The sequence below is a fragment of the Vibrio sp. 10N.286.48.F5 genome, assembly GCF_041469785.1.
Classification (GTDB): Bacteria; Pseudomonadota; Gammaproteobacteria; order Enterobacterales; family Vibrionaceae; genus Vibrio; species Vibrio crassostreae_C.
This window is the reverse complement of the sequence record NZ_JBFRLG010000012.1, coordinates 1-57,671: the sequence shown is the minus strand read 5'-3', so window position 1 is coordinate 57,671 and position 57,671 is coordinate 1. Positions and strand designations below refer to the sequence as shown.

The following is a 57,671-nucleotide window of genomic DNA, read 5'->3' as shown; positions in this document are numbered from 1 at the left end:
CACTCGTAAACTCTATTCCTTGAGAAGTTACGATATTACTTGTACCAATATATGCAGAAACACTTGTATTACTACTTGAATTGATATAGGCATAAGAGTTTGAGTCAATATGTTTATTCTTATAATTTGCAGACAATGATAAATCGGCACTGCTTTGGTCTTCAGTAGAATCTTGATAATAAAGTCCCGCAGAGCTTGATACATTTAGATTGTTTCTGTTAATTAGACTACTTGAGACTGTATCTCTATGCGATAGCGCAACATCACCACTATCATCTATTTGTGCTTGTGTACTATGTGTGTATGTGTTTTCCTGGCCTATTGGAATAATTATTGAGGCCATAACACCATAATTTATATCGCTCGATTCACTTGCTGATAACTCTAAGTTCACCTTTGAGTCAAGTGGTAATGATGATATCTGCACGCCACTTCTTGCAGACCAACTTTCTGATTCATTATTATAACCATTACTAAAATCTTTATATTGGTTTTTTGTTAATATACCCGATATATATGATGATATATTTCTCGTTAAGTACTTGTTGTAATTTACTGATAATGACGTATAGTTCGAGTTACTGAATAAAAGTTGAGACAAACTAATATCTCCAATACTATTATCATTTTCACTATCAAATTTTGTGTAAGATACACTTAAGTTATAAATCCCCACATCAAAATTATAAAAACTAGATCCATCGTCAAATAATCCTGTTACTGCCGATATTCTGGACACTTCCCCTAAAGATAAGTGACCACCAACATAATTATAATTATCTTCCCCTGTAATAAACGAACCTACACCCAGTGCAAAAAAATCCGTAACTTGATAGCTCAATTTCCCATTGGTGAACATTGGACTTTCATAATTATCATAAGCAAAGTTGATGGATTTCTGGTCAAAATCGTCCTCTAGTCCCGTATTCGTCAGGTCTCTTGATAAATAACCGGCTGTAATATGATAATCTAGTTCGCCGGTTTTAATCGACGAAGAGCTTGTATTGACTATCAACCTATCTTCTGTGTAAAACTCTTCACTGCCATCAAATATTCGAATTGTCGCAGTATAAGTACCAAATGGTAGCTCGTTATAGTCAAAGTATTCTTGCCCTGCATCCACATTACGACTTAATAGAACACGGCCTCTATCATCATTAATTTCTAGTCGACCAGCTCTTGAAATGTTCAAATATACTCGTCTAGAATTAGAAGATGATTTTTTTACTAGCTCTCTCGTCGATCCAATCGACAACATGTAACCAGAAGTTTTGCTGCCATTTTCTAAAAACTGAGTACTATTCCAAGAGCGTTCTTGGTATTTATACCCGACAGAGAAACGAGTATTACCACCAACATAGTTATACGATGAGTCATCCGAACTGAAACCATTGACATCACTAAAGTTTAGATCATTATGCAAATAGCCATACTTGCCAAAACCTGCATAATTTTCATGTTGATAAGAATAAGACGATGTATAATCAGTGTTGTCGCTATAAGAACCAGATAGATTCAAACCATGTGACATAATGATCGCGTTTTGATCGATCTCTTCTTTTACAAATTTTATTTCTGACTCTTCTATTATCTCAGTTAAGAATTGTGAGTTAACATGAATAATCAATGATTGGCTATCTGGCACATAAACAAAATCATATAAATCAGGTAGTAGACCACATTCACTTCGATAACCTTTACAATCTAGGCTCGATTCAACCCCATTTACCAGTGTTGTTGCCATCGCATCGCTAACATCTTTCTCAATACCAAGTTCATTCGCCAATGCTTGTGCTACAAGTTGTTTTTGTGAAGTGGGAATTCTTACTTCATCACCCGAGATGAAAGCTTCCGAATAGAATAATTTGTTGTTATCAGCCGAGAGAATTAGTGGCATTCTTATCAACTTCTCTTCAAACATATCTTCAAATCCATCTGGAATATTTGCGACGGATTTTGAACTATATATTATGGCCAAGAAAAATATGATAATTAAGTTTAAACCAAACCAAAGTCTAATAAACATTATAGTTGAAGCTCCACATTGAACGTAATACGACCATTGCAATCTAATGGCTCATCACTCGGTATATTTTTATTTGTCACTAATTCAAATTCATTGGTAGAGTTTTCATATTCAGTATTTTTAATATTATTAAATTCAAAGTTTGGTATATCTAAAATATCAGAGTAATGTTTTCTATCGATATAGAGATCGACAAAATCATCATACATAGTCTCACCGCTATCGTTGAGAACACATTTAGAAGTGAACTCTGATATGTTATAACTGTATTCAAACGAATCCCCAGTGCTTGTTGGTATATTAGTTCTAATATAAGAATAAAAACGCCCATTTAGAAAGGTTTCGTTCTCACTATCATACTTCAGTGCAATAAACTCATCAGATAAATCTACACTTATAGAATAGTCATACAAATTCGCTCTATTTATTTGTGTATTTACTGGAAATGAATAGCTTTCATAGCCAAAGCTATTGAAACTAAAAATAACAAGCAATAATAGAAAGAAATAATTTATATAGATATTCATTTTCATCAGCCTCGAAAAACAAGGCACTTAATTAATTAAGTGCCTATCAAATAATGAGATTTTTTCTTATGGCAAAGTTGCAATCATATCAACGTTAACGATAACTTCTGAACCAGCAATATCATCTGGAGTTGAGTGTGCTGTATCGTTAGCAACATACAGTTGAATCGTATCGCCTGCTGAAAGTTGAGTTGAAGCTAAGTAGTCAGCTGCAGTAAGTTCCGTCGCTGAAAGGTTATCGCCAACGACAATGTTAGGCTGTACTTCACCCATTGAAGCTGGAAGCACATTTACTTGTGATACCGTCCAGTTAGCTGGAGTTAAAGCCCCAAGCACAGCCCCCGTGTAGTCATGCGCTTCCAAAACAACTGGTTTAGTCGTTGCGAACGTACCGTCAGCGTTCACCTGTAACGTACCAACAAAAGAAGCAGAGTCTTCACTACCGCCCGCACCAGTAACAATGATGTCACCGTTGGATACAAAACCAGGAACAAAGCCGCTGAATACTGCAGAACCAGTAGAGGTATCGCCAGGTGCAGCAAAAGCCGGAACAACAGTAATTGCAGACAATAATGTAATGAGTGTTAATTTTTTCATTTTATTTCCTTTAATATAATATAAGCATTGCGTTAGCCTCTTGCTAAACAGCAGGCATATAATATTAAAATAACTACGTTTTAGGTTAGCACGTTGGAATTATTTATAGTTAAATATGCCTAGTCGATATATCGCCGACTAGTTCATTTATCTAGGGAATAAGATCTGTACAATAAATACTTTCAGTTACACTAAATTGGATATCATAATAACCATTATCAAACTTTGAGAAAGGTGTTTCAATTGGATATGAGAAGGGGTAACGCTGGTGACTATCTGAGTTATAAAAATGAGCATCATAACTATTTTATTATATTGCTTTATATAATATTAATTATGACCATCACAAGTTAAACTACCTAAATCGTAACCTAAGTTATTATAATCTAGCGTTTAATTTACAAGTGATGTCTTTAGTTGGGGAAATAGAGTGAGACGGAGAATTTACCTTGCGGTTATTAATTAATAAATATCAACATGACAATAACACGTAAATAATTCGCATTAAAAATGCCAGTAACATCGCTACTGGCTTACTAAAGATTTTCAACCTACTTTAAAAGGAGACAGACTCATAACTATCATCTATAGCATGATAAAAAAACGTGTACTTGGCTACCAAAGTAATTAAAGTCGGCCTCAGGAGTATCTTCAGGACCTCTATAATACGTGATACCACCGTTTTCACTGGTTGGTTCCACGTAATTATTAATGTAAAACTTATAGAGCAAACCATTTCCTCGGAACCAAAACTCATCTAGGTAACCGGAATGTGAATATATACGACCTGCAGGTATGGCTTTATATGCAGGGTCTGCATTCCAAGCGCTAGCAAACCGAAGTGCAATAGTTGACGAGTCAAATTCTTTCCACCCACCACCATCGAAGTTTATTGATGAGCAGTAATATTGAGTCTGGCTGCTATCATATCCAGACTCTATAAAGTTCGCGTCATCTGCGTTATACCCATAACTGTTGAGTAACGAATACGTATAATCGGCAGTATCATTCGGAGCAAAAATCGAAGTATTATTATCACTATAGCGGAGTACTTGTTCTCTCGTTAACAACGGAAGAAATTCACTTCCTTCATATGAAGTTATACCCAAAGGTGCGAGTAAAGTAACGTTCAAGTTATCACAAAATGAGTCATAGCAAGCTTCAATATTAACATTAAATTGAGGTTCAGTATTTGCGGTAGAATACGCTGTCAAGATACCTGTATGTTCATCAAAGGTACTAACGTTCAACTCAGTTACTGTCCAATTGACATATTCGGCTGGAACTTGTTCCATTTGGCCAATTGAGTTAGTTATAGTCGCCTGATATAATTCATGTTTATCTAGCTCTAAGTCACGTTGAATCGAAGTCACACCATTTAAACTGATAGATACTGGGGTGATTTCTGGGATATAATAAGTATTAGTACAAAGAACATAATTTACCTCTTCATTATTACTAGCAGTGACTGAACCATCAAATAGATTGACTAGTGTTGTGGTAGTTTCATCAACCTGGTCACTAGTCCAATACGGTTTGTCATTTGGATATCTATAGTCTGTAAATATTTGACCATCAGGCTTCCAAGCATAAAGCTCTTGCAAATCTACTTGATTCGGTAAAAAAGCACCTCTTGCAGTACAAATTGCTTCAGCAACACCTTTCGAATGCGCTACGGTTGTTACATTATCGACGGCATTGGTGCCATCTCCTGTTCCTATTATTTCGAATTCAATACTCGCAGTTTCTGCCTGCTCCATAGTTAAAGGTGGAGTAACAGATTGATATACATTGCCTTCATTAAAATCAATTATCGGGTATAAGTCTTCGGATTTTAACTTTATTATCCCGGTGGCATAGCCTCCTTTGTTATCAGAGACAACGTAAGTGATATTGTGATAGCCAGAATTAGAAGTAGTAAACGTGAAAATAGTGTCATTGAACAGATTACCATCTAAGTTAGCATCTTCTATAATGGCAACATCAGCATCGTAAGCATAGACATCAATTAATTGTAATGAATCACCATTAGGATCAGAAATGAGACTCAAAACGTCAATTGTGACCGTTTTCCCGTATGGAACTTCTGACACTATTTTTAAGGTATCAGGATCGGTAAATGTCTGTATATATGTAGAGTTAGCTATTGGAGCACCATTTACTGTTGTTGAAACTGCAATATCCAGGCTACCACTAAGAACATTTACTCCATCACTATAGCTATATAAAACCCTCTCAACTCCGGATTCAAGTCCAGCACCTGGAGTATACTCTATAACGTTATTCGCGGGATCAGATACTGCTGATGAAAGCGTTGAATCGCTATTAGGCAAAGTTAGCGTCATACTAAGTGTATAGCGACTCGTGTCGACCTCGTACCCCAAATTTGCTAACTCGTCCTTCACGTTCACCGAAATGGGTGTTCCAGTTGAAGTTGCAGATGATATGGGTATTAATTGTTCACTGTTTTCAGCTATAGCGATTCGAGCTGTAGCCTCACTATAGCCATCATAAGATATCGCTGTTGACATTCTTGACACAGAGGATCCAACACGAAATCGGTAGTCACATAGGTTTACTTGCGTTGCTTTAATATAAAAACCATTTTGGTCGTTAGAAACCACATCGCAATGATAGTCAGAATTAAGGGATTCAACATTCAGCAGAGCAACAGGTGTCCCATCAGAACTTTCCATATTGTTGGAGAGATCAACATAAAAAGTTTCACGAGGTTTAGTGTGCTGCATGGTATCTTGAACGGAGTAAAGTACGTTCGATTGAGCTGGCCTATCTGGGCTATCTGGGCTCGAAGTAGAACCAACTCCTGAATCACCATTACAACCTGAAACAGCCAAGATTAAAGCTACCTGTAACAAATTAGCCTTCTTTGACAACACATCTAACATATCGTTTGACCTTTTTAAAATTTAACCTTGTAGCATACGAATTCTACATTCGATTGCGATGTTATCTTTTTGCAACTGGATATGTTTAGCAAATATGCAAAATTGACTCTTGGAAATGCCTAGTCATAAAATCACGGCCAAACTTCAAATGATTAAATGTATATCTTGATGGGAATACTGATTATAAGCATTTGGTTATAAATAGATAAACTGGTAGGCATTAAACACTTGATACTAGGCTAGTATCTTGAGATGTTTAGCTTTCTATCTTGATACATTAAGGCAGCAATGCAGTAACACTCTCGAGACGTTCTATAATATGAACACGTTTACCGCATTGAACTTTCATTGAATAAAAAGGATTTATCATGAACAAACTCGTCATTATCATCTTATGTGTACTGCTTCCGCCTGTTGGCGTGTTCTTCGCTCGCGGCGCCGGGAAAGATTTGGTGATTAATATCATTCTTACTTTCTTCTTCTGGGTTCCAGGAATGATCCATGGTCTGTGGGTAGCCACCCGCTAACCCTTATTAACAAATAGATACCGAATAAAATATCCATAAAAACAAGCTCCTAGCCATGAAGAGTTAAAAATAGGATGAAATGAAAGTACTTTTCCACTATCATCCTGTCGCCTAAACGTAAGCGATTGCTTTCACAGATTTCGCTGAGTTTAGGCTCCAACTACATAACACTTCAAATGGTGGGAGCCTTCAATGACACAACTTACGATTACTCGTCCTGACGACTGGCACGTTCATCTACGCGATGGCGAAGTATTAAAAGATACAGTCCGCGATATCAGCCGCTACAATGGTCGAGCGTTAATCATGCCAAACACCATCCCACCGGTAACCGATACCGAAATGGCTCTTGCTTACCGTGAACGCATCATGGCAGAGCAGCCAAGTGAACAGTTCCAGCCTCTAATGGCACTTTACCTAACAGACAACACTACTCCTGACGAAATTCGCAAAGCGAAAGAATCTGGCGCTGTTGTAGCGGCGAAGCTATACCCTGCTGGCGCGACGACAAACTCGGATTCAGGCGTAACTTCAGCTCAAAAGATTTACCACGTGTTAGAAGCGATGCAAGAAGTGGGTATGTTGCTGCTTGTACACGGTGAAGTAACGGCTCACGATGTTGATATCTTTGACCGTGAAAAAGAGTTCCTAGACACGGTTCTAGCACCGATTGTTAACGACTTCCCTAACCTCAAGATCGTTCTAGAGCACATCACGACTGCAGATGCAGCGACTTTCGTTAAGAACGCTAACGAGAACGTAGCGGCAACCATCACAGCTCACCACTTGCTTTATAACCGCAACCACATGTTGGTTGGCGGCATTAAGCCACATTTCTACTGCCTACCTATCCTTAAGCGCAACACACACCAGTTAGCACTTATCGAAGCGGCAACAAGCGGTAGCAAGAAGTTCTTCTTGGGTACAGACTCAGCGCCACACGCAAAAGGTGCTAAAGAGTCAGCATGTGGTTGTGCAGGTTCTTACACAGCACACGCTGCGGTTGAACTGTACGCTGAAGTATTCGATTTAGAAGGCAAGATAGAGAACCTAGAAGCGTTCGCGAGCCACAATGGTCCGGATTTCTATGGCATGCCACGTAATGCAGACACCATCACTCTTGTTAAAGAAGAATGGAATGTTGCTGAAACCATGCCTTTCGGTTCAGACATTGTTGTGCCAATCCGTGGCGGCGAGACGATTGCTTGGTCTGTAAGATAAGCGCTTGGGCTGTTAAATAAACGCCCTCTATTTAACGAAAAGGGTCACCATAATAATTATGGTGACCCTTTTTTGTTTCGATGAAAGACTGTCTTCTTATAAGAAATAATGAACGATTACTTACCGCGCATTTTTCCAATCGCAGTCCAAACAGCAACGACAATCAAGCCAGCTAAAACCCCAATCACACCGTTTAATAGCGTCGGAACCACCGCTGTCGCAATCGTATGTCCACTAAAATCCATAATAATCGGTTCAATTAAATGATGAATCGCAGGAACGTTGTGTACCACAATACCGCCACCAACCAAGAACATCGCAGCTGTACCGACCACAGCAAGCATCTTCATCAGCTTTGGTGCAAAGGCGACTAACCCATTACCCAATCTGGTTTTAATGGTACTGCCATTCGATGTGCGCTGGAGATAAAAACCTAAATCATCCAACTTAACGATCCCTGCCACTAAGCCATAAACACCAATCGTCATCACAACGGCTATCAAACTCACGACAAGAATCTGAGTAAGGATACTTGTACCCGTTACGGTACCTAGCGCAATCACAATGATTTCCGCAGATAATATGAAGTCGGTACGAATCGCGCCTGAGACCTTTCTCTTCTCATATTCCTCTATGGATTCGCCAGTACTCGTATCCTCTTCCTTCTCGTCATGTTGATGAGCATGAGGAAAGAGCTTCTCTAAGATTTTCTCCGCCCCTTCAAAACAAAGAAACAGACCACCAATCACGAGTAGTGGCATGATCAACCAAGGGATGAACGCACTGATCAATAATGCCGCCGGAACCAAAATCAGCTTATTTTTAAATGAGCCTTTTGCGACCGCCCATACCACTGGGATTTCTCTTTCAGCAGAAACACCTGATACCTGCTGAGCGTTAAGGGCTAAATCGTCACCCAATACGCCTGCGGTTTTTTTAGCTGCCACCTTAGACATCAGTGCGACATCATCCAACACGGTTGCAATGTCATCTAGCAGTGTTAATAAACTTGCTCCAGCCATTTTATTATCTCTTTTTAAAGGATTGAACCATCGATGAAATGTAACATCATCAATTCACTCATCAAAGTTATGAGTCTGTAAAAAATAAAGTCACAAGTTGTGTTTTCTATTGCTGTCTCTGTTAGACAGGAATAATCTGTCTTAATCTTTCACGAACATAAAAGAAAAAGTATAGATGAAAAGTGAATCTACCTACCCAATTGGTAAGCCAGGACAAAAGTGGCAACAAGCAGAACGTCAAGCATGGTTAGCTCAAAGAACGGTTAAGCGTGAATACCAACAAGAAGTTGTGCCAAAGATTAAAGCACTTGCAGACCGTTTTGATATCGAACAATACGGTGCACTGAGCTACGACCAAGCTCGCTTCCCACTTTTCGCAATTAAGAGCAAAAACTGGGATGAGTCAAAGCCGACCATTCTCGTTACAGGTGGCGTTCACGGTTACGAAACCAGTGGTGTGCATGGCGCTATCAAATTTGCAGCGACCCAAGCAGAGAAATACGCAGCGCACTTCAACATTGTAGTAGCACCTTGTGTAAGCCCTTGGGGTTACGAGGTGATCAACCGCTGGAATCCAAATGCTGTTGATCCAAACCGCTCTTTCTATGACGGTACACCAGCAGAAGAATCAGCAAACCTACGAGCTTTAGTGGCCTCTTTGCCAGAAGTATTGGTTCACGTTGACCTACATGAGACGACAGACTCTGATGAAACTGAATTCCGACCAGCACTCGCGGCTCGTGATGGTATTGAGTACATCGAAGGTATGATTCCAGATGGGTTCTACACGGTTGGCGATACAGAAAATCCGCAACCAGAATTCCAAGCGGCAGTAATTGCTTCAGTAGAAAAAGTAACGCACATTGCGCCTGCGGATGACGAAGGCAAGATCATTGGTTCAGACGTCACTCAACACGGTGTGATCAACTACCCAATGAAGAAGCTTGGCTTATGTGGCGGCGTGACCGACTGTAAGTACGGAACAACCACAGAGGTTTACCCAGACAGCGACAAAGTGACTGACGAAGAGTGTAATGACGCTCAAGTTGCTGCTGTAGTCGGTGCTCTGGATTACGTTATTCAACATGAATTGAACGCGTAAGCTATTAGCTAATAGCTGCTCCCTAAAACTAAAAAGAGCCACAAGTGACGATTCACTTGTGGCTCTTTTTTGTCTTTTCTACTTGTCTTTGATTTCTTCTTGGGCATAAAAAAGCTCCCTTGCACACAGTACAAAAGAGCTTTGAAATAACGCTGAATAAGGAGTAATTAGCGAACTATATACTCCCCATACTCGATTACTTTATTTAGCGGTTTCACTAACGTTTTCTTGTCCTTTATCTACTTCAGTCAGTAGACCTTTCAACAAGCTAAAACAGCCAATCAGAAGAATGATCGTAAACGGCAGTGCAGCAATGATCGTGATCGATTGCAGAGCTTGGATAGATTGAGTACCACCAATCCACAGCATTACCATTGCGATAGCACCTGAGATAACCGCCCAAACCACTTTCTGTTTAACAGGAACTTCAAGCTTACCACCCGCCGTCATGCCATCGATAACGATAGAGCCTGAGTCCAGCGTTGTAACGAAGAACACAATGATCAGTGCGACTGCGAGAACTGACAGAATGCTACCGAACGAGTAAGCATCTAGCATGTAGAACAAGCTTAGAGATACGTCTGTAATGCCTTGGTCGAGGCCAAGTTGTCCCACATGGTTAATTACTTGCTCGATAGCTACGCCACCGAAGATCGACATCCAAGCCGACGTTACCAATGTTGGGATAATCAGTACGCAAAGTAGGAACTCACGAACCGTACGGCCCTTAGAAATACGCGCTACGAACATACCGAAGAATGGTGCATACGCAACCCACCATGCCCAGTAGAACACAGTCCAGCCATGCAGCCATGTTGTGTCTTCACGACCCGCACTTTGGCTCAAAGCTACGATGTTTTTCACATAGCCCGTTGCCGCAGTCGCCACAGAATCAAGCACTGTCGTAAAGTTCAATACAGCGATAAGACCAAGGAATACGAACGCAATAACCATGTTCAGGTTACTTAGGAACTTAACACCACCGTCCATGCCACGCATAACAGAGATGATCGCCAAGCCCATAATCAAAACGATAATAGATTGCTGAAGGTAGATGTTGTTTTCCAAGCCAAACACGTGGCTAATACCACTTGCTGCTTGAGTACCACCTAGGCCTAATGAAGTCGCAAGGCCAAACAGAGTAACCAGTACCGTTAGTACGTCGATCACATCACCTGTTTTACCCCAAACTCGTTCACCCAGTATTGGGTAAAACACAGAACGCATTGATAGCGGTAAGCCTTTGTTGTAAACAAAGTACGCTAGACAAAGCGCCGTCATGCCATAGATAGCCCATGCATGAAAACCCCAGTGGAATACGGTTGCACCTAGTGCCAGTTCACGGCCTGCTTCTGTAAAAGGTTCCGCATCCAATGGTGTGCCGAACCAGTTAGTGAAGAATGCGGTTGGCTCAGCAACACCCCAGAAAATAAGCCCGATACCCATACCGGCTGCGAATAACATCGCAATCCAAGATGACATCGAATAGTCCGCCGTCGCGTCTTCGCCACCTAGGCGAATCTTACCCAACGGTGAAAATGCTAGAACAACAGCAAACGCTAGCATGATGTTAGCTCCCCACATAAACAGGAAGTCAAACTTTGATAAAACAGCCCCCTTAATAGAATCAATAGCAGCTTTAGCGTCTGCTGGAGGAAGAGCAAGAAGAGTGATGATGAAGAGAAGAGATAAGCCTACTGAGGCTATGAAGACGGTGTTGTGGACATCCATGCCCCATTTACTGACGTTATCTTGACCAACTTGATAGTCAGTAGAATCGATACTGTATTTTTTTGATTTAAAACTCATAAATTATGATGTTCACATATCCGAATCAACGAATATAAGGACGCTCTCCATATCCAATTACTACTTGATTGGCTCGCCGCACCACCTAAATAAAGGCGATAAAAATCACAATGGTTGGTGATAAATGGACTTACTGGCTCAATCCCAAGGCGCGTATTATAGCACAGGTCGAAGCATTTTGACTGAGTTTTAGCTCAATAGTTACCCAAGATACCGTTGATAGTGATAGTTAACCCAATAAAAACAGAATAAAATAAACAGACAAAAATCTTAAAATACAATACGTTAAATTAAAATGACGCACCGTAAAATCTCATGCAAACTTTCTACAGATAATATTAACAACAGCCTGATTTATTTATAGCTCTAATAAAAAAGCCCCGCTATAGGGGCGGGGAAATTACCAAAGGTAAAAGAGAAATCAGTATTCAAATGTCAGTGCTATGTCTTGCTGCGCTTCTTGCCACAGAGACTACACATTTCAAAGGCAGTACATTAGATCGCGAAGCAAAAGCCTAGGTTGTAATCTTCGCCATTCTTTTCAGTGAACTCTTTATCTTCACTCGATGCGCTTGGTCGGCCGCTTTCATCACCCTTCACTAAGCTAACCCAGTGGCGAATACCAGAAGAGAGGTTCGCTTCAGTTTGACCAAACGTGGTGCATGTCTCTAATTGAATGTCTTCGATGTTCACCAACTCTAAGTTGCCAGTGCCTTTACGAGCACCTATTGTCACTTCAACATGAGTTCCACTCTCGTCTCGAAATAGAATTGACGATGGTTTAGATTTATCACCCGCATAAGCGACAAAGTGCTTCGCTCTTTTCAGGCCGGTGTGCTCACCGTTTTTGAAGTAAACCTGAACATGTCGATAATCAATCTCGTAGCTCACTGCATCTTCGTGTGAACCCGCCTCTAGAGGGAATAGAGTATCAAGCAACTGTTTCGCCATTTTTTGTTTTTCGAGTTGCTTGTCTGCTTTCACCATTTCTACGGCAAAGACAGCTTCAGCAATAAATGTTGAATGGTTTCTGTGAAGTTCTGTTTTGTCTAGTGTCAGCATATTCATAATCTTTCCCTCTTACGGCTTTGAATTTCATGTAGGTCAAAAATCCTGATTGACCCTTTTCAAATGTGTTCTTTACTGTGTCGCTTCCATGTATTTCATACTACTTGTATTTTTTAAACAATTTCACAACAAAAATTTCACAGTGTGAATTTTACTAAATTGATTTTTTACACAAACCGGAATTTCCGCCCCCAGCCCTTTATCTAATTGGGCTGAGAGCTCATTAGACACACTTTTACGTGTTGTTTGATTTTGTGTAATAACCGACGCCAACCAGCTTATTGTCAATCACTCGATAGTAGGTGTGCTTGGTTTCGACTTTGCTCGACAGGGGATTTAGCCATCGATAGGTGTAAACACCACGGCCATTTTCTTTGGCGAGATTTAACATTTCAGTGAGAATGGGCTTATCGTCAGGGCTTAGAATTTCGTTGTGTGAACGTCCAACAAGCTCAGGGGATACACCATGTGCAAGTAGCTTTCCGGAGCTCATGTCCATCACAAACACATACAAGTCTCCTTCAACAAAGCTACCCTCAGCGTCATTGAACTCAGTCAGGCTCTCTTGTTCTGACTCCACTATCGCTGTCATGGCTCTCGCTAATAAATTCTTTGCCTCAGCAGCACTTGAACGTTCTGGGTAATAACCCACAGCCACGATCACATCGCCCACTCGCTCAAAGAAAGTGGTTTTCGGCTCCCCCATACGATCGGTCGGATTGGTCCAGTGATACTTAACTTCACCAAAACCGTTGTGTACCGCTTTCGTGATCATTTCACGGAAAAATGGATTACCGTAAACGTCCTGAGTGTCTAAAACACTGTCGCCCACCAACACCATTGAAGAACCGCCACTGGCAAGGAATTGGCCATCAATCCCCAAAGCGAATACATACAACTCACCATCTATGTATTCAGCATCGCTCATGAAGTCTTTGACACTCTCATCGCCTTCTTTTTGCACGTGCACTACTGCTTTCGCAAGCAGGGTTTTGGCTCTTCTTTCCGCGTCACTGACCACATGTGGCTCTGAAATATCGAGCACATTGACTGGCTCGTTTTCTTTTGCTGTTTCTGAATGTTCAGCACGCAATCCAATGCCACTGATCACAGCAAATACGGCACAACCAATAAGGATAATTCTTGATATATTCATAGTGACTTCTCCTAATAGCCCACTAAGGACGGTAGCCAAAGCGTAATTTGTGGGAAGAAAGCGATAACGAACACGCCGACTACGGATGCAAGAACAAAGGGATGGATCTTCGCGGTGATCTGCTCGACCGTGGCTCCACCTATTCCCGAGGCGACAAAGATATTTTCACCGAGCGGCGGTGTAGCAAAACCTATCGATAACGTACACACCACCACAATACCTACGTGGGTTGGATCTGCGCCTAGCATGTACATGATTGGCAACAGCACTGGCACGATAATCATGATCGCGGCTAACGTTTCCATGAACATGCCGACGAAAAGCAATAGCACAATAGTCAGTGCCCACACCATGTACATGTTGTCAGTGAAACCTAGCAATGACTCAGCCACCACGACCGGAATTTTTTGTTCGATTAACAAACGACCAAATACCGTTGCAGCGAATAGAATCAGCAACACACGCCCGGTAATCCATGTGGTTGTCGATAATGATTTGATGGTGCTTTTGAACGATAACTCTCGGTGAATAAACACACCCACAAACAGCGAATAGAAAATTGCCACAACCGCTGACTCTGTTGGTGTGAACATACCGCTGTAGATACCTCCGAGAATCAGAAATGGAGCCAGTATCGACCATATGCCACGGCGCAAAGCGTGTCTTACTTCGCCAAATGACCAATTCTCAGACAGCCCTTTATAGCCTTCTCGCTTGGCAATGAAGTAGTTAGTGACGACGAGTGTAGATGCCATGATGAAGCCAGGAACAACGCCCGCAACAAACAATTTAGGAATAGATAAAGAAGCAAATTGCCCGTGTTGAGCGATGGCTTCAGGCGGTGCCATTAATCCCATTGCTGAGATGCCGAAAATAACTAACGGGATGGATGGCGGAATGATAATCCCCAAGCCCCCTGATGCAGCCGTTACTGCCGATGCGTAACTCTTATCGTAATCTCGCTTAACCATTGCAGGCACCATTAGCATGCCTACCGCAGCGGTGGTTGCAGGGCCTGAACCTGAGATAGCACCAAAAAACAAACACGCCATGACCGTTGCAGCGCCAAGGCCACCCGTCACGGGTCCGGCTAAGCTCTCTGCAATATCCACCAGACGTTTGGAGATACCCGCCGCCTCCATTAATGCGCCAGCAAGAACAAAGGCTGGTAGTGCCATTAACGGGAAGTTACCCACCGAGGTAAACGCGATTTGTACTAAAGCGATAGGATTTTTGTCGAGCAACATATAGGCCGCCATTGAAGCGCCGGCCAGTGATACTGTGATTGGTGCACCCAGAATTAACAGGGTTAAGAAGCCACCAAATAAAATTAGAGTTAAATAGGATTCCATTATTACATCTCTCTATTACGGCTATTCTCTGTGACGACTACTGTGATGACTTTTGTGCCGTCATTTTGCGCAGTTCTTTGACTTCAGGATCTTCGTTCTTAGCGCCCTTAAATAAGCGCTCGTAGTTGTTCCAGATAATGCGCAGCATCATTAGAGAAAATGCGATCGGCAAAATCATATAGAAGTATTTCATTGGGATGCCTGTCGTCTGAGACTTCCAGAACAAATTCATTTTGTTGAACACGAAATCGTAGCTGAGATAAACAAAGTAGCCGTTAAACAGCAGCCATAAGAAGTCAGCGATGGTTTCACAGACGGTCTGAACAATTGGGGGGAAGAACTTGAAGTGAAAACTGACTCGGTTATGCGCCGACATCTTGGCCGCAACAACAGCCCCTAGATAGGCAAACCAAACAAACATGTAAGTAGCGACTTCATCACCCCAAGGTATGGAGTAATCGAAAAGCTGACGAGTAAGGATTTGTGTGAACAGCAATAGGACAAAGCTTGCTAGCAACAGACAACATGTATATTCCTCAATGTTGTTAAGATGCTTTTTTATTGTTTTAGCGACTGACATATAACCTCCAATGTTGATTTCCACATGACAACCAGTCGCTCGCGGTACTAAAAGATCAGGTACTGGACAGATCAACGAGTAAAGCCATGTAAATGCCCTATCTAACCGTTCTATCGCTAGGTGATTAAGTAGCGAAGAACAGCAGATAGGGCGAATCTAATCGTTACTTTCTACCTAGTAACTCAAGAACGTCGTCTAGCTTGTCTTTGCCTCCAATGCTTGAATAGAACTTAGGCCAAACTGACTTAGTGACTTTGCTGATCCACTCTTGCTCGTTGTCTGCTGGGTCAGTGAAGACCATGCCTTTTGCTTGCAGTTCTTCACGGATCTTGTTTTCAGTATTTTCTAAGTATGCAAAGCTGTGCTCTGTCGCTTCCTGACCCGCTTCAAGAATGATCTTTTGCATTTCAGGCGTCTGTTGTTGGAAGACAGTTTCACTGACGATTAGCGGTTCAAGAGAGAAGATGTAGCGAAGGTTTGTGACGTACTTTTGTACTTCATTGAACTTCATCGCATGCACAGTGATGTATGGGTTGTCTTGACCATCAACCACACCTTGCTGCAGGCCAGTAAATGTTTCTGACCATGCCATTGGTGTAGGGTTTACGCCCCATGCTTGGTAAGAAGCAATCATGATTTCGTTACGAGGAACACGAATCACTAATCCTTTTAGATCCGCTGGTGAAGCCACTGACTTTTTAGAGTTAGTCAGAACCCTAAAACCAGAATAAGCCCAACCAACGATACGAACGCCTGCATCACGAATGGTGTTATCGACAAGGTCTTGACCCACTTGGCCTTGAGTTAATAGCACCGCTTCTTCTGCACTTTGAATGACATAAGGCATGGTCAATAGACCAACCGTTGGGGAGAAAGGCGTCACGTTGTTGATCGCCAATACTGAGAAGTCGAGAAGGCCGATTGCCGCGTCGTTGACGGTGTCTTGCTCGTTGCCCAATTGACCATTCGGGAACAGGTCGATTTTGACTTTACCGTCTGTTTTTTGCTCCATCAATTCAGAAAATGATGTCGCTAATTCCCACTGAGTACCACCAGCAGCATCGCCGATAGCCATTTTAAAATTTGCTGCTGCCGCGGTATGAGATAGCATCGCTGTTGCTACAATTGTGACGCCAGCAATAATTTTATTTTTAATCAATTTCATAGTCTTAACCTTTCATATCATACAGACTTCCTGCCTGTACTTTGCTCACAAGGTGACCTGGTACAACTTTCCTGGTCGTAGTTCTATTTCCCTATTTTGGAAACAATGTTCGAGTAGCTAAAGCACTTCATCCTTTAACGAATACCACTGATAAAGGAACTGTTGCCCTACTCTTCGAAATGGTGCAAACATCTCAGATTCCACCACTTCCCTCACGTTGGGGAACGGAAGTTTTGATTCAAATATTGGCAAGTCAAGCTTATGACCTTCACCTGCGATCCACTGAGCAAGGCGCTTGCCTGCTTGAGCGGAGTACATCACACCATTGCCGCCATACCCTAGTGCGTAGAATATGGATTGCTTTGGATTCGGCTGATAGATTCTTGGCATCATGTCGTGGCTAACATCCACCCACCCCCACCATGAATAATCGATTTTGATCTGATCGAGAGAAGGGAATTTTCGAGTTAAATCCGCTCTCAACATGTCTTCGTATTTCTTTTCAGGTGCATTCTTGCCACTGATGGCACTGCGTGTACCGATCTGCACTCGGTTATCGGGTAACAAACGGTAGTAATGACGCAGGATTCTGGTATCAGTAATCACCTGATTGGTTTTGAAGTTACACGCGGCAATTTCGTCTTGAGTTAACGGACGTGTCACCATCGAGTTAGAAAGTACAGGTAATAGGCGATTCTTAAGCTCTGAATGCAAACCTTGGCTGGTATACCCACCGGTACAAACACCGACAGAACGAGCCTTAACCACACCACCTGGTGTTTTTAGATAGTGCACACCGTTACGTGTTTCCCAACCCATCACAGGGCTTGCTGGGTGAACTTTTACGCCGAGTGCTCTCGCCTTTCTTAGATAACCAAACGCCAGTTTCCCTGCATGGATGCCAATACCTTCTGGCTCATGCATTGCGCCTGCTGCTTCTTGGTCGCCAACGTAATCACGCTTTACGGTTTCCGCATCTAAGATCTGCGCATCGTAATCGAATGTGTCACGTAGCAACTTGGCTTCTTTCTCGAGTGTTGCCATCACTTTTGGACGGTGAGCAACGTATAAGTGGCCACCCGGCTGCGGGTCACAATCAATGTCTTTGATTAGAGACTTAAACGTGTTCATGCCATCGATGCATTCGCGGTGCATTTTTAGCGCGGTTTCGAGTCCCCAGCGTTCAATCCACTGAGAACGCTTCAAACGTCCTGACGCACACTGAGCTTGACCACCATTTCGGGTACTGCAGCCCCAACTCATACGGTTAGCTTCAATCACAATCGCTTTAATGCCGTACATTTCAGCAAGGTGTATCGCAGTGCTTAGGCCTGTGTAGCCTGAACCGATTATCGCCACATCGACATCCATATCCGATGTAATTGGGCCATCATCTTCAGGTGGCGCGCCTGCGGTATCTACCCAATAAGTAGGGGCGTATTCCTTACCGTGACCTGGGCTCTTGTCTTTAAGTGGATCGTATTTTGGATCGTATCTTTCTTTTGCTTGGGTACTTTCTTGTACTTGGGTGCTTGTCACCTTTGGCGGCACATCGGCTGCCGGTTGTTCCATTACTAAACTCATAATTCGACTCTCCTAGTCATAACACGTGAACGGGTTGTGGTTTCGTGTCTAGCTCTTGGGAGTGTTGTTAGGAGTCAAAAGAGGTCGTGTTTTACGGAAGGCATTTTTTACGCTGATTTTCCCCTCTTTCAGGGTAAACACATCAACCATACGAGCTTCGATGACGGTGCCATCAGGGTTAGTCGCAGAGAACGTTGATTCGCTTACCGCGCGGTCGCCACATACAAAGTGGACAGGGTCGCTCCAGGCTGCATCTGGAAAGTTCTGCCAAACCAATTCAAAGCTATTGCGAACGGCTTCGTACCCTTCGATAGTGTTTCCAAGTTCGCCTTCTCCTGCCACGGTGTGGAAGACACAGTCTTCGGTCATAAACGACATTAGCGCTTCAATATCATGGTTATTCCATGCATCACTAAAAGACTGTAAAAAGGCGGTGTCGACTTGGTTTTCCAGCACGAATGTCGCTGCATTGGTTTGCATATTCATATTCCAGAATCCTTTATGTTTTCGTTATTGGTTTAAATTTCAGTAGCTTTGCGCCACTTTTTTATTAGAGTGTTTAAACTAGATCTGTGAAAATTTAACAACTTGATAACAAGATTCGCCACTCTAACTTCGAGTTACTTTATAAACAATCTTTAAGCTCACAGATTTCATCTTTTTATAAATTAATTGGTGTTCTAATTTTATTTATCTCGTAATCACTAGATTTATATGAGCTCTAAATAAAATCAGTAGAAATATTAGACTTTAGTCGAAATCAAAATCTTGATGGTACTTTCGGCCATACTGCTCAAGCTGGCGATCATGAGTATTAACTTGTAATTCGATATTACCCTCACCTTTATTCATTGCTTGATTGCTATCTACATGGGCTTCATTTTTTAAATCAGTCAGTGTCTCTTCAATATATTCTGTCGGTTCATTTAAAACATTCATGGAGATTAATTCCTTTATCAGGTTTACTTTCGTTGATGGAAGAATATGAACGGACACTAGACCGTTTGAATATTCTTTCTCATCGTACAAAGGCTGAATGGCATCATTGCCACCTTCCTTAAATGGGTGAATGGAATACCACTTATCTTTTCGTTGCTCTTGCTGATCACAATCAGCCACATTGAATATCTGAGTCTTATTGAAGTCACATGGTGAGTTAAAAACACTAACCTTATGATAATCAATGGCTTTAATAATATTGATACAGTCTTTACTTTGGCTATGACATACAGACCACAGCGCATTAATCAGGTTATCTGTCCACTCAAGTAAACGTGTTGGAAACCCCTGTTTCTTGGCTAAACACATCAATAACCAGTCGTTTATCTCGTGTGCACTCAACGAATGCCCGCCATAAACTCTCACGGTCGAGAGAAGTTCTTGTTCGACACGGCGAATATTCTTTCGATTTGAGCGACCTAAGCTTGGCATCAGATTATTATTTTCATAATCACACACGTTATAAATCAAACCACGATGCCCACTACACTCAGCAATGAGTGAATCGATTATTTCATACAGCTCTTCGAGTGAGCTTATATAACGTTTATTTTTCACAACATTCATACAATAAGTCACTTAATTTATATTCGGTAAAGTTAAAGCATTAATAATCACGTTAATCAATGGTTCAATTGGTATCGTTGTAATTATTGAAAAATGATAATAGGTATATATCTTCGTCAAAGATGATCATTTATGGATCCATTAGTTCAGGATCGAACAATAATAATGAGTGACAAAATTTATATAGCTATAACCACTTATGTACCGATGGGAAATTTAATTAGTGTTCTAATGTTTAAATAGAAGTTATTGAACTAAGCGTTTACGTTCTTCACTTAAGCACTTTGCCAATACCCGTTAATATTGTCCGACCACGCTCTTTATAATGCGGTGGCCGGACAAACTTCCTATGACTTATACGTAATCTTTGTATTTATCTAGGAAACGAACCGGTGTTGATAGTGCATCTCGGCGGAACGGGTCGCCCAATTCCTGAGTACACATAATTTCAATGATGGTTGTTTTGCCTTCGTTCATCTGCATGTCGATGGCTTTTTGCAGGGTTGGACCTACATCTTCTAGCTTATCAACCGTGATACCTTCAGCGCCCATTGCTCGTGCGATCTCTGCAAAGCTCTGGTTTTCAAGTTCACCCGCAACAAAACGTCGGTTGTAGAAGTCGACTTGGTTCTTCTTCTCTGCACCCCATTGACGGTTGTGGAATACCACGGCTGTCACTGGAATGTTATGGCGAACACATGTCATGGTTTCCATTAGGCTCATGCCCCACGCACCGTCGCCAGCATAAGAGATAGCTGGGCGATGAGGTGCCGCTGCTTTCGCACCAATGATGGTCGGGAACGCATAACCACAGTTACCGAAGCTCATTGCAGCAAAGAAGCTACGTGGTTTCTCAAAGCGTAAGTAGCTGTTTGCCACTGAGTTGATGTTACCGATGTCCGTCGAGACCATTACGTCTTCAGGCATCGCTTTTTCTAGCTCACGCAATACTTGGCGTGGGTGTAGATATTCGCCACCAGAGAACGGAGTCTCGTGTGAGTTTTCCTCAATCATATCTAAGCTGAACGAGTCACGTTCATGTGTCCACTCATCAAGCTCTTTTTCCCACAGTGCTTTCTCTGTTGCCACTGTATCTTGACGAGCGCCTTTGTTGTCATCACACAACAGTGCGCGGCCTTCCAATCTTTCAGATAGAGCAACCGCAGCGGCTTTCGCATCGCCACAGATACCAACCGAAATCTTCTTAACCAAGCCAAGCATCTTGTTGTCTGCGTCAATCTGAATGATTTTCGCGTTCTTCGGCCAGTAGTCCATGCCATGTTGAGGCAAGGTACCAAATGGACCAAGACGTGTACCCAAAGCGATAACAACATCCGCTTGAGCCATCAACTTCATTGCTGCTTTCGAACCTTGGTAGCCTAAAGGACCACACCATAATGGGTGACTCGCAGGGAAAGAGTCATTATGTAGGTAGCTGTTCACTACGGGTGCGCCTAATCTTTCCGCCAACGCTGCACACTCTTGAACTGCATCTGCCATTACCACGCCGCCACCAGAAATGATGACTGGGAATTTCGCTTCAGCAATCAGGTCTGCCGCTTCATTTAGAGATTTCTCACCACCTGGACCACGGTCTAAACGCGCGGGTTTAGGGATCTCGGTTTGAGTTTCGCCGTAGAAATAGTCACGTGGAATATTCAGTTGAGTCGGACCCATTTCGCTCATTGCGCGGTCAAAGCATCGACCCGTGTATTCCGCCATACGGTCTGGGTGTGTTACGTGTCCTTGATACTTAGTAAACTCTTGGAACATTGGAAGTTGGTTACACTCTTGGAAACCACCTAAGCCCATTGTTTTAGTGCCTGTCTCTGGCGTCACAATTACGACCGGGCTATGTGCCCAGAACGCCGCTGCAATCGCAGTCACACAGTTACTAATACCTGGGCCATTTTGCCCGATAACTACGCCGTGGCGACCAGATACACGAGAGTAACCATCTGCCATGTGAGCAGCACCTTGCTCGTGTACCACTGGGACCAATCGAATGCCAGCAGGAGCAAAGATATCCATTGCGTCCATAAATGCTGACCCCATGATGCCGAACATGTCGGTAACATCATTAGCAACCATAGTTTCAACGAACGCTTCTGATGGTGTCATTGTTACTGTGCCGGAAACAACCGTACGTTTTTCTTGCTCGCTCATTCTTCCATTCTCCTTGAGTTAACCAAAATTTCATTTTTCGGAATGAATTGTCTCTTTTTCGGATTCATTTTCACCTTAGTAGTAGAATTTTTGCGCGTCAACTTTTTATATTAAATTGGAACAATTCATTCTAATTAATAAAACTAGATCACATTATTGGTAGTTTTTCGTACAAAAAGTGCCATTAACTTAAGAGGAGCTGTTAATAATCGATGTCATATCGCGATAGCAGCGACAAGTGATGAGCTATATAGAGGGAAATATGATGAAAGAGGCGGAATTGATACCAACGCAACCGGTAAGTGTAAGAGAACGCTTTGGGATCGACAGCAATCTAACCGTGATGGCATTTGAACATGCGGGCGAATATGTGCCGAAAGTCGACCCTAATTACTGTTTTGACCCCGAAGTGACGCTGGCTATATTGGCGGGGTTCACCTCCAATCGTCGCACGCTGATTCAAGGCACACATGGGACGGGCAAGTCATCTCACATTGAGCAAATTGCCGCGAGATTGAACTGGCCATGCTTGAGGATCAACCTAGACGGACACTTAAGTCGCTTGGATTTCATAGGTAAAGACAGCATCGTCATTAAAGACGGAATGCAGGTAACAGAGTTTAAAGAAGGCATTCTTCCGCAGAGCATTCAACAACCCATCGCACTGGTGTTAGATGAGTACGACGCTGGTCGCCCTGACGTGATGTTTGTGATTCAACAACTATTAGAGCAAGACGGGAAATACACCTCTTTAGAACAAAACCGAGTGATCACGCCTCACCCTTCTTTCCGCCTGTTTGCTACCTGCAACACGCTTGGCTTGGGTAACTTCTCAGGTTTGTATTCGGGCACTCAAGTGCTTAACCACAGTCAATTAGATAGATGGAACATCATCGCTACGCTTAACTATTTAGATCCACAGCATGAAACCAAGATCGTGTTATCCAAGCTTCCAAATCTGAATAATGAGAGTGGTCGACAACTGGTTGAGAAAATGATCGCCACCGCAGGATTAACGCGTAACGGTTTTCGGGCTGGTGACCTTTCTACGGTGATGTCTCCACGAACGGTGCTTACTTGGGCCGAAAACATCCAAATATTCGACGATGTTGCGACGGCATTTAGGCTGTCATTCTTGAATCGCTGTGAAGACGAAGAGAAAGAACTGGTTAGCGAATACTATTTCCGTTGCTTTGGTGAAGATTTAGAAACGCCTATTCAAAACTATTCCCACTCGGAGTCGTAAACCATGGCCAATGTTTCTTCTCAGCAGAAAAAGATCCTCGATCTTGGGGTGTCTGTCGCCAGAGCGATCAGCGGTGAGTTGAGTCTGAATTATCGGGGAGAACGTCTCTATAAAGGCAATAGCCCCTGTTATTATCAGTCTGCACATACTAACGATCTCACCTTTGTGTCTCGCCACGAGTTGAAAAACAGCAAGCTTTCGATGCAAGGCAAGATCGATTCATCGGCACTGCGACTCTTGCTTTCAGATGCTGACCTCCATTATTCATTGCGACCGAAAAACGAAGTCGAACGTCTGTTATATGATTTCTGCGAACAAGTACGAATTGAATCGCAAGTTCCATCTTATCTAAAAGGTGTTACCACCAGCATTCAGTTCAATTTTGCGCATTGGAGCGACCAATATCATCAGAATGGTTTCACCGAATCACGAATAGGCATGTTGCTATTTACTCTGATGCAAATCATCCACACCCGCTTAACCGGTGTTCCAGTTTCGGAGCCTATTGCTGAGACCATTGAATCGACTCGCGCCGGCATCGTGCCTACTTTCGGGTATAGCCTGAAGCGCTTAAAGCAACATAGAACCGACCAACAACAGTTTGCTCACTGCGCGAAGGAGCTTGCAGCCCTTGCGCAAGAGTTAATCAACCAAGAACAAGAGAGCGATAACGCTGCCACGCCAACGGTCGAAGAAGACATCAAGATCCTTGCGCAGCTTGCCTTGATTGTTGATGGTGACATTCAAGATGAAGACGTCGATACCGACATCACAGGCAGTAGCAAGGTATTCGAACTCTCGGGTGCCAATTATCAGGTCTTTAATTCAGAATTTGATCAAGTCATCGTGGCAGACAAACTCGTCAGGCGCGCTCTATTACTCGAACTGAGGCAGAAACTCTCCGATGACATCATGGCGAGACAAGTCAACACTCGCCGTTTAGCCGCGATGCTCACTCGCTTTGTTGCCACGCCACAAACGAACCGACGTCAGGATCATTTAGAAGAAGGCATTGTTAACGCCACGACCATCACCAAGCTCATCACATCGCCATTAGATCGCACTGTCTTTTATCAACCTGATATCGGCGCATCTCATCAATGTGCTATCACGTTTTTGATGGACTGCTCAGGCTCAATGCAAAAGCACAGTCACAAGCTAAGCCTACTGATGGATACAATTCTCAAATCCGTTGGACTGGCCAACATTCCATTTGAGATTATTGGCTTCACTACCAATAACTGGAACGGTGGCAGAGTCTATCGGCAGTGGCTTAAACAAGGTCAGCCGAAACACCCAGGCCGCTTAAACGAAATTCGACATATTGTGTTTAAAGATATTGATACACATTGGAGACGCTCTCGCCTTGGTATTGCGAGCCTTCGGAAAGCAGACATCTTTAAAGAAGGGATTGATGGCGAAGCGATGCAGTTCGCTAGTCAGCGGTTGCAGCAGCATAGCGCACAACGAAAGGTTTTAATCGTGTTCTCAGACGGCTGTCCGATGGATACCGCCACCAGCACCGCCAACGATCAGTTCTATTTGGATAACCACCTCAAACAAGTGATTGAACGTGAGTCGACCAAAAACGGAATTGAGATTCATGGGGTGGGAATGGGCGTCGATTTAAGCCCGTACTACCGCAGTAACATCACCTTAGATGTGCAGGAGAGCTGCTTATTTGGATTATCTAAGAGCATCTTTGAGATGCTAAAGCGTGTTTAAACAGGGAAGCTTAGGCTAGCGAATCACTAGCCTCCTTTGTCGAGAATGGTTTTACGAGGAGCCAAACAACGACCATGCAGAGACAGCCATCAAATATCCGCCTATCAGCATTAACACCGTAAACACCAGCTTTCTGAGTTGATCATTAGACAACGGCGATGGGAAACGCCGAGCAAACATTGTGACAAGCGCCACCAGAGGAACAGCAATAGCGGATAACCACAATATGCTCTGTTCCATGTCGCCCGCCGCATAGACATTGACCGTACGGGACATCGACGTACAAGCGAAAACCATCAGCAGTGTGCTTCGCACCAGATCGAGCGAAAAAGGTTGCCGATAGAGATGATAAACAATCGGTGGACCTGCCATCCCAAATAATCCCCCCGCTAACCCAGAGCTAAATCCTGAGACAAGGAAAGATACGGTTGTCGAACGGACCGTTCTAGTTTTAGGTTTAAACATAAAGCTCAAACCAGCGAACAACACCATGGCACCCAATAGCCCTCGTAGGATTTGGGTTGCCGACTCGCTCAACGCGTCCAGCAAGTACACGCCCATCGATACGCCGGGAATAATACCGATGACTAACACCACCAGAATCTTGAGTTCCCCAAGCAGTGGCTTACCCATCAACGCCACCAAGCAATTGAACAAGGTCACAATACTGACCACAGCGGCTATAACGGGTAGGGATACCAAATTAAGGCTGACCGTTAGCCCAATCACAATGATACCGAGACCAAATCCAGTGACAGTTTGGAAATAAGTACCTACCGCAATGGTGGCAAGAATGGCGAGTAAAACAGGTAACTCCATTAGCTATCCTAATTAGGTTATTTGGGGGTAAATATGAGTGCAAGATTCCGCATTAGTTTAAGCAACGAGTGTTAATACCGGAATTCAAACTCCGACTCTTCTCTTTCTTCAACATCAGCTTCAGAGTCAGCCTTAGAGTCAGATGCTTTCCCTTGCTGCGCTTGTACCGCGGTAACGGCAATGACATTAAAGATATCTTCGGCACTACAGCCTCTGGACAAGTCATTCGCTGGTTGATTCAGCCCTTGCAGCAACGGGCCAATCGCAACAGCCCCACCTAGCCTTTCCGCAAGCTTATAACCGATATTACCGGCTTCTAAGTTAGGAAATATCAACACGTTAGATTGACCTTTGACCTCTGAATCAGGCAACTTTTTCGCCGCTATTTCAGTGACAATCGCCGCATCGAGTTGAACGTCCTGATCGACGGCGATTCCGGGACAACGTTGTTTTACGAGTTGAGCCGCATTACGAACCTTATCGACCGATTCGTGTTTGGCACTCCCGTTGGTCGAAAACGACAGCATCGCTACTTTAGGCTCTTCCATCAGTAGCGTTTGAGCACTGTTTGATGCGGCCACGGCAATCGATGCCAGCTCGGTTTCAGTGGGGTTAATCACCAAACCACAATCGCTGAAAATCATACCGCCTTTAAGATTATGGAAAGGCTCACACAACATCATCAGAAAGAAACTGGACACCAATTCACTGTCTGGCGCGGGGCCGATAATCTGAAGCGCAGCTCGCACGACATCAGACGTGGTATAAACCGCACCATTAACTGTGCCATCCACCAGCCCCTCTCTGACCATCAAATTGGCAAAAACGAGTGGGTCTAGAACCAGCTCTAGCGCATCATCGTAAGTCATACCTTTCGCTTTTCTTAATGTATACAACCGCTCAGCGAGGACTTCTTTGAGTGATGACGCTTGTGGGGAGACAATGTGAATGCCCACAAGATCAATGTGATGTAATTCTGCAGCAGCGATGATCGCTGGTTCGTCCCCGACTAGGGTGATGTGAGCGAGCTGTTTGTCGATTGCTATTCTTGCAGCAGCTAGCACTCGCGGGTCCTCCGCTTCACTCAAAACAACGCGCTTACGATCTAAATGAGCTTTATCAATAATCCGTTCAATCGCCTTCATCTTTAAATTCCATTTATTGAGATTAATTATTCCATAATTTATATTTATATTATTGGAATAACAAAAAAGGTCAAATTTTATTCAGATAATTGAAGAATAATGATTTAGTATGTACACTCTTAGGCATAGACATATCGCAAGGATGAATCACTGTATGCAAACAGAAACACCGCAAGTTCAAGGGGATACACCGACCCTCCGACTTTTTGCACTATTAGAGGTGATAGCGCAAAAAGACGAGTTTATTTCTCTGCAAGGTTTAGTCGAAGAGACCGGATTGCCAAAACCCACGCTGCACCGAATGCTTCAACAGTTAGAAGCGGCGGGCATCATTCAAAGAGATGGCGACGAAAAGCACTACAGCTCAGGTATTCGACTCAGAAAACTTGCCGAAAACCTACTTTTGAATAGCACCATGCACAGCGCGCGACGCACTATCCTTGAGAACCTGAGAGCAGAAGTCGGTGAGAGTTGTAACCTGACCGCTCTTTCAAGTGGCGAAATCATCTATCTCGATCGTGCCGAAACTGAAGCCCCCCTTCGCTTTCACCTGCACCCCGGCTCTCGCGTTCCCGTGCACTGCTCGGCTACTGGAAAACTGTTTTTAGCTCATATGTCTAAGTCGCAGCGCAGACGATTAATTGAAAATGTGCCGCTGACTCAATACACAGTAAACACGATTACCGACTATTCGACTCTAGAGAAAGACATTGAAGAAGCGAAAATCCAAGGTTTTGCTATTGATGACGAAGAGTTTTTACCAGGCTTAGTCTGTATCGCAGTGCTGATCCCATCACCAACAGGTCAATCAAACCTAGGCCTAGCGATACAAGCGCCTGTGATTCGAGTGAAACCGGACGAAGCAATAAAATTCTTGCCCGCACTTCAAAAAGCAGCAAAAGCATTAGCGAAGATAGAAGCAGACAACTGGGCGCAAGAATAACCTTGGCAGGCTAAAGCGAATCATCAGCACTGCATAGACATCAACTCAATAACAGCACCAACACGTGTTAAGTAATCATCAAGAAGGAATCACATGCTAGAAATTAATAACCAGCGCTTACTCTCTTTTATGGTGACAGAAGCGAATAACGCGGTTGCCGTGACCAATCCAGCAACGGGTGAACTCATCGGGCACGCACCGGTATCATCAAAAACAGAGTTAGCGAGCGCGATTGAACGAGCTCATTTAGCACAGAAAGAGTGGGCAAAAATTCCTGCTAAATCTCGTGCTGCACTGCTTCATCGCTGGCACCAGCTGATCCTTGAAAACAAAGATGACCTTGCTCGAATCATGACAATGGAACAGGGTAAGCCGTTAGCCGAAGCGACAGGCGAAGTGGTGTATGGCGCGAGCTTCATTGAGTGGTTTGCAGAAGAAGCAAAGCGCACTTATGGTGATTCCATTCCTAGCACAGTCGCTGGCAAACGCTTGGTGACCATCAAGCAGCCTATTGGTGTCGCATGTGCGATTACGCCATGGAACTTCCCTATTGCAATGATCACTCGTAAAGCGGCTCCTGCCTTAGCTGCGGGTTGTAGCTTTGTCGTGAAACCTTCGGATGAGACACCGCTTTCCGCGTTTGCTGTGGTTGAACTGGCTTATCAAGCGGGTATCCCTAAAGATCTACTTCAAGTGGTGCTTGGTGAAAGCCCTGAACAAGTGGGCAACCTATTCACTTCGCATCCGCTTATCAAAAAAATCTCTTTCACTGGGTCGACCCGTGTGGGCAGTATTTTGATGGCTCAAGCAGCAAAAGGCATCAAACGCACCTCAATGGAACTTGGCGGTAACGCACCATTTATTGTGTTTGACGATGCCGACATCGATGCAGCCGTTCAAGGGGCAATGGCGTCGAAGTTCCGTAATGCAGGTCAAACATGTGTCTGTGCAAACCGATTCTACGTTCACAGTAAAGTGTACGATGAGTTTGTGGCTAAATTTGATCAAGCGGTTCAGCAGCTTAAGATTGGTAACGGCTTAGATGAAGGTGTCACGATTGGCCCTGTTGTCAGCCTGAACGCAAAGAACAACATCCAAGCTTTGGTAAACCGAGCGATTGAACAAGGTGCCACGCCTGTCACGCCAACTCAGGAACTTAATGGGCTTTTCATTCAACCTGTTGTTCTTAAAGATGTAAAACACAGCATGGACATCGTTCAACAAGAGATCTTTGGCCCAGTCGCGCCCGTGATGAAATTCGACACGGACGAAGAGCTTATCGAGATGGCCAACGATACGATTTATGGTTTGGCGTCTTACTTCTACAGTCAGAACATCCACCGAGTGTGGAACATTGCAGAAGCGCTTGAGTACGGTATGGTCGGCATTAATGATGGTCTAATCTCAACCGAAGTCGCGCCTTTCGGTGGTGTGAAACAATCAGGTATTGGCCGTGAAGGTGCGAAAGAAGGCATCGATGAGTACATGGACATTAAGTATCTTTGCTTTGGCGGAAAATAAGGTTGGTAGTAACTAAGTTCTGGCAGTGATTAGGGCTCGGAAATAATTAAGTCTTAGTGAGCACTAACCTGCCCCATTCTCCCCCCTTCCCACCACAAAAATGAATCAAAAAAAAGCCGCGCTATAAAAGCGCGGCACCTTGGGCTCGGTTAAAGGGGGGGGGGTTCTTTTTTTAGTATTTTACATTCTCTATTTTTGTTATTCGGTTGCTTCGCTATTCCTGTGCTTTCAGTTTTAGACGCATCGCGTGCAGTACTGGCTCGGTGTAACCGCTCGGCTGAGCACAGCCTTCGAATACCAACTGACACGCCGCTGAAAATGCAATGCTGTTTTCAAAGTCAGGCGCCATGTTACGGTAGCTCTGGTCGCCAGCGTTTTGCTCATCCACCACTGCGGCCATGCGCTTCATGGTTTTCATTACCTGAGCTTCCTCGCAAATGCCGTGACGTAACCAGTTCGCAATATGTTGGCTTGAAATACGCAGCGTCGCTCGGTCTTCCATCAAGCCGACATCGTTAATATCAGGTACCTTCGAACAACCAACGCCTTGGTCAATCCAACGAACCACATAACCCAAAATACCTTGGGTGTTGTTATCCAGTTCACTTTGAATATCTTGCGCGGTAAGCTTTTGATCGCCCAGTAACGGGATAGTAAGAATATCATCGACATTGGCTCTCACTCGCTCACGAAGCTCTTTCTGACGGCTTGGTACACTCACCTTATGATAGTGCAGCGCGTGCAAAGTCGCGGCGGTTGGAGAAGGAACCCAAGCGGTATTGGCACCCGCTTGTGGATGTCCGATTTTCGCGTCCATCATCTTCGCCATATTATCCGGCTCTGGCCACATACCTTTACCAATCTGGGCTTTACCTTGCAGGCCACAAGCTAAGCCAAGATCAACGTTTTGATCTTCGTATGCGCCAATCCAAGTCATGGTTTTCAGCTGTGTTTTAGGAGCAAAAGGCCCCGCTTCCATACTGGTGTGAATCTCATCACCCGTTCGGTCTAAGAAACCTGTGTTGATAAACACAACACGATCTTTAGCTGCACGAATACATTCTTTAAGGTTAACCGAAGTACGACGCTCTTCGTCCATGATGCCGACTTTTATCGTGAATCGATCTAGCCCTAATGCATCTTCAATACGGCCAAACAATTCATTAGTAAAGGCGACTTCTTCAGGGCCATGCATCTTAGGTTTTACGATGTTGATACTGTTCGCAGTCGAGTTTTGGTACGCGCTGTTGCCTTTTAAATCATGCATCGCAATTAACGAAGTGATCATGCCATCCATAATGCCTTCAGGCACTTCATTACCTTCGGCATCAATAATCGCAGGGTTAGTCATCAAGTGGCCGACATTACGGATGAACAACATGCTGCGGCCTTTTAGTGAAATCTCACCACCCGTCACGCTGGTGTATTGGCGATCGGGATTAAGGTTACGAACAATAGTTTTGCCGTTTTTCTCTAGTGATTCTTGCAGATCACCTTTCATCAAGCCTAACCAGTTACGGTAAGCCAATGCTTTGTCTTCACCATCAACTGCAGCAACCGAGTCTTCGCAATCCATAATGGTTGTTAGGGCAGCTTCGACCAACACATCTTTAATACCCGCCACATCAACGCTACCAATCGGTGCGCTTGGGTCAATTTGAATTTCGATGTGCAGATTATTGTGTTTAAGAAGAATGCACGAAGGGGAACTTGCGTCACCTTGATAGCCAATGAACTGGTCGCTATCAATGAGAGTGACTTCTTCGCCGTTATCGAGTGTCGCTATGAGCTTATTGCCGATGCTAGCGTTACTGATGCTGTATTTGGTCACGTCTTTATGAGAGACACCGTTTAATGGCGCTGCATCATCAAGGAACTCACGAGCATAAGTCACTACTTTAGCGCCACGAGCAGGGTTAAAGCTTCCGCCCTTTTCCGCGCCATCACTTTCACTGATCACGTCCGTTCCGTAGAGCGCATCATATAGACTGCCCCAACGCGCATTGGCTGCGTTAAGTGCAAAGCGTGCGTTCATGATTGGCACCACAAGCTGCGGCCCTGCTTGTGTTGCGATCTCAGGTTCTACGCTGGCTGTCGTCACTTGAAAGTCATCGCCTTCAGGAACCAAATAACCGATCTGCTGTAAGAACTGTTTGTACTCTACAGGATCTAGCGTTTGCCCGGCACGCTCTTGGTGCCAAACGTCAATTTGATGTTGAAGATCTTCACGCTTGATAAGCAATGCGCGATTTTTTGGCGCCAAATCTTCAAGAATGGTTGCAAATGATTGCCAAAAGTCTTCAGCGACAATGCCTGTTCCAGGAATCACCTGCTCATTAATTAATTGGTAGAGGGTGCTATCAATGTTCAAGCTTCCCTGTTGAATACGACTGCTCATAAAATCTCTCTCAAACTAATTGATGGCTACTCAATAAATTTTCGTGACTAGCTCAAATTTACTTTACTGATTTAAACTTACTTAACGGACATGAATTTAGCTAATTTATGCCGGTTATATTGGATATTCATATAAAAAATACCCTACAAACTATGTTATTCCGTCACTCCACTCTCGATTTCGTTAGCGACACTTTTAATCAAACGACGCATCCACTGATGGTCTGGATTGGTTTGTAACAATGGACTCCACGCCATCTTCACCTCAAAGGGTTCAATCGCAAATGGCGCAGGCTTGATCAACAATCTAGGATTATTGCGCTGCAGTTGAGCTGCTTTGGTAGGAATAGTCAGGATAAGGTTCTTCTGCTGAGCGAAGAGAATCGCCGACAAATAGTGTCGAGTAAACACCGTGATGTTACGGGTTTTACCGATGCGCATTAATGCCTCATCTATCCAACCAAGCTTTTGTGCTTCACTTGGGTTTATTCCCACTCCCGTTCCCATACCTGTCTTACTTACCCAAATATGTTGTGCCTTTAAATAAGACAAAATATCGAAGTTGTCGGCGATCGGGTTGTCACAACTAAATAGGCAAGAAAACCCGTCGTGCCAGAGGCTCATCTGGTGAAACGACTGAGGAATATCGTCAAATCGGTTGATAATTATATCAACGGTACCTTGCTCTACATCCTGATAACTCACGTCACTTGGCGTCATGATATCCAGTCGTATTTTCGGTGCTATCTCACTTAACCTTTTCAGAAGAGGTTGAATAATGGTCGACTCTGCATAGTCACTCGCCATGATACGAAACACGCGTTCACTGTCTTCTGCATTAAACTCTGTGGTCGGTTGCAGTGTCTTCTCTACATTCGCCAAGATGTTTCGAATCAGTGGCTGCAACTTATGCGCGCGTTCGGTCGGTATCATCCCTTCACTTGTTCTTACTAATAGCGGGTCTTCAAACAGATCACGCAATCGGCGAAGGCCATTACTCATGGCAGGCTGAGTAATACCCAATTGATTTGCTGCTCGTGTAACGTTTCTCTCACGTAGCAACATGTCTAAATACACAAGTAAATTAAGGTCTATACGAGCAATATTCATAAGAAAAATACCGAATATAATAACTATAAATTAACAAAATTATCACATGCGTGGTTATTCTTTGTCCATAGCAAAGTTTTAATCCAAGCCAATTTGGCAACCATACCCCACGTGAAACTAAGGAATAGTTATGTCGCAAATTACACAAGATATCGAAATGATAGAAGTTGCAAAAAGCGCTGCAGGTGCTCCATGGGATGCAATCAATGCTGAATCTGCTGCTCGTATGCGAGCTCAAAACAAATTCAAAACAGGTCTAGATATCGCGCAATACACGGCAGATATCATGCGTGCGGATATGGAGGCTTACGATAAAGACAGTTCTCAATACACTCAGTCTTTAGGCTGCTGGCATGGTTTTATCGGCCAACAAAAGTTGATTTCTATTAAGAAGCACTTTGATGGCAAGACAGACCGACGCTACCTATACCTATCAGGCTGGATGGTTGCAGCACTTCGCTCAGACTTTGGTCCACTTCCAGACCAATCTATGCATGAGAAAACATCGGTTGCAGGCCTAGTAGAAGAACTATACACATTCCTGCGCCAAGCTGATGCACGTGAACTGGGTGGTTTATTCCGTGAGCTAGACGCTGCACGTGAAGCGGGCGACGTTAACCAACAAGACCTTATCCAAGACAAAATCGACAATCACGTAACACACGTGGTGCCAATCATCGCCGATATCGATGCAGGTTTTGGTAACGCAGAAGCGACCTACCTAATGGCTAAGCAGATGATTGAAGCAGGCGCATGTTGTCTACAAATTGAAAACCAAGTTGCCGATGAGAAGCAATGTGGTCACCAAGACGGCAAAGTAACGGTTCCACACGCTGACTTCCACGCAAAACTTCGCGCACTTCGTTACGCTTTCCTTGAACTAGGCATCGACAACGGCGTTATTGTTGCTCGTACCGATTCTCAAGGTGCTGGCCTAACAAAAGAAATCGCAGTAGTGAAAGAGCCGGGCGACCAAGGTGATATCTACAACTCATACCTAGATGTTGAAGAGATCGATGTTGCAGATATGGCAGAAGGCGACGTTTGCTTTAACCGTGACGGCAAGCTAGTTCGACCTAAGCGTCTACCTTCAGGCTTATACCAATTCCGCCAAGGTACTGGTGAAGACCGTTGTGTATTCGACTGTATTGAAGCAATCAACGCGGGTGCTGACCTACTATGGATTGAGACTGAGAAGCCACACATCGGTCAAATCAAAGAGATGATGGACGGCGTACGTGAAGTTCACCCTAATGCGAAGCTGGTTTACAACAACTCTCCATCATTCAACTGGACGCTAAACTTCCGCCAACAAGCATACGATGCGATGGTAGCAGAAGGTAAAGATGTTTCAGCTTACGACCGTGCAAGCCTAATGAGCGCGGAATACGATGAAACTGAACTGTCTGCAAGCGCTGACGAGAAGATCCGTACATTCCAAGCAGACGCATCACGTGAAGCGGGTATTTTCCACCACTTGATTACGCTACCGACTTACCACACTGCTGCGCTGTCTACTGACAACCTAGCGAAAGAGTACTTCGGCGACCAAGGCATGTTAGGTTACGTTGCGAATGTTCAGCGTAAAGAAATCCGCCAAGGCATCGCATGTGTTAAACACCAAAACATGTCTGGTTCTGACATGGGTGATGACCACAAAGAGTACTTTGCTGGTGAGAACGCACTAAAAGCTGCAGGTGAAGCGAATACATCGAACCAATTTGATTAATCGCTAACGCTAAAGCCTCCCCCGTCCTTCTCTCTTACTTAGGTAAGATCCGGGGGAAGGCTTTGAGATAAAGCTTGTACTGCCAGCTTTATCTCAAAGCCTCAGATTTGTGTTCCACACCACGGTTAACCGAACAACTTCTGTTTAAGCTAACTGTATACATATTTGTTCAGATTCCTATTTGTTGAGAGTGCCTATGACTTCAATACCTACACACCTACAAGATGCAAAAACACTGTTATCAGAGAATGGTTTCGCGACGGGTGATACTTGGTATCACGGCACATCTTCAGCTTTATTGGCTTCGATTCAAGGCCAAGGTTTAAAACGTTCTGGAGACAAAGCGCTCAACGAAGCAGCTTCAAAAACTATGGCAACCATCGGCAACAACTATACCGAATCGGTTGAGCCAGTGTTTCTCACTCAGAGTAAAGAACTGGCGTACTACTGGGCTCAACAAACCGTTCGTGAGCGAGGCGTTCGATTCGAAGGTGAAGAACAACCTATCGTACTAGCGGTAAACCTATCTGAAAAGCAACGCACCAAAGTAAGACCGGACGTAGGCGCAATGAGTCTATTGATGATGAGTGTGGGCGAGCAATTCATGTCTCATCTCACTGAAATTTATCAAGCCAACAACATTGCAGGCCCCGACATCGAGCTTCGCACTGCCGATCGCATGGACTACCTCAATAAACTCGGTATGGCCTACATTGATGAAGACATCAGCCGTGCTTGTGTTCAGGAGTTAGCTGAGCCCGAGTTGGCCGACTGAAAACGTTCAACAAATCAGTCTTCTTAAAAACAAAAATGGCTCCCAACACGGAGCCATTTTTATTTGCTATCAGCCTATCTCACAAGACACTGGCACATCTAGATTATGAGCACAGAAGACCTTTCTGTGCAGGTTGCGTCATTTCGATGTCACCTTGTAGAGAACGGTAAACGATGGTGTTCCACACTTCACCATTATCCATTTCAAACTCAATAGCGTAATTCAAACCCGCGACAACCTGAGTTCGAACACTCAAGATCTGCTTGAGCTCAGCTGAAGTGTTCATTTGGCTAAGAACTGCGTTTAAAGCTTGCTTGGCTTCTGGTGTTATCTCACTTTTCGACCAACCACCCGTCAGGTTTTTAGTGCTGCAGATGGGGTTCGCATTCTCTTGCGGTTGAGTTGGTACTTCTGATTTCTGACTACACCCAGCTAACGCCACGACACTAAACAAGGTTGCTGTTCCAAGTAATGATGTTAATCGTACGTTCTTCATAAATTCTCTCTACCTCAATCATTTACGAGGGATTACTCGCAATAATGTTTCATATGCAGGCAAGCTTAAACCTCGAATGTCATCACTTCATCAGAGATTATGGTGTAACTACTCTATAAACACAGGAGATTGTCAGGAAAACAAGACGAGCACTGGAGCTCTGCTTTTATCCACCTGATATTTAAATCATTAAAATGAGTAGCGAGAGAATAAGCGAGTATAAGACAGATATAATGCATCAGTTAATTACATATCTCATACCAAATACCTTCACACTGTAATTAATAAGATGAGCTCATGTTGATTTGGATTGTGATATTGGTTCAAAAAATAGATATTTGAGATTATTTTATAAATTCAAAAGTTTATGCTCGGCTTAATCATGTCTGATTTTAAAACTGTGATCCATCCCTACAAGTTGTTGATAATAATGTACTTTGTCCATCTGTGAATTCATTCAAATATGGAAAATCTTTATTGTTAAGGGTGGGTGCAAGTAGTAAAATCTCACCCGATTATGCAACTTACTTCTCACAACATGGACACAAGTAAAGTTACGATTGGCTCTCTCAAAGTAACGTAACTTCAAACACATACCTAAAATCAGTGTCCTATAGATAGTGCAGATCAAATAAAAATAATTATATAAACCTAGGCTAGGTTAAACATGAAATTAACGTCGTCTTTAGGCTCACTGTTGGCTAGCAGTCTGTCTATCGAAATAAAACAGCGAGCGCTGATAGAGCTCGTCATCAACACTTATCAGCCACATGAGCGCACTGAGCTTTTTCAAAGCGTGACTGAATATCGTAGAAGCCAATTAGAATTGCTTTTCCCAGAGCATCAAAACAAAAGCTACTCTGTATTGTTTGAGGTGATGGACTACCGCGATCTGATTCTGCGCTATCCAAATACACTATCTGCAGAGATTGCTCTTCTAGAGCAGGCTGTAGGGCAGTGCTATATGCATTGGCTAGATTTCTGGTGTGAGTGTGAAATTGCTGCGATCAAAGCAAAATCTCCATTAAATCCAAGCTCCATTTCTCATGTCGACCTCCCTATCAATGACAGTGCTTATTACGGTGCGATCATCGAACAGATAGAACATGAGCCACTTTTGGTACAAACACCGAGTCACCCACAAGGAATGCCAATCAGCGATGCCATTGCTTTAAGCAATCTCGAGGTGTTCATCAAGGGCGAGAAATGGTTTGAGATGCTGCCTTTATTACACCTTTCTCAGGCAGGTAAGCATTTTATTCTGCTCAAGCATCCAGTCGATGAAGCCTTTCCAACACTGGTTTCCTCTGCGCTGATTCAAGACTGGTCTAAGAATGACACTTGGCTAAGTTACGCACCGCCGTTCAGCAATGAGCAATGGCAATACTGTTTACCCAATTACGGCAACGATGAACTCGCAGGGTTACAACTTTTCACACCGCCTACACTGTCAAAATGTTACTCTCTCCCAGAATTTGACCAACAATTCCAGTTACAATTGTCCGACAAAGATGCCCTGTGTGAGGTGTTACGTCTGACAGTCAGTGGCAATACCCAACAAAAGCTCTATTTCCTCTACCTTTCTCAAAAAGAGCTGATGAGTGTGTTACACCAAATAGGCTATAAGATTGGCTTCACTATTATCGAGCAACCTTTCATGCTTCAGTTTTATCAAACCATTGATTCCAATGCATACTTCCATTCTGGATATTGCGAATTAAATGACGATGGCACGACAATTTATCGTGGATTCTGGAATTTTGAGATGATGGTAAAAGCGTTCAATAATGTCGATTTTCGAAGCTACAAACGCGCAGTGCGAGAAAGCAGAAAGTCATTAGAAAAGTCGCGCTCGGCAGGAAAAACTAGCTCGGTGAAAAAGGATGAACATGTTTGATTTCGGCCTAGAGGCGATCATCTATGCAAAAGCAATCACACTGCTTGCAACCGTGGCTGTGGTTGTCATGTGGTTGTTCTATTACTGCTATCGCCTGAAACAGAAGAACGAAGTGATCGCAGGGACACACCATGCCCCTTACATCGCGTATTCGATCTGCATTGTTGCGTGGATCAGCAGTAACGCTTATTTCCATACCGACTTATTACCGGAACTTGGGGCCTCGGCCGCCGTGTTCGCCGCAAAGTTTGCCAACCTCGCCTCGTTCTTTGCGTTTGCCTTTGCCTATTACTTCTCGTGCAAACTCGCCGCTGAACAACGTAATGGTAAGGTTCATGTGTGGCAGCAAGCCATTTTCGTCACCCTGACCGTCTACTCCTTCTTTATCAATTTAAGTCCGGGGTTAACCGTTGAACACGTCACCATTGCAGGCCCAAGCCAGTTCGTGATTGAGTTTGGCCCGCATACGCCGTACTTCTTTATTGGGATGATTAGCTTTGTAGTGCTAACACTACTCAACCTGGTGGCCATGCGCGCCAACAGCAGCAAGCTAACTTTAGCCAAAACCAACTATATGATCGCCGGCATTTTAGTCTTCATGCTGTCTACTGCGACGATCCACCTAGGCATGACCTACTTCTTGCGTGATTTCTCGCTCACTTGGCTGCCACCAGCTTTGTCGATAAGTGAAATGTTGTTCGTTGGCTATGCCCTGCTGACCTCGCGCTTCTACAGCGTGAAATACCTGGCGTACATGAGCCTAAATGCGATGTTGGTTTGTGCTATTTTGGTGATCCCTTTTGGCGCGATATTTATCCCGCTGACAGACGACAGTCAATGGCTTGTTGCTATCCCAATCTGCGCGATTATCGGCATCACGTGGCATGTTCTCTACAAGCGCGTAAGCCACTACGCCTCGTTCTTTGTCTACGGAAACAAGAAAACGCCAGTACAACAGATCCTCTCACTAGAAGACGATTTCAAGCTGTCGATTGATGATGCAATGCGTCGATTAGGTAGCCTATTGCAGATTCCCGAAGACAAGTTGCGTCTGGTGAACAGCAACTACAACGAAACCTTCTACGAAGATTACCTGTCTACCAACAAGTCCGTTTTAGTGTTCGATGAGCTGTCTCAGGAGCTTGATTACACCGCACCAGCCAAGCGCTCGATAAAAGCCCTATATGACAAGATGAGCTCAAACGACACCGCTTTGGTGATGCCTTTATTTGGTCAGGGGAAATCGGTCACGCACTTATTGGTCTCATCACATAAGAGCAACGATAAGATGTTCTCTAACGAAGAGATCTCTGCACTGCAAACCTTGTTAACTCGTGTACAAAGCACCATTGAAGCCGATAGACGCATTCGCCAAAGTCGCGCGCTTGCTAATTCTATCGCACACGAAATGCGTAACCCGCTGGCTCAAGTGCAGCTGCATTTTGAGGTGTTAAAACAGCACATTGATAACCAAGCCCCAGCTAAACAAATCCTAAAGGATATTGAGAATGGCCAAGCGGCGATTCAACGCGGGCGACAACTGATTGATATCATCCTGCGCGAAGTCAGTGACAGTACGCCTGAACACGGCCCTGTGGCCATGACCTCTATCCACAAAGCCGTAGATCAAGCCGTAAGCCACTATGGTTTTGAGAATGAAAAGATCATTGAACGCATTCGTTTACCACAACACGCTGATTTTGTAGCAAAGCTCAATGAAACCTTATTCAATTTCGTTATTTTCAACCTGATACGTAATGCAATCTATTACTTTGATTCTTATCCAGAAAGCCAAATTGAGATCAGCACCAACACAGGGCCTTACGAGAACGTTCTGATATTCCGAGATACCGGCCCTGGCATTGACGAAGCCATTGCACATAAGATCTTTGATGACTTCTTCTCTTACCAAAAAAGCGGTGGTAGCGGCCTAGGGCTTGGCTATTGCCAACGTGTGATGCGTTCATTTGGCGGCCGAGTTGAGTGCCACTCTAAACTTGGGGAGTTTACTGAGTTCCACCTGTACTTCCCGGTAGTACCCAATGCACCCAAAGCAGACGCACTTCGTACGCCTTACTTCAATGATTGGAAAAGTAATCAAACCACAACTGAAAACAAACCCAACGCAGAAGTTAAGCCAGATAACCAAGCGGAAACGCAAAGTTCAGAGCCAACAAGTACGCTAACCCCAGAGAACCATTTGGCTCCAACCGTGCTTATCGTCGATGATAAAGAAGTGCAACGCACGCTTGTTCAGATGTACCTGAGTCGACTTGGCGTAAATAGCTTACAAGCTAAAAACGGCGAGAATGCCGTCGAGCTGTTCAAAACACACAAGGTCGATTTGATCTTAATGGACGTACAAATGCCGATAATGAATGGTTTTGACGCAAGCCAAATCATCAAGGCACGCTCTCCTCAAACGCCAATCATTGCTTTGTCTGGCGAATCAGGACAGCACGAGTTAGATATGATCAGCAAGTTGATGGATGGTCGCCTAGAGAAACCAACCTCCTTGAACGTACTGCAACACGTGCTCGATAACTGGCTTGAAAAAGACTGGGCGTCGAATGCTCCCAAAGAAACCGAAGATGAAGAGTAAATTCAGGAAAACACGAATCGCAATTTAGCCAGCTGATTACTGTTTGTCTCATTACATTGCTTTAATTATTCATCAAAAAGCCAGCCGAACAAGGCTGGCTCTATCAGAACTAAACGCTCTAATTAATCTAAAAGTGAACGAACATAATCAGCGATTTCTTGGTTTTGGCAATGCTCAAAGAAGCATTGTTGGAAACGCTCGCTGCCAACCGCTGTTTTCACTAGATCTTGGTCGATAGCTCTCAGAGAATCAATAAAGTTATCTTTTACCACCGCCGCTTTCACTTCATTCAAAATTGCTGCATTACGTTGCTGTGGTTCTGCACGTTCTAGTGGATACCCATTACCACGCTCGCCTGTGAACGCTTTTTCAAAGATATAACGAATGTTGAGTTCACCTGCCCAGCCAAAGCCTTTAGCAAAAGCGAGAGCGAGAGCATTGCCGTTGTTGATTTGGTTAAACAAGAAAGCATCTGATGGCTCTAGGCAGTAACCACAAACCACACCCGGGTGCAGGTTCAGTGACATCAAAGCACCTTGCCCTGTTCCACATCCCGTCACAACAAAGTCCACAGCCTTTGAGTTGATCAGAATACTGGCCATGATACCTAAGTGGATATACGTTAAGTGGTGATCATTCTCGTCGGTCATACCTAAGTTGAAAACATCGTGACCAATGCCACCCGCCACTGACTCTAGCTCAGCTGCAACCATGGCATTTTTACCTGCCTGACTGTTTTCCATCATTAAAGCGATTTTCATTTATCTTCTCCTGCAAGATTGCTGCAAACTCAAAATTTAGAATAAAAAACCAACTAGCGTGCTAACCAACCACCGTCAACAGCAATGGTATAGCCATTAATGTAATCCGATGCTGATGATGCTAAGAACACACAAGGACCTGCGATATCTTGCGGTTTACCCCAACGTTCAGCCGGAATACGCTCAAGAATCGCTTGATTACGCTCAGCATCTTCACGCAGAGCTTGAGTATTGTTCGTTTCCATATAACCGGGGGCTATCGCATTCACGTTGATATTATCGCGCGCCCATTCGTTCGCCATCGCACGTGTCACGCCCATCACAGCACTTTTTGAAGCCGTATAGGAAGGAACTCGAATGCCACCTTGGAATGAGAGCATCGATGCAATGTTAATGATCTTTCCGCCAGTACCTTGAGCCTTAAATTGCTTTGCAACAGCCTGAGACATAAAGAACACCGTCTTGGTGTTCACGTTCATTACGTCATCCCAATCTTGCTCTGAGAACTCAATAGCATCTTGGCGGCGAATAATTCCTGCATTGTTCACGAGAATGTCGACTTGGCCAAACTCAGCCAAAGTGCGCTCTATAACCCCTGGAATGCACGCTTGCTCGAGAAGATCAGCACTCACGTTTAGGAACGAATGACCTGCTGCACTCATTTTCTCAATAGTCTCTTCAGGCTCTGTTCGGTTAACACCGACAACCTTACAACCGGCTTCCGCTAGGCCTAATGCAATACCTTGCCCAAGCCCCGTGTTACAGCCCGTCACTATCGCTACTTTACCTTCCAGACTGAATGACTCTAAGATCATGCTCGCTTCCTCAATTACATTGGATTCATTGCGTATCGTTATTACCAACAATTAAATCATACAATAAGATGTAAATACGAGAGCGACGTTGTAGAAGTTCGATCTTGCACCAAAATCAGTCGAACAAGTGAAACGGCACCACAAACTAAATGAATAGGGGAAAGTGATTTGAAGACGAGAAACCTATAACCCACTATGAACAATGAGTTCGAAGATCACCCAAACCAGATATTTTAGGGATTTGGCAACAATTCCATGATTTAAAAGAGTAAAAGGGTTATACATAATAATGTGTTATCTAAATTACTGAAATTATCATGACGCTCAAAGAGATCCTTAAAATTCCCAATGTCCGCTACTTCTTGATGTTTAGAAGCAGCTACTTTGCGCGTTTTTACTACCCTATATTCACACTACTTTATTTAGATTACGGGTTAACCCTGTCTCAATTCGCGATGCTCAATGTAGTTTGGGCGGCCACCATTGTGCTTGCTGAAGTACCGTCGGGTGCATTCGCCGATACCTTAGGCCGCAAGAAACTGGTGGTGCTGTCTTCGATTGTGATGTTTGTTGAGATCGCCATGATAGCGCTCGTACCAACCGGAAACCCAGACTTGGTGTTCATTGTTTTTCTGATTAACCGGATTCTCAGTGGGCTAGCGATGGCACTGGCCAGCGGTGCTGACGAGGCATTGGCTTACGACACCTTAAAAGAACAAGGCAATGAAGAGTTGTGGCCTCGAGTGCTGCAAATCCAGCTTCGTGTCGCCTCAACGGTCGGTATCTTTGTCACACTAATTGGTGCGGCGATGTACGACGTGAATTTTATGACGAACATCTTTCATTTCCTTGGACTAGCCGAACCAGAAAGCACCAAAGATCTGATGCGTATTCCTGTGTTCGCCACCCTATTTGTAGCGATGATCGCTATCTATGCCGCGATTAATATGCGCGAAGAGAAAAAGCTGATGCCAAGCGACCAAACCAAATTGGCAACCACCATCTCAAGTCTTAAATTGACGATCGATGCAGGTAAATGGGTATTCGCTACGCCTTACGTGCTGTTCATCTTGCTCTACTACAGCCTATTCGAACACACCTCACGCATGTTCCTAACCATGAACAGCCAATACTATCTGGCCATTGATATTCCAATTATCTACTTTGGTTTTATTGGTGCGGGTATCAGCTTGCTTAAGATTATATTGGCAGGACAAAGCCGAAGATTAGCAGAGAGTATGGAGGCTAAAACCTTCATTGTGGTTATGGGATTGGCAAGCATGGCGACTTATTACTGGATCAGTTTAGGTTGGTCGATTTACGGAGTCATTCCGGCACTAGTATTAATCTTTATCATCATGACGATGAACATTTTCATCAGCTACCACCTGAATAAAAAAACCGAATCACACAACAGAGCCACCGTTCTTAGTTTCAAAGGTTTGATGTTTAACCTCGGATACGGTCTGATCGGTATCTTGTACGCTTACTACTATAAGTTGGTGTCTCAGGGCTACACCGAACAAGAAATAGAACAGAACCTTGCCTTCTTGGCCTCACTGTCTTCTTTTTTCTATTACTTCACCTTACTGTTCGTTTTGATCAGCGCGCTGTTCTACTTCAAGAACAGAAAAGAAGCGATTTTCTAAACAATCGATTGATGTCGAGTGACAAGTAAATGAAGCCGTTAAGGTTTACAGCGCAAGTTTTAAAGACCGAATATTCTTCAAAACCGAGCGATTCACGCAACTGACGATTGCTTATTAAAAGAACAAGTCGCTTCTTATATTGGTTTTATTTGTTAATATAATCAGCAAATTACATAACACATGGACGCGTCATGTCTTTTAGTTGGGTAGCCTTTACTCTCCTTGCTGCCTTTAGCCAATCTTGGCGCAATGCCTTTCAAAGTAAATTAAGTGGCACCATGAGCGTGGCTGGCGTGACGTTGGCGCGTTTTATTTGGGCTGGCCCAATCGCCCTTATTTACCTCTACACCCTCTATCAATGGCAGCCAGTCTCCGCACCGGATTTTTCGGGTGAGTTTGTTTTCTATATTGTTGCTGCCGCCATCATGCAGATCCTCGCGACCGGCTTAATGGTGATGCTGTTCAAGCTCGAAAACTATGCGATAGGCGCAGGCTTAGCCAAGTGTGAAGCCCCCGTATCTGCTGTGCTATCCGTATTGTTTTTTGGTACTGCTTTGACACTAACAGGTTGGGTCGGCGTACTTATTGGTACTTTAGGCGTGCTAATCATGAGTAGCGCTTCTGGCTGGCGAAGCTTGTCCCCGAAAGTGTTCTTATTAGGTATGGCGTGTAGCACCGCCTTTGCTTTAACGTCTCTTTGGGTACGGGAAGCAAGTTTGAGCATAGGGTTGCCCTTCCCTCATAGCGCTGCTTGGGTGCTGTTCCTCGTCATTTCCCTTCAGACAGTGATTATCTGTACGTATCTCTTTTTCAGAGAACGCGACACGCTGCGCCTGATATTCAAGAAGTCGAAACTAGTCATCATGACAAGCTTAGCGAGTGTTATCGGTTCTCTGGGTTGGTTTAGCGCGATGTCGCTTCAAGCCGTGCCGTACGTAAAGACACTCGGGCAAGTCGAAGTGATCTTCATGGTGTTGATATCCTATTTCTGGTTAGGGCAAAGCATCGCGCGCAAAGACATTCTTGCGCTCATCTTGCTTTCTATCGCAGCAGTATTGGTTATGTGGCAGTGACGAGCTCGTTAATATGACTAGGACAAATTGAAGTCATATTGCGACCGTTTGTTTTCGCTTGATATAACGCTTTGTCGGCTCGGCTAATAAACCCATTCCAACTCTCATGCGGGTGAAGCTGAGCAACACCAAAACTCGATGTCAGAAACATCTCATGTTCTTGTACTGCTGATACCTCTGAAATAGACAATCGTAACTTGCAGGCAATAACCTGAGCTTGTTGGAAATCGACATTAGGCAATAAAATCATTATCTCGTCTCCGCCAAAACGAAACGCACTGGCTTTAGGCGATGTTTTTATCGCACTTTGAACCATTTCAGCAAAAGACTTGATCACGAGGTCACCTACAATGTGTCCGTGTTGGTCATTGATCGACTTAAAATTATCAATATCCATCATAATGGCACTAACAGGTGCAGTTTCCGCCTGCTTCATGATAACTGGAACCATCTCATCTAATGCTCTGCGGTTTCCCAGTACCGTTAGAGGATCGCTGTAGGACAGCTCGTGAATAGAACTAAGCAACCTTGCGTTAATCAGCCAAAGCATTGTAAAGCTCATCGACACAATAAGAACGATGCTCACTAAAAAGGCAAGTTGATGAATGAGAGTGGCCGCCATGAAATCCTGGAGCTCAGTTGAAAATAGCGTCACCACAACTCGAAAAAACATAAACCCGCCATATATCGTAAATGACAAGGCCATCATCCGAATACCTAGAGTCAAGTCATCACGCCGGCCCTTTAATACCGCAAAGGCAGTGCAAAGAGTCACAAAAGCCAGATATAAACTAATGAGGATAATTCGAGCCTTTATGGAAGGCTCATAGAACGTGAAGTAAATAAAACATGGCAAAAGAGCCAACATCATTAGACTACTGAGGTAGGTGCATTTGAGAGAGTATTCTCGAAACAGACATAAGCTATACAAGGCGAGATGAAAACCAAGCGCAATGACCATATTGGCACCAATAACTGTGACCCAATCAGGGAACTCCCCTCTTAGGCTCAACATCAACGGCCCAGTTCCAATAACAAATATTGAAATGGAAAAGATTGAAAGCCCTTTAATGGACTGTTGAGTGAATTGAAATAACAACAAGCCAATACAGTAAATGAAAGAGAACAAAATAATAATAAAATTAAGTGTTCTCATATCCAGCGAAAAACCATCCATGATTTTCTATCTTCCATACGCAACCAAATTTCAACATGGTCAATAATCATGCAAACCACAAAAACATTCACCATGTGAATCTTTTTATTTTATAAAAAAAGGGGGTAGATCACATATGCGGAGATTTTTATCGCATGAGTCCATGATATGGATAGGCATGTAACACTCGCCCCCATAGAGTTTTATCGCATCACTGAATCTACAGGCTTCTGCACTCGTTACTTGGTTGAATGACGACTGTCTGGCATTATGCGCCCAAGAAATCTCTAGGGCTGTTGACCTTAGTTATTATACAGCAAAGAATGAACGAAGGTAGTCAGTGGTAGAAAACAGCCAACAATTAAGTGACCGTTACGACGAACATGGTTACTTTGTTATCAGAAATTATTTCAATGAAGCTCAAATTGCATCGCTTAGAAAAGTCGTGCTGAAATTTCATGAATCATGGAAAGCAGACAACGAAGAATTCTATAAAGAAGAAGCATTTAACTCGTCTTTAATTACGGGAAGCGAGTATTTGCTCGCCGACGATAGAAGCGTGCTTTTCGACTTCATCAGCTCGAAACAAGTGATGAACGTGGTTGATGCGGTGATTCCGAACAAACCAGCATTCATGAATACACAGCTGTTCTTCAACCCAGTAAATCCGCAACAAAAAGACTTCTGGCATCGTGACTGTCAATACGATTACGACGTTGATGACCAAATGAAAGTCATCATGGAAACCCAGGTATTGCATCTGCGAGTGCCCATTTTTGATGAGCCAGGTATGGAACTTATCCCTGGCACACACAAGCGTTGGGACAACGAAGAAGAGTACAATGTTCGCCAAGAAGAAAACGGCAAAGTGAGCAGCGATGACATCTCTGGTGGTAAGCAGATACCATTAGCCGCCGGTGACTTATTGGTGTTTTCAGCGGACATGATCCACCGAGGCCGATATGGCTTGGATCGTTTGGCTTTGGATATTTTGATCTTTGATTCGGCGGCAGACTATGTCGACTACGTTGATGACGATTGTCTGCCAACACCAGCCATGTTGAGCAACATTTCCGACCCAAGATTATTTATGAACACGCTACACTTAAAATCGATGCAGTACTCATAATCCATAAAGGTGCCCAAACTATGACTGACACTAAGCAAAATACCCGAATTAGCCAGTTCCGTTTCGGTCAGCCAAAAGAATCTCTCAAGTTAGAACATGTCGCTTTAGGGGTACTAGACAAAGATAAAGTTCGCGTACAAATTGAAGCGACTAACATCAACCCTAGTGATCTGTTGTCGATTTATGGTGTGGGCCAATACAAACATAGCCATCAGCCGCCGAGAGTACCGGGATTTGAAGCGGTAGGAAGGATTGTAGAATCCAGCAGTGCTGAGTTTATAGTGAATCAACGAGTGCTTGTGGCAACCAGTGGAACATGGCAGAACTATGTCGATGTATCACCAGATGATCTGTTCCAAATTCCTCAACATTTAGACAATGGCTACGCCTGTCAGTTGTACATTAATGCGCTAACCGCATGGGTGCTAACGACAGAAATAGCCAAGCTGACCCAAGAGGATGTGTTGATCATCAACGCGGGCAGTTCAGCCATCGGTAAGATCTTCTCCCAGTTATCAGCATCACTCGGCTTCAACATCATTGTCGTTACATCACAGCAGACACAATACCCTGCCACTTCCTGTTGGGTGATAGATGCGAACGCTGATCTAGTTTCTCAAATTAAGGCATTAGGCTTGCCTATGCCAACCGTTGGATTTTTACGAGCCACGCTTCTTTGAGTACGCGAAAAACCAACACATCGATTTCAGCACCTTCTTCTTGCGTTATTGGGAGGAAGCAGAAGGTAAAGATGTTCGCCGTGATAAGTTCACGACCATGCTAGATCACTTCATCACAAACGACATTCAGCTCGACGTTGACCGCTATCTACCATTCGATGAAGTGCAAACCGCGATTGATCTCATTGAATCGAAAACCACACGCCTAGAGGGCAAGATCATCTTACTGCCACAGTAAGTGAGAGTTGGACGATATATACCTTGTTTATTTCAACAGGCAAGACGTTCAACAGCTTACAAGCGTGCTTGTTAATACACCATCGCTTAGGAAGTTTGATTAAAGAAATCGAAGATTGAAAAGATAGCGAAGAGTTGTGGTGCATTTCTCCATAACTTAAGTGGTTACGAGATGGTCATGAATCACATTTATTTGAAACATCAATTAGTTATATCATTAGAAATGTGATACTGATCACCCATAAGATAACCTCGATTCTATATGGTAGCGTCATACTTAAAACCACGATGTGAACATACTTATGAAAAGACACATACTATCAAGCGCCATCCTACTCTCTCTAGCCTTTCCCACCTTTGCAGCTGATGGCGATATACACGATGTCACGATACTGGGTACTTCAGATATCCACGGTCATTTTATGGCGTGGGATTACGCGGCAGATAAACTCAACACTCGTGGTAGCTTGAGCCAAATCGCGACCAAAGTTGGTGAGATCCGCAAAGAGCAATCTAACATTATCCTTGTCGACGCTGGCGATACCATCCAAGGCAACTTCGTAGAAACCTTCAAAGACGAGCCCGTTGATCCAATGATGCTTGGCTTTAATCACATGAAATACGATGTGTGGGTTTTAGGTAACCACGAATTCGACTTTGGCCTCAAAACCCTCAACAGGGCCGTTACCCAATTTAAAGGGCAGTCTCTCGGTGGCAACATCAAGAACAAAAACGGAAACCCATTCCTGCCTGGTTACACCATCCTAGAACGCGGTAGCATTAAGATCGGCGTGATCGGAATGGATACCCCAATGACGGAGGTCTTTGCGCAAGGTACCAACCGTTTAGAAGGCGTCACTTTCACTAATCCAACCTTGGAAGTGAAGAAAATCGTCAAAGAGATTGATGATAAAGTGGATGCCATCATATTGGTTGCCCATATGGGAATTGAGAACGAGAATGACATTGCCGACACCGGTGTCACCGACATTGCCAATGCAAACCCAGAGCTTGATGCCATCGTCGCTGGCCACATGCACACTCGCATCGATAAAGCCGTTGTAAATGGCGTTATTATTACTGAACCCGACAAATATGGCCGCGCCCTATCTCGTATTGATCTTCAATTTGAAGAGCGCGATGGCACATTCACTCTCGTCAACAAAGACAGCTTCACCTATAAAATTAAAGGTATCGACTCTGATGAGAATATGGACGAGTTATACCAGCCTTACCACAAACAACTCCGAGAAATGGCGAACAGACCTGTCGCTCAACTTACCGGCGTTGATTTAGTCCCAGAAAACGAAATCCGCGGTATCCCTCAAGTCCATGTTCAAGACACAGGCATCAGTGCGCTATTCCAAGAAGCGAGCTTCTTCTATGCACCCAAAGCCAATGTCATTGCACTTCAAATAGACAACGACAATGCAGAGCTCGATGTTGGCCCAATCAAAGCCAAAGACATCGCGTACAACTACCAATACGCAGGTGGCGAAATCACTGTCTATCAGATGACAGGCAAAGAGTTAAGAACCTACATGGAATGGTCTGCAGGCTACTTCAACTCAGTACAACCTGGCGATGTGACCTACAGCTTTAACCCTGAACGTAGAGCTTCAAAATATTCGACCAATGACTTCTTCGCGGGCGTGACTTATACCATCGACCTCACTCAACCTGCAGGTACCCGCATCACCAACCTCGCGTTTGCTGATGGCACACCGGTTACTGATCAAACAGAGATCCGTATTGGTATGAATAGCTATCGAATGGGTCATCTAACCAAGAAAGGCGGCGTGCTAGAAGGTGAATCATTCCCTGTACTCTTTGATACGGAAGCAGAGTATGGAGAAGAAGCAGGCACGATTCGTAACATGACTATCAAGTATCTTAAAGAAGAAAAGAACGGCCAGTATGAGGGTAAGCCTCAACAACGATGGGCACTTTCTGGTTTAGAGAGTCGTTACAATGAACAGCGTGAGATCGTAAAATCATTGATTAATGATAAAACCATATCAATCCCAACCAGTGACGATGGCCGCTACACAAACATCGCTTCTATCAACGTAAAAGAACTGATGTTCAAATCTGACGAAGCCAAACAAGCAGCCATAACCACACGCGAAAAGAAACTGGCGCAGGCGACTGAGCAAGAGAGTAAGCAAATCAAACGCGAAATCACTCTGATTGAAGCGCTCAATTAACCCCTGACCTCAACCAATAACGACTTAACAACGCTTGGAGCGTGGTTAGGTCGTTTTTGTTCCCATTTTCCAACACCACATCTGTACTGAGTAAAACGGTTAATATTGGATGAATGATCTGCAAAGGCCAACTCATAGTTGGACAAAATCTTCTCAGCGAGTTTCCTAAATTAGTGATTTATGAATCACTTCAAGTATTGCAAACCTCCAATCAAGTGGCCAAATTCACTCAGCCACTACAGTACCACTACACGGTTGCTATAACGCCAACTCGTAAAGGTGATAAACGTCTTCACTGGTCAACGTTCTTGGGTTGCCTCCCATACAAACATCATCCATGGCTTTTTGAACCCAACCATCAATATCCGCATGCTTAACCCCAAGATGAGCCAGCCCAGAAGGGATACCCACTTCACGAGACAACGTGCAAATCAGGTCCACCGCTAATAGGGCTGCATTAGTGTCGTCTAACTGAGACGTATCCCCACCCATCGCTTCAGCTACTTCTCTAAACGCACTTGGAATCGTTTGAGCATTGAATGCGCTCACCACAGGCAGCAAGATAGCATTACAAACGCCATGCGCTAGGTTGTGTGTTGCCGAAGGCTGATGTGACAACGCATGAACCGCGCCTAATCCGGCTGAGTTGAACGACATCCCCGCTAAAAATTGCGCATCAGCAAGTGCCGACCGAGCTTCTATGTTCGCTCCATCCTTTACTGCCATAGGCAGCCATTTGGCAATTAGCTTAACCGCCTCGAGTGCGGTCGGAAGTGTTAAACGATGGGCGCCAGGAGTCACAACCGACTCAATGGCATGGGTCAGCGCATCCATACCCGTTGCAGCGGTAACAGAGGCAGGCAAACCAACCATCAATGATGGGTCGTTAACCGCAACATCTGGAATCTGTTTGGTGTCGACGATCACCATCTTAACGAGATTCTTCTCATCGGTAATCACCGAATTGGACGTCATCTCCGCCGCTGTTCCCGCCGTTGTATTAATAGCAATAAAGAACGCACCGCTATTCTTAACCAGGCCGACCCCATTATAATCGGTGATTTCGCCTTCATTTGATGTGACAATACGAATCGCTTTCGCACAATCAATAGGGCTACCGCCACCAACCGCAATCAAACAATCGCACCCGCTCTGTTGGTAAAACTCAGCACCTTGATTAACCAAACTAACGGTCGGGTTAGGGGTGACCTTATCAAAGGTGACATAATCGAACCCTTTATCATCGAGTGCACAATAAAGAGAATCTAATATCCCCAATTCAATAAGGTTTTTATCTGTCACTATCATTGCTTTTTTTACGGGTCGACAGTCCAACACTGCAACAGATTCTGCCACCGCACCTACGCCGGATAATGATAGTTTTGGTAAATTTAATGCAAACACCATAGTCATTCCTTTACGGTAAGAGCCCGACGGATCGGGCCGATATCAATTACTTCTCAACTCGCAATCCATACGTCTTGAACTTATCGAGTACATGATCCATCTCTTGGTTTGGAAGCACTGGAACGTCTGGCTGAATCGCTGCACACTTGAGATAAAGCTCAGCCAATACCTCGGTTTCATGTGCTAACCACAATGCTTTCTTCAGATTTTCACCAACGGTGATCATGCCATGATGTTGAAGAAGAATAGATTTACTTTGACGAATGCCAGCATCTACATAATCAGCCAACTTAGGAGAGCCAAAGGTAGCATAAGGTACACAAGGTATTTCTGCCGCGCCCGATGCTGCAACCATATAGTGGATCGCCTGGATTGGACGATTGAGTATAGACACTGCTGTCGCGTTAATGGCGTGGTTGTGAACAACGGCATGGCAATCCTCTCTCGCTTGGTAGCAGGTTAGGTGGAAAGCCCATTCGCTTGATGGAATTTTGCCTTCCTCAAATTCTCCGGATTCGCTTACAAAAACGATCTTTTCCGGTGTCAGATTCTCATATTCAATACCCGTTGGAGTGATCAATAAACCACCTTCATAGCGCACCGAGACATTACCTGCGGTGCCTTGGTTTAATCCCAGCTTAGTCATCTCTAAGCATGTATCGATAATGTCTTGTGCTAGTTCATTTCTTGTTATTGTCATCGTATTACTTCCTTAAGCTGGCGTTACGCCTTTCTTTAAAATGATGTTTCCGTATTTAGCGGTTTCGCCCGTCAGTACAACTGCAAAGCATTTTTCGGCGCGGTCGTAAAAATCAAAACGATCCATGTGTTCTAATGCAGGCTTGTCTTTCGTGGTCTTTGTGATTGCCGCCATGTATTTCGATTCAACTGTTGGGTCGAGCTGGTCACCCTCTACTGCTTGCATCATGATCAGCGGGCTTTGGCAGTACACGTCGAGCTCAAATAGCGGTATTGTGCCCTCTAACAGCGTATCGATATTCACGCCATCGGCTCTTAGCACCACATGCGATCCAAACGTCTCAGCAGGAAAATGGGCGTCGGCAAACAGAATTTCATCGCCATGCCCCATTCGACTTAATACGGCAAGCAGTTCTGGGCTTATTGCCGGATGGATTCCTTTAAGCATTGTGTATTTCCTCCAATAACTGGGCGTATTGTTCACGGCTCTCAGACGGGGTGATGACTTGGTAAGCAGGCTTCATATTTTCTTGGGCATGATTGGCATCAATAAATACCCCAGCCCCTGCAAAGGCATACATCGCTGCCCCCGTCACTGTGGCTTCAGGCTGTTCAACCACATGGATAGGGATGCCAACAACGTCAGCTCTTATTTGGTTCCACAGTCTATTTTTAGACCCACCACCCACCACCATTAAACACTCGGTATTTAAGCGACAAGTCGTGGAAAGATAGTGCAGACTGCTCTTGAGTTTGAAGGCCAGTCCTTCTAGAGCGGCGCGGTATATCTCGCCCCTTGTGGCATTAATGGACAGGCCAGTAATCGCACCATTTCCTTTACCGTCACCACCAAGTAAAAAGGATGGATCGAACCTAACGCCATTTGCACCGATAGGGGCCGCTTCCCCTTCCGAAACCATCACCGCGTATTTACTGCTGCTCTCGGCAATATCCGTAAAGTAGGTGTTGGCGACCCATTCCATTACTGCACTAGAGAGCCATTGGATTGCTGGGTTAAACAAATCATTTTTAGCATCAAGCTCTGTTGTCATGCCCTCTTTGAGATAGTCAGGTTTTAACTGAGGACGTGGCGAACGAGCCATCAAGATCTCCCAAGTCCCTGAGCTTAAGAAAGACTGATTCTCTTTGGCACCAGAGCCGAACAAAGCAAACTGAGTGTCGTGACCTGCTGAAATCACTGGAACTCTGTTTGGAATGCCAAGCAGGAAGGCGACATCGTCTTTTAAACAACCCACTATTTCGCCCGCTTCAACCATGGGAGGAAAGTGCGCCTTCGTCAGCTCTAGGTACTGTAATACCCCTTCATTCCAGTCACCGCTGTCTAGGTCCGTCATCATCGACGTGCCAGCCATCGTTCGATCGGTTGTTAATTCGCCCGTCAGCTTTTGTGTCAACATCGACGAAATAAACACCCACTTATCCATATTGCTATAGACTTTTGGTTCGTTGTCTTTCAACCACTTAAGCTTGAATAAGGTATTGAACGAATAATCCCCGATGCCGTTGGTCAAATACAGTTCATCGCGGTCAATATCTTGCGAGATCTGGCTCATCACAGGCGCGGTACGAGCACATTTCCAAGAAATAATGGGATAGATCTGCTTTCCATCTTTATCGAAGGGCGCCCCGTCCACTCCAAAGGTAGTGACAGAAACGGCAACAATATCCGTCGAATTAATTTGAGCCGTTACCTGCTTTGAACACTCAACAAGCTTTTTCCAAATCTGTTGAAAATCCCAAACATGTTTAGTGCCATTCTGTAGCGTTTCATTAGCAATATAGTTCGACGCAACAATTTCACCTTGCTGGTTAATCGCAATAGAGCGGACGTTGGTGGCTCCGCAATCAAGAATAATAGCAATCGACATAACTCACCCCTTTAAGGCCTACCCCAAGTTGGGGCAGGCAAAATTAGTTACCTATTGAATTACTTATAGATAGGGCCGAAGTTCTGACAAGCGCGATAGTCCTGTCCCTCAACATCCTGACCAAATGCAGACCAAGTATGCGGACGAAAGATGTCTTGGCTATCCACGTTATGCATCGATACCGGAATACGCAGCATTGCAGCGAGAGAGATTAAATCGCCGCCAACGTGGCCTGAAGTGATAACACAGTGGTTAGCGCCCCAGTTTGCCATAACGTCATAAACCGATTTAAATGCGCCTTGGCCAGTCAAGCGAGGGACGAACCAGGTCGTTGGCCAAGTCGCGTTAGTGCGCTCATTTAGGGTATTATGAACATCTTCTGGCAGTTCGATAGAGTGCCCCTCAGCAATTTGCAGCACTGGACCAATACCCGAGATAATGTTGATTCGATGCATAGTAAATGGCATACCACCTTCAGTTAGGAACTGAGACGAGAAGCCGCCCCCACGGAAGTATTCTTCAATGGCTGGGCACCATTTCGTTGCATTTAGAGACGCTTCAACGTCGGCTTGTGTCAGTTCCCAGTGCGGTTTCATCGCCGGCTTACCATCAGCTGTTCTCGCTTTACCTGCCCCATCGAGCGCTGCTGAGCCAGAGTTAACCAGGTGCAAGAAACCGGAATCTGGGCGGGTCCCTGTCACACGCTCTACCGCATCTTCAGACCAGTAGGTACGAACATCATGGAAAACCTGAGCCTCACCCGTCAGTAGCTTACCAAACATCATATTTACGCCGTTCAACGCGTCGTTTTCTGTTGCCACACAGATTGGTTCACGAATGCCGTTCCAATCAAATGAGGAGTTCAAGATGGCCTCTGAAAAATCGCCATTGGGCAAATGATCTGTCCAATGACGCTGACCTTGGAAGCCAGCCAGAATAGCATTGTGTCCTAGCGATTCTTCACCAAAGCCTAGCTCTGCAAGTTTTGGGTTGCCTTGCATCAAATCGCGCATGATCATGGTCATCTTAATGACGGTATCCCAATCCTCTGCTTTACGCTCTTCGGTGAAAGGGGTGCCGTTATAATCTTTACCTTCTTTACACCAGTCTCGTACCCAAGCACGTGCCAGTTCAAACTCTTTCTTGTCATAGACTTCTCGATCCAAACGGCGTTTGATTTCTGTCATATCGACATATTCATTACGCATGCCCAGATACTTCTGGAAGAACTCAGGGTTAACCACAGAGCCCGCGATGCCCATAGATACAGAGCCCATCGAGAGATAAGATTTACCGCGCATTGACGCGACGGCTAAACCTGCACGGCAGAAGCGAAGAATCTTGTCCTGTACGTCACTTGGGATTGACTCGTCTCCTGCGTCTTGCACTTCTTTGCCGTAAATTGAGAATGCCGGTAAACCCACTTGTGAGTGGCCTGCCATCGCGGCGGCTAGGTATACTGCACCTGGACGCTCAGTACCATTGAAACCCCAGATGGCTTTTGGTGTATGCGGGTCCATATCAATGGTTTCTGTGCCATAACACCAACACGGTGTTACTGTCAGTACAAGGCCCACATTTTCACGTTTAAATTTGTCAGCCGTCGCAGCAGATTCTGCTACACCACCAATACAAGAGTCGGCAAGGACACACTCCACTTTCTCTCCGCTAGCATGGCGAATATTCTCTTGAATAAAATGAGCTGCGCGCTGAGCCATTCCCATAGTTTGATCTTCAAGAGATTCGCGTACACCCATTTGACGACCGTCGATGGTAGGACGAATACCGATTTTAACTAACTGTGACATCATTGATGTTCCTTATTATTTCTTTAATTCAGGGGGCAGGTTAATGCTGCCCCTGTGGATAATTCTTTACTTAACTTGGTAACCTTTTGCGCCGTAGTACACTAGGTAAACGAAGCCAATGAATGGGATAACAAATGCGGCACCAATGCCTGCTGCATCTGAGATTTGCCCCATGATGGCGGTTAGCAGTGCACCACCCAGGATTGCCATGATTAAGAAGCTTCCACCAAACTTTGAATCAGACCCTAAATCTCTCAGTGATAGCCCAAAAATAGTCGGGAACATCAGAGACATACATGCAGACACACCGACTAGTGCATAAGCTCCTGCTAACCCACCCACTACCATGATTACAGCGACTAAAATCGCAGCGATCGCAGCCAAAGCAGCAAGTAGTTTTTGTGGTTCAATGTGTTTCATCAGCGCGACACAAACCCAGCGCATGACAGAGAAAATCACAATAGATGTCAGTAGGTATGTTGATGCTTCTGCTTCTGTACCGCCGACTTCTTGCATCACGTAACGAATAGTCCATGACCAACAACCAATTTGCGCACCGACATAGAAAAACTGAGCTAACACGCCTTTGGTGAAGTGGCTTCGCTTGACAATACGGCGGTACGCCTGACCAAATGTAGACTCACCGGTAGTACTTGTGTCCTTTGCGGCCGGCATCTTAGTTTTAAGAATCAATAGCCAAATTAAAGCAATAACAACTGCTACGCCCATATAGGGCATCATTACTGCGTACAGTTCGTCAGATTGAATTTTCGCTAGTTCGTCAGCAGCCATGGCCGCACGTTCACTATCCGTTGCAGGGTTTAGTTGCGATAAGATGTAAAATTTGCCAATTAACACCCCAGTGATCGAACCAATAGGGTTACAAGCTTGAGCAATATTTAGACGTCGAGTTGCGGTTTCTTCAGGACCCATCGCTAATATGTATGGGTTGGCACTTGTTTCTAGAATGGAGAGACCGCCAGCTAGAACAAATAATGCCAGCAAGAAAGGTAAATATTCCATTGCTTGCGCGGCGGGATAAAATAGCAGTGCGCCGGTTGCAAACAATCCAAGGCCCAAAAGCACTCCGGCTTTATAACTGTATCGCTGTATGAAAAGCGCAGCGGGAAGAGCCAAACAAAAATAAGCGCCATAGAAAGCCGTTTGTACCAAACCGGATTGCATATCGGTTAAAGTAAATACTTTTCGAAACTGTGCAATAAGTACATCAGTCATGTTATTTGCCAAACCCCACATGGCAAAACAACAACATAGTAGCCAAAAAGCAAATTTAATTTCCTTTGGTATTACCTCTACTTTATTATTCCTCTGTGTTTCAGACGAACTTATATTGAGAGTATCATTCATAAGATATCCTTATT

Annotated in this window: 44 protein-coding genes and 1 pseudogene (1 of these 45 running past the window's edge); 16 read left to right on the top strand and 29 right to left on the bottom strand. The window is 44.2% G+C overall.

Features of this window, described 5'->3' with window-relative positions; translation table 11 throughout:
* The 4 genes from AB4185_RS09175 to AB4185_RS09160 all read right to left on the bottom strand — a co-directional run.
* Nucleotides 1-2,026 carry the 5' portion of a CS1-pili formation C-terminal domain-containing protein gene (locus tag AB4185_RS09175; RefSeq protein ID WP_372135363.1) on the bottom strand. It extends 776 nt beyond the left edge of the window, so 2,026 of the gene's 2,802 nt are visible here — the first part of the coding sequence; the start codon lies at nucleotides 2,024-2,026; its stop codon lies beyond the left edge, outside the window.
* Nucleotides 2,026-2,553, bottom strand: a complete 528-nt coding sequence (locus AB4185_RS09170) for a hypothetical protein (RefSeq protein ID WP_240492705.1) — start codon at nucleotides 2,551-2,553, stop codon at nucleotides 2,026-2,028. The genes AB4185_RS09175 and AB4185_RS09170 overlap by 1 nt, the downstream gene beginning before the upstream one ends.
* Before the next feature lie 66 nt (nucleotides 2,554-2,619).
* Nucleotides 2,620-3,150: a hypothetical protein gene (locus AB4185_RS09165; RefSeq protein ID WP_372135362.1), complete on the bottom strand. Its 531-nt coding sequence runs from the start codon at nucleotides 3,148-3,150 to the stop codon at nucleotides 2,620-2,622.
* Nucleotides 3,151-3,731: 581 nt separating this feature from the next.
* On the bottom strand, nucleotides 3,732-6,056 hold the full coding sequence (locus AB4185_RS09160) for an adhesion domain-containing protein (RefSeq protein ID WP_372135361.1): 2,325 nt from the start codon (nucleotides 6,054-6,056) through the stop codon (nucleotides 3,732-3,734).
* A 368-nt stretch (nucleotides 6,057-6,424) separates the two neighbouring features.
* Here AB4185_RS09160 and AB4185_RS09155 point away from each other — a divergent pair, with 368 nt between their 5' ends.
* Together AB4185_RS09155 and pyrC are read left to right on the top strand one after the other, a co-directional pair.
* Entirely contained in the window at nucleotides 6,425-6,583 is a 159-nt protein-coding gene (locus tag AB4185_RS09155) for a YqaE/Pmp3 family membrane protein (protein ID WP_017059962.1), read from the top strand.
* A gap of 192 nt (nucleotides 6,584-6,775) precedes the next feature.
* Nucleotides 6,776-7,804: a dihydroorotase gene (gene pyrC / locus AB4185_RS09150; protein WP_102363018.1), complete on the top strand. Its 1,029-nt coding sequence runs from the start codon at nucleotides 6,776-6,778 to the stop codon at nucleotides 7,802-7,804.
* 116 nt (nucleotides 7,805-7,920) lie between these two features.
* Here pyrC and AB4185_RS09145 read toward each other — a convergent pair whose 3' ends face one another.
* Nucleotides 7,921-8,826, bottom strand: a complete 906-nt coding sequence (locus AB4185_RS09145; protein WP_017105610.1) for a DUF808 domain-containing protein — start codon at nucleotides 8,824-8,826, stop codon at nucleotides 7,921-7,923.
* Between the two features lie 175 nt (nucleotides 8,827-9,001).
* Between AB4185_RS09145 and AB4185_RS09140 the strand changes: the two genes are divergently transcribed.
* A complete protein-coding gene (locus AB4185_RS09140) occupies nucleotides 9,002-9,928 on the top strand; it encodes a M14 family metallocarboxypeptidase (RefSeq protein WP_102363017.1) in 927 nt (308 codons plus the stop codon).
* 201 nt (nucleotides 9,929-10,129) lie between these two features.
* Here AB4185_RS09140 and AB4185_RS09135 read toward each other — a convergent pair whose 3' ends face one another.
* From AB4185_RS09135 to xsc, 10 genes are all read right to left on the bottom strand, one after another.
* Complete coding sequence (locus AB4185_RS09135; RefSeq protein ID WP_009845765.1) at nucleotides 10,130-11,737, bottom strand: BCCT family transporter; 1,608 nt, start codon at nucleotides 11,735-11,737, stop codon at nucleotides 10,130-10,132.
* A 495-nt stretch (nucleotides 11,738-12,232) separates the two neighbouring features.
* Nucleotides 12,233-12,805, bottom strand: coding sequence for a malate synthase (locus tag AB4185_RS09130; protein ID WP_009845766.1), 573 nt, complete (start codon nucleotides 12,803-12,805; stop codon nucleotides 12,233-12,235).
* A 235-nt stretch (nucleotides 12,806-13,040) separates the two neighbouring features.
* Nucleotides 13,041-13,961, bottom strand: a complete 921-nt coding sequence (locus tag AB4185_RS09125) for a cache domain-containing protein (RefSeq protein WP_102363016.1) — start codon at nucleotides 13,959-13,961, stop codon at nucleotides 13,041-13,043.
* An 11-nt stretch (nucleotides 13,962-13,972) separates the two neighbouring features.
* Nucleotides 13,973-15,313, bottom strand: coding sequence for a TRAP transporter large permease (locus AB4185_RS09120; RefSeq protein ID WP_009845768.1), 1,341 nt, complete (start codon nucleotides 15,311-15,313; stop codon nucleotides 13,973-13,975).
* Between the two features lie 37 nt (nucleotides 15,314-15,350).
* Nucleotides 15,351-15,893, bottom strand: a complete 543-nt coding sequence (locus AB4185_RS09115) for a TRAP transporter small permease (protein WP_009845769.1) — start codon at nucleotides 15,891-15,893, stop codon at nucleotides 15,351-15,353.
* 163 nt (nucleotides 15,894-16,056) lie between these two features.
* Nucleotides 16,057-17,058, bottom strand: a complete 1,002-nt coding sequence (locus AB4185_RS09110) for a TRAP transporter substrate-binding protein (RefSeq protein ID WP_010431300.1) — start codon at nucleotides 17,056-17,058, stop codon at nucleotides 16,057-16,059.
* 117 nt (nucleotides 17,059-17,175) lie between these two features.
* Nucleotides 17,176-18,642 carry an FAD-binding oxidoreductase gene (locus AB4185_RS09105; RefSeq protein WP_017087370.1) on the bottom strand — a complete coding sequence of 489 codons (1,467 nt, stop codon included), beginning with the start codon at nucleotides 18,640-18,642 and terminating at the stop codon, nucleotides 17,176-17,178.
* 48 nt (nucleotides 18,643-18,690) lie between these two features.
* Nucleotides 18,691-19,128 (bottom strand): nuclear transport factor 2 family protein, encoded by a 438-nt coding sequence (locus tag AB4185_RS09100; RefSeq protein WP_016767899.1) that lies wholly within the window; start codon nucleotides 19,126-19,128, stop codon nucleotides 18,691-18,693.
* Between the two features lie 264 nt (nucleotides 19,129-19,392).
* Nucleotides 19,393-20,208 (bottom strand): FRG domain-containing protein, encoded by an 816-nt coding sequence (locus AB4185_RS09095; RefSeq protein ID WP_102363015.1) that lies wholly within the window; start codon nucleotides 20,206-20,208, stop codon nucleotides 19,393-19,395.
* Between the two features lie 354 nt (nucleotides 20,209-20,562).
* Nucleotides 20,563-22,374, bottom strand: a complete 1,812-nt coding sequence (gene xsc, locus AB4185_RS09090) for a sulfoacetaldehyde acetyltransferase (protein WP_004731917.1) — start codon at nucleotides 22,372-22,374, stop codon at nucleotides 20,563-20,565.
* A 262-nt stretch (nucleotides 22,375-22,636) separates the two neighbouring features.
* Between xsc and AB4185_RS09085 the strand changes: the two genes are divergently transcribed.
* Complete coding sequence (locus tag AB4185_RS09085) at nucleotides 22,637-23,620, top strand: MoxR family ATPase (protein ID WP_198594123.1); 984 nt, start codon at nucleotides 22,637-22,639, stop codon at nucleotides 23,618-23,620.
* Nucleotides 23,621-23,623: 3 nt separating this feature from the next.
* On the top strand, nucleotides 23,624-25,345 hold the full coding sequence (locus tag AB4185_RS09080) for a cobaltochelatase CobT-related protein (RefSeq protein WP_372135360.1): 1,722 nt from the start codon (nucleotides 23,624-23,626) through the stop codon (nucleotides 25,343-25,345).
* A gap of 51 nt (nucleotides 25,346-25,396) precedes the next feature.
* On the opposite strand, the gene AB4185_RS09075 is transcribed toward AB4185_RS09080, so the two are convergent.
* Together AB4185_RS09075 and pta are read right to left on the bottom strand one after the other, a co-directional pair.
* Nucleotides 25,397-26,164 carry a TSUP family transporter gene (locus AB4185_RS09075; RefSeq protein WP_372103889.1) on the bottom strand — a complete coding sequence of 256 codons (768 nt, stop codon included), beginning with the start codon at nucleotides 26,162-26,164 and terminating at the stop codon, nucleotides 25,397-25,399.
* A gap of 71 nt (nucleotides 26,165-26,235) precedes the next feature.
* Entirely contained in the window at nucleotides 26,236-27,309 is a 1,074-nt protein-coding gene (pta, locus tag AB4185_RS09070) for a phosphate acetyltransferase (protein ID WP_372135359.1), read from the bottom strand.
* A 154-nt stretch (nucleotides 27,310-27,463) separates the two neighbouring features.
* Here pta and AB4185_RS09065 point away from each other — a divergent pair, with 154 nt between their 5' ends.
* The gene (locus tag AB4185_RS09065; RefSeq protein ID WP_017064281.1) at nucleotides 27,464-28,252 is read left to right on the top strand and encodes an IclR family transcriptional regulator; all 789 of its coding nucleotides are present in this window, start codon (nucleotides 27,464-27,466) and stop codon (nucleotides 28,250-28,252) included.
* Nucleotides 28,253-28,345: 93 nt separating this feature from the next.
* Nucleotides 28,346-29,773: an NAD-dependent succinate-semialdehyde dehydrogenase gene (locus AB4185_RS09060; RefSeq protein ID WP_372135358.1), complete on the top strand. Its 1,428-nt coding sequence runs from the start codon at nucleotides 28,346-28,348 to the stop codon at nucleotides 29,771-29,773.
* Between the two features lie 214 nt (nucleotides 29,774-29,987).
* On the opposite strand, the gene AB4185_RS09055 is transcribed toward AB4185_RS09060, so the two are convergent.
* Nucleotides 29,988-32,171, bottom strand: a complete 2,184-nt coding sequence (locus AB4185_RS09055) for a malate synthase G (protein WP_372135357.1) — start codon at nucleotides 32,169-32,171, stop codon at nucleotides 29,988-29,990.
* Nucleotides 32,172-32,326: 155 nt separating this feature from the next.
* On the bottom strand, nucleotides 32,327-33,280 hold the full coding sequence (locus tag AB4185_RS09050) for a LysR family transcriptional regulator (RefSeq protein WP_012600244.1): 954 nt from the start codon (nucleotides 33,278-33,280) through the stop codon (nucleotides 32,327-32,329).
* A 130-nt stretch (nucleotides 33,281-33,410) separates the two neighbouring features.
* Here AB4185_RS09050 and AB4185_RS09045 point away from each other — a divergent pair, with 130 nt between their 5' ends.
* Entirely contained in the window at nucleotides 33,411-35,009 is a 1,599-nt protein-coding gene (locus AB4185_RS09045; protein WP_372059003.1) for an isocitrate lyase, read from the top strand.
* Between the two features lie 196 nt (nucleotides 35,010-35,205).
* On the top strand, nucleotides 35,206-35,784 hold the full coding sequence (locus tag AB4185_RS09040) for a hypothetical protein (RefSeq protein ID WP_017059982.1): 579 nt from the start codon (nucleotides 35,206-35,208) through the stop codon (nucleotides 35,782-35,784).
* Nucleotides 35,785-35,887: 103 nt separating this feature from the next.
* Here the strand turns inward: AB4185_RS09040 and AB4185_RS09035 are convergent, their stop codons facing one another.
* Nucleotides 35,888-36,280: a cystatin domain-containing protein gene (locus tag AB4185_RS09035; protein ID WP_017064277.1), complete on the bottom strand. Its 393-nt coding sequence runs from the start codon at nucleotides 36,278-36,280 to the stop codon at nucleotides 35,888-35,890.
* 667 nt (nucleotides 36,281-36,947) lie between these two features.
* Here AB4185_RS09035 and AB4185_RS09030 point away from each other — a divergent pair.
* Entirely contained in the window at nucleotides 36,948-38,177 is a 1,230-nt protein-coding gene (locus AB4185_RS09030) for an acyl-homoserine-lactone synthase (RefSeq protein WP_372123926.1), read from the top strand.
* Complete coding sequence (locus AB4185_RS09025) at nucleotides 38,170-40,779, top strand: response regulator (RefSeq protein WP_372123924.1); 2,610 nt, start codon at nucleotides 38,170-38,172, stop codon at nucleotides 40,777-40,779. The genes AB4185_RS09030 and AB4185_RS09025 overlap by 8 nt, the downstream gene beginning before the upstream one ends.
* A 122-nt stretch (nucleotides 40,780-40,901) precedes the next feature.
* Here the strand turns inward: AB4185_RS09025 and AB4185_RS09020 are convergent, their stop codons facing one another.
* Entirely contained in the window at nucleotides 40,902-41,540 is a 639-nt protein-coding gene (locus AB4185_RS09020; RefSeq protein WP_017059986.1) for an RpiB/LacA/LacB family sugar-phosphate isomerase, read from the bottom strand.
* A gap of 53 nt (nucleotides 41,541-41,593) precedes the next feature.
* Complete coding sequence (gene kduD, locus AB4185_RS09015) at nucleotides 41,594-42,355, bottom strand: 2-dehydro-3-deoxy-D-gluconate 5-dehydrogenase KduD (protein WP_017067926.1); 762 nt, start codon at nucleotides 42,353-42,355, stop codon at nucleotides 41,594-41,596.
* Between the two features lie 317 nt (nucleotides 42,356-42,672).
* On the opposite strand from kduD, the gene AB4185_RS09010 reads away from it, so the two are divergent.
* Both AB4185_RS09010 and AB4185_RS09005 read left to right on the top strand, forming a co-directional pair.
* Nucleotides 42,673-44,004: an MFS transporter gene (locus tag AB4185_RS09010; RefSeq protein WP_017059988.1), complete on the top strand. Its 1,332-nt coding sequence runs from the start codon at nucleotides 42,673-42,675 to the stop codon at nucleotides 44,002-44,004.
* A gap of 191 nt (nucleotides 44,005-44,195) precedes the next feature.
* Nucleotides 44,196-45,077, top strand: coding sequence for a multidrug transporter (locus AB4185_RS09005; protein WP_372135356.1), 882 nt, complete (start codon nucleotides 44,196-44,198; stop codon nucleotides 45,075-45,077).
* Here AB4185_RS09005 and AB4185_RS09000 read toward each other — a convergent pair.
* Complete coding sequence (locus AB4185_RS09000) at nucleotides 45,064-46,254, bottom strand: GGDEF domain-containing protein (RefSeq protein WP_102332707.1); 1,191 nt, start codon at nucleotides 46,252-46,254, stop codon at nucleotides 45,064-45,066. The two genes, AB4185_RS09005 and AB4185_RS09000, sit on opposite strands and share 14 nt — an antisense overlap.
* 319 nt (nucleotides 46,255-46,573) lie before the next feature.
* On the opposite strand from AB4185_RS09000, the gene AB4185_RS08995 reads away from it, so the two are divergent.
* The 3 genes and pseudogenes from AB4185_RS08995 (at nucleotide 46,574) to AB4185_RS08985 (ending at nucleotide 50,486) form a co-directional block, all read left to right on the top strand.
* On the top strand, nucleotides 46,574-47,362 hold the full coding sequence (locus tag AB4185_RS08995) for a phytanoyl-CoA dioxygenase family protein (protein ID WP_102332708.1): 789 nt from the start codon (nucleotides 46,574-46,576) through the stop codon (nucleotides 47,360-47,362).
* Nucleotides 47,363-47,382: 20 nt separating this feature from the next.
* Nucleotides 47,383-48,280, top strand: a pseudogene (locus tag AB4185_RS08990) (alcohol dehydrogenase catalytic domain-containing protein).
* A 301-nt stretch (nucleotides 48,281-48,581) separates the two neighbouring features.
* On the top strand, nucleotides 48,582-50,486 hold the full coding sequence (locus AB4185_RS08985; RefSeq protein WP_102428979.1) for a bifunctional UDP-sugar hydrolase/5'-nucleotidase: 1,905 nt from the start codon (nucleotides 48,582-48,584) through the stop codon (nucleotides 50,484-50,486).
* Nucleotides 50,487-50,744: 258 nt separating this feature from the next.
* On the opposite strand, the gene AB4185_RS08980 is transcribed toward AB4185_RS08985, so the two are convergent.
* From AB4185_RS08980 to fucP, 6 genes are all read right to left on the bottom strand, one after another.
* Complete coding sequence (locus AB4185_RS08980) at nucleotides 50,745-51,893, bottom strand: iron-containing alcohol dehydrogenase (RefSeq protein WP_017059994.1); 1,149 nt, start codon at nucleotides 51,891-51,893, stop codon at nucleotides 50,745-50,747.
* A 46-nt stretch (nucleotides 51,894-51,939) separates the two neighbouring features.
* Nucleotides 51,940-52,587, bottom strand: coding sequence for an L-fuculose-phosphate aldolase (locus tag AB4185_RS08975; protein WP_029236427.1), 648 nt, complete (start codon nucleotides 52,585-52,587; stop codon nucleotides 51,940-51,942).
* An 18-nt stretch (nucleotides 52,588-52,605) separates the two neighbouring features.
* The gene (fucU, locus tag AB4185_RS08970) at nucleotides 52,606-53,040 is read right to left on the bottom strand and encodes an L-fucose mutarotase (RefSeq protein WP_017059996.1); all 435 of its coding nucleotides are present in this window, start codon (nucleotides 53,038-53,040) and stop codon (nucleotides 52,606-52,608) included.
* On the bottom strand, nucleotides 53,033-54,481 hold the full coding sequence (gene fucK, locus AB4185_RS08965; protein ID WP_372135355.1) for an L-fuculokinase: 1,449 nt from the start codon (nucleotides 54,479-54,481) through the stop codon (nucleotides 53,033-53,035). The genes fucU and fucK overlap by 8 nt, the downstream gene beginning before the upstream one ends.
* A gap of 59 nt (nucleotides 54,482-54,540) precedes the next feature.
* A complete protein-coding gene (locus AB4185_RS08960) occupies nucleotides 54,541-56,289 on the bottom strand; it encodes an L-fucose isomerase (RefSeq protein ID WP_029236428.1) in 1,749 nt (582 codons plus the stop codon).
* Nucleotides 56,290-56,355: 66 nt separating this feature from the next.
* Nucleotides 56,356-57,525: an L-fucose:H+ symporter permease gene (gene fucP, locus AB4185_RS08955; protein ID WP_017059999.1), complete on the bottom strand. Its 1,170-nt coding sequence runs from the start codon at nucleotides 57,523-57,525 to the stop codon at nucleotides 56,356-56,358.
* Between the last annotated feature and the right edge of the window lie 146 nt (nucleotides 57,526-57,671).

What these genes read in the sequence shown, in the direction of transcription:
- AB4185_RS09170 (WP_240492705.1), bottom strand. Translation starts at nt 2,553, where the DNA reads ATGAATATCTATATAAATTATTTCTTTCTATTATTGCTTGTTATTTTT.
- AB4185_RS09165 (WP_372135362.1), bottom strand. Translation starts at nt 3,150, where the DNA reads ATGAAAAAATTAACACTCATTACATTATTGTCTGCAATTACTGTTGTT.
- AB4185_RS09160 (WP_372135361.1), bottom strand. Translation starts at nt 6,056, where the DNA reads ATGTTAGATGTGTTGTCAAAGAAGGCTAATTTGTTACAGGTAGCTTTA.
- AB4185_RS09155 (WP_017059962.1), top strand. Translation starts at nt 6,425, where the DNA reads ATGAACAAACTCGTCATTATCATCTTATGTGTACTGCTTCCGCCTGTT.
- pyrC (WP_102363018.1), top strand. Translation starts at nt 6,776, where the DNA reads ATGACACAACTTACGATTACTCGTCCTGACGACTGGCACGTTCATCTA.
- AB4185_RS09145 (WP_017105610.1), bottom strand. Translation starts at nt 8,826, where the DNA reads ATGGCTGGAGCAAGTTTATTAACACTGCTAGATGACATTGCAACCGTG.
- AB4185_RS09140 (WP_102363017.1), top strand. Translation starts at nt 9,002, where the DNA reads ATGAAAAGTGAATCTACCTACCCAATTGGTAAGCCAGGACAAAAGTGG.
- AB4185_RS09135 (WP_009845765.1), bottom strand. Translation starts at nt 11,737, where the DNA reads ATGAGTTTTAAATCAAAAAAATACAGTATCGATTCTACTGACTATCAA.
- AB4185_RS09130 (WP_009845766.1), bottom strand. Translation starts at nt 12,805, where the DNA reads ATGAATATGCTGACACTAGACAAAACAGAACTTCACAGAAACCATTCA.
- AB4185_RS09125 (WP_102363016.1), bottom strand. Translation starts at nt 13,961, where the DNA reads ATGAATATATCAAGAATTATCCTTATTGGTTGTGCCGTATTTGCTGTG.
- AB4185_RS09120 (WP_009845768.1), bottom strand. Translation starts at nt 15,313, where the DNA reads ATGGAATCCTATTTAACTCTAATTTTATTTGGTGGCTTCTTAACCCTG.
- AB4185_RS09115 (WP_009845769.1), bottom strand. Translation starts at nt 15,893, where the DNA reads ATGTCAGTCGCTAAAACAATAAAAAAGCATCTTAACAACATTGAGGAA.
- AB4185_RS09110 (WP_010431300.1), bottom strand. Translation starts at nt 17,058, where the DNA reads ATGAAATTGATTAAAAATAAAATTATTGCTGGCGTCACAATTGTAGCA.
- AB4185_RS09105 (WP_017087370.1), bottom strand. Translation starts at nt 18,642, where the DNA reads ATGAGTTTAGTAATGGAACAACCGGCAGCCGATGTGCCGCCAAAGGTG.
- AB4185_RS09100 (WP_016767899.1), bottom strand. Translation starts at nt 19,128, where the DNA reads ATGAATATGCAAACCAATGCAGCGACATTCGTGCTGGAAAACCAAGTC.
- AB4185_RS09095 (WP_102363015.1), bottom strand. Translation starts at nt 20,208, where the DNA reads ATGAATGTTGTGAAAAATAAACGTTATATAAGCTCACTCGAAGAGCTG.
- xsc (WP_004731917.1), bottom strand. Translation starts at nt 22,374, where the DNA reads ATGAGCGAGCAAGAAAAACGTACGGTTGTTTCCGGCACAGTAACAATG.
- AB4185_RS09085 (WP_198594123.1), top strand. Translation starts at nt 22,637, where the DNA reads ATGATGAAAGAGGCGGAATTGATACCAACGCAACCGGTAAGTGTAAGA.
- AB4185_RS09080 (WP_372135360.1), top strand. Translation starts at nt 23,624, where the DNA reads ATGGCCAATGTTTCTTCTCAGCAGAAAAAGATCCTCGATCTTGGGGTG.
- AB4185_RS09075 (WP_372103889.1), bottom strand. Translation starts at nt 26,164, where the DNA reads ATGGAGTTACCTGTTTTACTCGCCATTCTTGCCACCATTGCGGTAGGT.
- pta (WP_372135359.1), bottom strand. Translation starts at nt 27,309, where the DNA reads ATGAAGGCGATTGAACGGATTATTGATAAAGCTCATTTAGATCGTAAG.
- AB4185_RS09065 (WP_017064281.1), top strand. Translation starts at nt 27,464, where the DNA reads ATGCAAACAGAAACACCGCAAGTTCAAGGGGATACACCGACCCTCCGA.
- AB4185_RS09060 (WP_372135358.1), top strand. Translation starts at nt 28,346, where the DNA reads ATGCTAGAAATTAATAACCAGCGCTTACTCTCTTTTATGGTGACAGAA.
- AB4185_RS09055 (WP_372135357.1), bottom strand. Translation starts at nt 32,171, where the DNA reads ATGAGCAGTCGTATTCAACAGGGAAGCTTGAACATTGATAGCACCCTC.
- AB4185_RS09050 (WP_012600244.1), bottom strand. Translation starts at nt 33,280, where the DNA reads ATGAATATTGCTCGTATAGACCTTAATTTACTTGTGTATTTAGACATG.
- AB4185_RS09045 (WP_372059003.1), top strand. Translation starts at nt 33,411, where the DNA reads ATGTCGCAAATTACACAAGATATCGAAATGATAGAAGTTGCAAAAAGC.
- AB4185_RS09040 (WP_017059982.1), top strand. Translation starts at nt 35,206, where the DNA reads ATGACTTCAATACCTACACACCTACAAGATGCAAAAACACTGTTATCA.
- AB4185_RS09035 (WP_017064277.1), bottom strand. Translation starts at nt 36,280, where the DNA reads ATGAAGAACGTACGATTAACATCATTACTTGGAACAGCAACCTTGTTT.
- AB4185_RS09030 (WP_372123926.1), top strand. Translation starts at nt 36,948, where the DNA reads ATGAAATTAACGTCGTCTTTAGGCTCACTGTTGGCTAGCAGTCTGTCT.
- AB4185_RS09025 (WP_372123924.1), top strand. Translation starts at nt 38,170, where the DNA reads ATGTTTGATTTCGGCCTAGAGGCGATCATCTATGCAAAAGCAATCACA.
- AB4185_RS09020 (WP_017059986.1), bottom strand. Translation starts at nt 41,540, where the DNA reads ATGAAAATCGCTTTAATGATGGAAAACAGTCAGGCAGGTAAAAATGCC.
- kduD (WP_017067926.1), bottom strand. Translation starts at nt 42,355, where the DNA reads ATGATCTTAGAGTCATTCAGTCTGGAAGGTAAAGTAGCGATAGTGACG.
- AB4185_RS09010 (WP_017059988.1), top strand. Translation starts at nt 42,673, where the DNA reads ATGACGCTCAAAGAGATCCTTAAAATTCCCAATGTCCGCTACTTCTTG.
- AB4185_RS09005 (WP_372135356.1), top strand. Translation starts at nt 44,196, where the DNA reads ATGTCTTTTAGTTGGGTAGCCTTTACTCTCCTTGCTGCCTTTAGCCAA.
- AB4185_RS09000 (WP_102332707.1), bottom strand. Translation starts at nt 46,254, where the DNA reads ATGGATGGTTTTTCGCTGGATATGAGAACACTTAATTTTATTATTATT.
- AB4185_RS08985 (WP_102428979.1), top strand. Translation starts at nt 48,582, where the DNA reads ATGAAAAGACACATACTATCAAGCGCCATCCTACTCTCTCTAGCCTTT.
- AB4185_RS08980 (WP_017059994.1), bottom strand. Translation starts at nt 51,893, where the DNA reads ATGGTGTTTGCATTAAATTTACCAAAACTATCATTATCCGGCGTAGGT.
- fucU (WP_017059996.1), bottom strand. Translation starts at nt 53,040, where the DNA reads ATGCTTAAAGGAATCCATCCGGCAATAAGCCCAGAACTGCTTGCCGTA.
- fucK (WP_372135355.1), bottom strand. Translation starts at nt 54,481, where the DNA reads ATGTCGATTGCTATTATTCTTGATTGCGGAGCCACCAACGTCCGCTCT.
- AB4185_RS08960 (WP_029236428.1), bottom strand. Translation starts at nt 56,289, where the DNA reads ATGTCACAGTTAGTTAAAATCGGTATTCGTCCTACCATCGACGGTCGT.
- fucP (WP_017059999.1), bottom strand. Translation starts at nt 57,525, where the DNA reads ATGACTGATGTACTTATTGCACAGTTTCGAAAAGTATTTACTTTAACC.